This window comes from Amycolatopsis sp. NPDC104863 (assembly GCF_055582965.1).
In genome coordinates this window covers 553752-611422 of sequence record NZ_JBVJOW010000006.1, presented here as the reverse complement: position 1 = coordinate 611422, position 57671 = coordinate 553752, and the positions used below count along the sequence as shown (strand labels likewise).

General features: G+C 69.3%; 34 protein-coding genes and 1 tRNA gene (1 of these 35 only partly in view). 22 read left to right on the top strand and 13 right to left on the bottom strand.

Translation table 11 applies throughout. The features are described 5' to 3' along the window. The 3 genes from ACZ63J_RS33300 to ACZ63J_RS33290 form a co-directional block, all read left to right on the top strand. On the top strand, positions 1–535 hold the 3' portion of the coding sequence (locus ACZ63J_RS33300) for a CE1758 family FMN-dependent luciferase-like monooxygenase (protein ID WP_465401349.1). It extends 515 nt beyond the left edge of the window; 535 of the gene's 1050 nt are visible here — the last part of the coding sequence; its start codon lies beyond the left edge, outside the window; the stop codon is at positions 533–535. Positions 536–563: 28 nt separating this feature from the next. Continuing rightward, positions 564–2207, top strand: a complete 1644-nt coding sequence (locus tag ACZ63J_RS33295) for an AfsR/SARP family transcriptional regulator (protein ID WP_465401348.1) — start codon at positions 564–566, stop codon at positions 2205–2207. An 81-nt stretch (positions 2208–2288) separates the two neighbouring features. Next, positions 2289–2372, top strand: a tRNA-Leu gene (locus tag ACZ63J_RS33290). A 12-nt stretch (positions 2373–2384) separates the two neighbouring features. Here the strand turns inward: ACZ63J_RS33290 and ACZ63J_RS33285 are convergent. Further along, entirely contained in the window at positions 2385–2630 is a 246-nt protein-coding gene (locus ACZ63J_RS33285; RefSeq protein WP_465401347.1) for a hypothetical protein, read from the bottom strand. A gap of 34 nt (positions 2631–2664) precedes the next feature. Beyond that, positions 2665–4005 carry a recombinase family protein gene (locus ACZ63J_RS33280; protein ID WP_465401346.1) on the bottom strand — a complete coding sequence of 447 codons (1341 nt, stop codon included), beginning with the start codon at positions 4003–4005 and terminating at the stop codon, positions 2665–2667. Positions 4006–5227: 1222 nt separating this feature from the next. Between ACZ63J_RS33280 and ACZ63J_RS33275 the strand changes: the two genes are divergently transcribed. Beyond that, positions 5228–8137, top strand: a complete 2910-nt coding sequence (locus tag ACZ63J_RS33275) for an NACHT domain-containing protein (RefSeq protein WP_465401345.1) — start codon at positions 5228–5230, stop codon at positions 8135–8137. Between the two features lie 48 nt (positions 8138–8185). On the opposite strand, the gene ACZ63J_RS33270 is transcribed toward ACZ63J_RS33275, so the two are convergent. After that, a complete protein-coding gene (locus tag ACZ63J_RS33270) occupies positions 8186–9748 on the bottom strand; it encodes a hypothetical protein (RefSeq protein WP_465401344.1) in 1563 nt (520 codons plus the stop codon). 140 nt (positions 9749–9888) lie between these two features. On the opposite strand from ACZ63J_RS33270, the gene ACZ63J_RS33265 reads away from it, so the two are divergent. The 8 genes from ACZ63J_RS33265 (at position 9889) to ACZ63J_RS33230 (ending at position 16855) form a co-directional block, all read left to right on the top strand. Beyond that, on the top strand, positions 9889–10023 hold the full coding sequence (locus tag ACZ63J_RS33265) for a hypothetical protein (protein ID WP_465401343.1): 135 nt from the start codon (positions 9889–9891) through the stop codon (positions 10021–10023). 33 nt (positions 10024–10056) lie between these two features. Next, positions 10057–10491: an NUDIX domain-containing protein gene (locus tag ACZ63J_RS33260; RefSeq protein WP_465401342.1), complete on the top strand. Its 435-nt coding sequence runs from the start codon at positions 10057–10059 to the stop codon at positions 10489–10491. Positions 10492–11668: 1177 nt separating this feature from the next. Next, positions 11669–12571 carry a hypothetical protein gene (locus tag ACZ63J_RS33255; RefSeq protein ID WP_465401341.1) on the top strand — a complete coding sequence of 301 codons (903 nt, stop codon included), beginning with the start codon at positions 11669–11671 and terminating at the stop codon, positions 12569–12571. 84 nt (positions 12572–12655) lie between these two features. Next, positions 12656–13612 carry a hypothetical protein gene (locus ACZ63J_RS33250; protein WP_465401340.1) on the top strand — a complete coding sequence of 319 codons (957 nt, stop codon included), beginning with the start codon at positions 12656–12658 and terminating at the stop codon, positions 13610–13612. Positions 13613–13656: 44 nt separating this feature from the next. Continuing rightward, entirely contained in the window at positions 13657–14664 is a 1008-nt protein-coding gene (locus ACZ63J_RS33245) for an ImmA/IrrE family metallo-endopeptidase (RefSeq protein ID WP_465401339.1), read from the top strand. Positions 14665–14808: 144 nt separating this feature from the next. Beyond that, the gene (locus tag ACZ63J_RS33240) at positions 14809–15834 is read left to right on the top strand and encodes a hypothetical protein (protein WP_465401338.1); all 1026 of its coding nucleotides are present in this window, start codon (positions 14809–14811) and stop codon (positions 15832–15834) included. Between the two features lie 44 nt (positions 15835–15878). Then, positions 15879–16301 carry a type II CBASS E2 protein gene (locus tag ACZ63J_RS33235; protein ID WP_465401337.1) on the top strand — a complete coding sequence of 141 codons (423 nt, stop codon included), beginning with the start codon at positions 15879–15881 and terminating at the stop codon, positions 16299–16301. Positions 16302–16315: 14 nt separating this feature from the next. Then, positions 16316–16855 (top strand): hypothetical protein, encoded by a 540-nt coding sequence (locus ACZ63J_RS33230; protein WP_465401336.1) that lies wholly within the window; start codon positions 16316–16318, stop codon positions 16853–16855. A 403-nt stretch (positions 16856–17258) separates the two neighbouring features. Here ACZ63J_RS33230 and ACZ63J_RS33225 read toward each other — a convergent pair whose 3' ends face one another. Next, the gene (locus tag ACZ63J_RS33225; RefSeq protein ID WP_465401335.1) at positions 17259–19808 is read right to left on the bottom strand and encodes a tetratricopeptide repeat protein; all 2550 of its coding nucleotides are present in this window, start codon (positions 19806–19808) and stop codon (positions 17259–17261) included. A 707-nt stretch (positions 19809–20515) separates the two neighbouring features. On the opposite strand from ACZ63J_RS33225, the gene ACZ63J_RS33220 reads away from it, so the two are divergent. Together ACZ63J_RS33220 and ACZ63J_RS33215 are read left to right on the top strand one after the other, a co-directional pair. Continuing rightward, positions 20516–20680 (top strand): hypothetical protein, encoded by a 165-nt coding sequence (locus ACZ63J_RS33220; protein WP_465401334.1) that lies wholly within the window; start codon positions 20516–20518, stop codon positions 20678–20680. Positions 20681–21076: 396 nt separating this feature from the next. Continuing rightward, on the top strand, positions 21077–22609 hold the full coding sequence (locus ACZ63J_RS33215; protein WP_465401333.1) for a hypothetical protein: 1533 nt from the start codon (positions 21077–21079) through the stop codon (positions 22607–22609). Between the two features lie 453 nt (positions 22610–23062). Here the strand turns inward: ACZ63J_RS33215 and ACZ63J_RS33210 are convergent, their stop codons facing one another. Beyond that, positions 23063–23773, bottom strand: a complete 711-nt coding sequence (locus tag ACZ63J_RS33210; protein ID WP_465401332.1) for a hypothetical protein — start codon at positions 23771–23773, stop codon at positions 23063–23065. Between the two features lie 172 nt (positions 23774–23945). Between ACZ63J_RS33210 and ACZ63J_RS33205 the strand changes: the two genes are divergently transcribed. After that, a complete protein-coding gene (locus tag ACZ63J_RS33205; protein WP_465401331.1) occupies positions 23946–24173 on the top strand; it encodes a hypothetical protein in 228 nt (75 codons plus the stop codon). An 828-nt stretch (positions 24174–25001) separates the two neighbouring features. Here ACZ63J_RS33205 and ACZ63J_RS33200 read toward each other — a convergent pair. From ACZ63J_RS33200 to ACZ63J_RS33185, 4 genes are all read right to left on the bottom strand, one after another. After that, positions 25002–26243 carry a cytochrome P450 family protein gene (locus tag ACZ63J_RS33200; protein WP_465401330.1) on the bottom strand — a complete coding sequence of 414 codons (1242 nt, stop codon included), beginning with the start codon at positions 26241–26243 and terminating at the stop codon, positions 25002–25004. A gap of 355 nt (positions 26244–26598) precedes the next feature. Next, complete coding sequence (locus tag ACZ63J_RS33195; RefSeq protein ID WP_465401329.1) at positions 26599–26790, bottom strand: hypothetical protein; 192 nt, start codon at positions 26788–26790, stop codon at positions 26599–26601. Positions 26791–26840: 50 nt separating this feature from the next. Beyond that, positions 26841–27008, bottom strand: a complete 168-nt coding sequence (locus tag ACZ63J_RS33190) for an SDR family NAD(P)-dependent oxidoreductase (RefSeq protein WP_465401557.1) — start codon at positions 27006–27008, stop codon at positions 26841–26843. Positions 27009–27017: 9 nt separating this feature from the next. Then, positions 27018–27251 (bottom strand): hypothetical protein, encoded by a 234-nt coding sequence (locus tag ACZ63J_RS33185; RefSeq protein WP_465338772.1) that lies wholly within the window; start codon positions 27249–27251, stop codon positions 27018–27020. Positions 27252–27390: 139 nt separating this feature from the next. Here ACZ63J_RS33185 and ACZ63J_RS33180 point away from each other — a divergent pair, with 139 nt between their 5' ends. After that, positions 27391–28182 carry a DUF3592 domain-containing protein gene (locus ACZ63J_RS33180; protein WP_465401328.1) on the top strand — a complete coding sequence of 264 codons (792 nt, stop codon included), beginning with the start codon at positions 27391–27393 and terminating at the stop codon, positions 28180–28182. Here the strand turns inward: ACZ63J_RS33180 and ACZ63J_RS33175 are convergent. Then, complete coding sequence (locus ACZ63J_RS33175) at positions 28175–28633, bottom strand: MarR family winged helix-turn-helix transcriptional regulator (RefSeq protein WP_465401327.1); 459 nt, start codon at positions 28631–28633, stop codon at positions 28175–28177. The genes ACZ63J_RS33180 and ACZ63J_RS33175 overlap by 8 nt on opposite strands. 57 nt (positions 28634–28690) lie before the next feature. Between ACZ63J_RS33175 and ACZ63J_RS33170 the strand changes: the two genes are divergently transcribed. Further along, the gene (locus ACZ63J_RS33170) at positions 28691–29626 is read left to right on the top strand and encodes an amidohydrolase family protein (RefSeq protein ID WP_465401326.1); all 936 of its coding nucleotides are present in this window, start codon (positions 28691–28693) and stop codon (positions 29624–29626) included. A 503-nt stretch (positions 29627–30129) separates the two neighbouring features. On the opposite strand, the gene ACZ63J_RS33165 is transcribed toward ACZ63J_RS33170, so the two are convergent. Continuing rightward, entirely contained in the window at positions 30130–31071 is a 942-nt protein-coding gene (locus ACZ63J_RS33165; RefSeq protein ID WP_465401325.1) for a LysR family transcriptional regulator, read from the bottom strand. An 89-nt stretch (positions 31072–31160) separates the two neighbouring features. Between ACZ63J_RS33165 and ACZ63J_RS33160 the strand changes: the two genes are divergently transcribed. Both ACZ63J_RS33160 and ACZ63J_RS33155 read left to right on the top strand, forming a co-directional pair. Continuing rightward, entirely contained in the window at positions 31161–32111 is a 951-nt protein-coding gene (locus ACZ63J_RS33160; protein ID WP_465401324.1) for a M64 family metallopeptidase, read from the top strand. Between the two features lie 109 nt (positions 32112–32220). Further along, entirely contained in the window at positions 32221–33063 is an 843-nt protein-coding gene (locus ACZ63J_RS33155; RefSeq protein WP_465401323.1) for a hypothetical protein, read from the top strand. A 256-nt stretch (positions 33064–33319) separates the two neighbouring features. Here the strand turns inward: ACZ63J_RS33155 and ACZ63J_RS33150 are convergent, their stop codons facing one another. Together ACZ63J_RS33150 and ACZ63J_RS33145 are read right to left on the bottom strand one after the other, a co-directional pair. Then, positions 33320–33490 (bottom strand): hypothetical protein, encoded by a 171-nt coding sequence (locus ACZ63J_RS33150; RefSeq protein WP_465401322.1) that lies wholly within the window; start codon positions 33488–33490, stop codon positions 33320–33322. 40 nt (positions 33491–33530) lie between these two features. Beyond that, on the bottom strand, positions 33531–34583 hold the full coding sequence (locus tag ACZ63J_RS33145) for a sulfite exporter TauE/SafE family protein (protein WP_465401321.1): 1053 nt from the start codon (positions 34581–34583) through the stop codon (positions 33531–33533). A 661-nt stretch (positions 34584–35244) separates the two neighbouring features. Here ACZ63J_RS33145 and ACZ63J_RS33140 point away from each other — a divergent pair. The 3 genes from ACZ63J_RS33140 to ACZ63J_RS33130 form a co-directional block, all read left to right on the top strand. Next, entirely contained in the window at positions 35245–36288 is a 1044-nt protein-coding gene (locus ACZ63J_RS33140; RefSeq protein ID WP_465401320.1) for a glycosyltransferase, read from the top strand. Between the two features lie 113 nt (positions 36289–36401). Then, positions 36402–50879: an SDR family NAD(P)-dependent oxidoreductase gene (locus ACZ63J_RS33135; protein WP_465401319.1), complete on the top strand. Its 14478-nt coding sequence runs from the start codon at positions 36402–36404 to the stop codon at positions 50877–50879. After that, on the top strand, positions 50876–57671 hold a 6796-nt coding region (locus ACZ63J_RS33130; protein WP_465439721.1), incomplete at its 3' end, for a type I polyketide synthase. The genes ACZ63J_RS33135 and ACZ63J_RS33130, both read left to right, overlap by 4 nt.

The window sequence follows — 57671 nt, the reverse complement described above, 5'->3', positions numbered from 1 at the left end:
GCCGCCGTTCGTCTGGCACGGCTCGATCCGCAGTCCGCAGATCGCCGAACAGGCGGCGTTCTACGGCGACGGGTTCTTCCACAACAACATCTTCTGGCCGGTCGACCACACCCGGCGGATGATCACGCTCTACCGCGAACGGTTCGAGCACCACGGCCACGGCCCGGCCGACCAGGCGATCGTCGGCCTCGGCGGCCAGGTGTTCATGCGGCGCCGCTCCCAGGACGCGATCGCCGAGTTCCGGCCGTACTTCGACCACTCGCCGATCTACGGCCACGGGCCGTCGCTCGAGGAGACGATGGCGCAGACGCCGCTGGCGGTCGGCAGCCCGCAGCAGGTCATCGACCGCACGATGCGCTTCCGCGAGGACTTCGGCGACTACCAGCGGCAGCTGTTCAACATCGACGGCATGGGCCTGCCCCACGCGGCGGCGCTGGACCAGATCGACCTGCTGGGCGCGGAGGTCGTCCCGGAGCTGCGGAAGGAGTTCACCCGCCTGCGCCCGGCGCACGTGCCGGACGACCCGCCGGAATAGCCGTCCGCCGCGGCGGGTTGCGCTGAGCGTGACGGGATCACTGCGGTTCGAAGTGCTGGGCCCGGTCCGCGCGTGGCGCGACGACGTCGAGGTGGAGCTGGGGCCGCCGCAGCAGCGAGCGGCCCTGGCGGTGTTGCTGCTGCAGGAGGGCACGCCCCTCTCGCCGTCCCAGCTGGTTTCGGCCCTGTGGAGCGGCGCCGAACCCCGGGCGGCGGTGGGTATGGTCCGCTCGTACGTGTCCCGCCTGCGCCAGGCGGGCATCCCGATCGAGTCCATCAGCGGCGGCTACGCCTTGCGCGACGCATCCCTGGACGTCACGGAGTTCTCCCGCCTGCTCCGCGCCGGAGACCCTCGCGCGGCGCTGCGCCTCTGGCACGGAACGCCGTTGGCCGGCCTGCCGGGCGACTTCGCAGAAGCCGCCCGCGTCCGCCTGGGTCAGCTGCACACAAAGGCCCGCGAGGACGCGGCGGCGGCCGACATCGAGGCCGGCCGCCACACCGAAGCGGTCGCGGACCTGACGGACCTGATTGCGTCGGAGCCCCTGCGCGAGCGCCCCCGCGAGCTGCAAATGCTGGCGCTGTACCGTTCCGGCCGCCAGACGGAGGCGCTGGAGGTGTTCACCGACATCCAGCGCCTGCTCGAGACGGAGCTGGGCCTGTACCCGGGGCCGGAGCTCCAGGAGATGCAACGCCGAATCCTGGCCGGCGAAGCTGCACCGTCCCGCCCCACACAGCTGCCCCCCGACCTGCCGGAGTTCGCCGGCCGAGCGCCGGCGCTGGCGGCGCTGTCGACGTCGTTGACCCGCCCGGGAGTCCCGGTGATCGGCATCGAAGGCCTGGCCGCGATCGGCAAGACAACCCTGGCGGTCCACCTCGGCCACCTCCTGAGCGCATCGTTCCCGGACGGCCAGCTGTTCCTGGACCTGTCGGCGTCCGCGGACCCGCTGGCGGAGCTCCTGCGCGGAATCGGCGTCCCGACGCCACCGGAGTCGTCAAGCGAGCGCGCGGCCCTGTGGCGAACCCGCACGACGGGCCGCCGCCTCCTGCTGGTCCTGGACAACGCGCGCGAGACGGACGAGATCCTCCCGCTGCTGCCGGCGGCGGGAGCGGTCATGATCACGGCCCGCCGCCGCCTCTACGGCGTGGCCCACTGGACCAAACTGGGCGGCCTCACACAGACGGCGTCGTTGGAGCTGCTGACCCACCTGATCGGCGCGGACCGCGTCGCCGCCGAGCCGCTGGAGACGAACCTGCTGGTCACGCGCATGGCGGGCCTGCCCCAGGTGATCCAGGCGGTAGGAGCGAGGCTGGCGTCCCGCCCAGGCTGGACGATGGCAGAGGCCCTGGACCGCTTGGGCCGCCCAGCCCCAGGCTCCCCGGTGACACCCCCAGAGTGCGGCGCGATCGAGAAGCCGTACGAGTCGGCGCTGGCGGAGCTGACGCCGGCCCAGGCCCGGGCGTTCCAGGTGCTGTCGGACTCCCCGGAGATCTCGATCCCAGCGGCGTCGACCCGCTTGGGTCTACCCCTGGGCGACACGGCACTGCTGCTGGAGTCCCTGGTGGACGCGCACTTGCTGGAGCCGTCGGGGACCGACCGGTACCGCTACCAGGAGCCCCTCAGGCTGTTCGCCCAAGGCCAGGTCATGGCGGCTGAACCGATGCAGAACGTTTGATCATCCCAGAGGTCGGGTCCCGACGACTGGACACCCCCTGCGGAGAGGTCCGAGGCGGCCGTAGTAGTCTTTCTTCAGCAGGTCCGAGTGGCGGAATGGCAGACGCGCTAGCTTGAGGTGCTAGTGCCCTTAACGGGCGTGGGGGTTCAAGTCCCCCCTCGGACACTTACCATAACCTCACATTTGTGGATCGAGATTAGCCTCGATCCGCACTTGTCGTTTACCGGGGTGGTAGGTGGCCTGCAGCTGGAACTGGCGGTAGACCTCCCGTTTGCGGATCGGGTCGGCCGCGCTCAGCACCTTCCTGATGTCACCCAGCCGCTCGACAAGTTCGCGGATCTGGTCCTTGGCCAGCCGCTCCTGCTTCGGCTTCACGCTGACGCGCGCCTTTGCTTCAGCTCGTCGGGCCTGGGTCTCGGCCATCCAGCCGGTGACCAGCTGGACGTCAGCTCCAGCCTCAAGGGCAGCGCGATGGCGGTCCAGCGCGATCGCATTCCGCGATGAGCTTCTCGGCAGCCGCAGCGGCGGGATCGGCGTCGAGGTCCGGTTGCGCGGCGTAGAGGGCGTCGATGGTGTCGTGCAGCCGGTGCGGGGCGAAGCTGGTCGCGAGCCAACTGTCAATGGGACCGAGAAGGTCCCGCTCGGCCAGGTAGACGTTGCGGGGGTGTTCGGTCTTGTTCGCCAGGCCATATTCGGTGGGGTAGCGGCAGCGGTAGAACGGCCGTTCGTGGTTGCGTTGCCCCTGCATCCGGCGGCTGCACACCCCGCAGTGCAGCAGGCCGCTGAGGACGTAGGGGTGGCGGGTCCGGGTCCGTTCCCGGGTCTTGCGGCCGGTGCCCTTGGCGGCAGCGATCTCCTGGGCCTGCTGGAAGGTCTCGACGTCGATGATCGGTTCGTGGACGATCTGCTCGGAGAAGATCCACTTGTCGCGGGTTTTCCAGCGCATCTTGGTCTCGTGGCCCAGCCCGACGTCCTCGACGTCGATGAGGACCTCGTCTTTGCGCTGCTTGTTCCAGACCTGCCGTCCGGTGTAGCGCGGGTTGGTCAGGATGACCCCGACCGCGCCCTTGGCCCAGGCGACGCCGGTGCGGTGCCGGTTGCGGGCCGGGTCGTTGCTCGAGGGGGAGAGGATGTCGTCCTGGGTGAGCGCTTCGGCGATGGCGAATTTCCCGCGGCCGCCGATGTACTCGGCGTAGATCCGCTGCACGACCGACGCGGTGGCGGGGTCGGGTTCGAGCCGATGCAACCGTTTGCCTTCAGCGGCCTTGGCCGGATTGGGGTGTGGCCCGGCGTCGGCGAGCTGATAGCCGTAGGGCGGCCGGCCACCGAGGAAGCGGCCTTCGACGGAGGCTTGGGCGGCCATGGCAGCGCGGACGCGGATCTTGATCCGGTTGCGTTCGCCCTTGCTCATCCCGCCGAATACGGACATGACGAGATCGTGGGCTTCGGGCTCCGGCTCGATAGCGCCGCCGACTTCCGGCACCCACAGGCCAACGCCATAGTGGACGAGCACGGGGAAGGTCAGCCCGTACTGGTTGCCGTAGAAGGCGCGTTGCGGTTCGCCGATGACGACGGCGTCGAACCCGCGGTCGGCATCGCGCATCGCCGCCAGCAGCCGGATCGCCTCGGGTCGGCGTTTCCAGGGGATCGAGCGGGACTGCCCGATGTCGAAGAACTCGGCGACGATCTCGCCGTGCTTGTCGACCAGTGCCTTGGCCCTAGCGAGCTGCCAGTTCCGGGATGCCTCCGGGTCCTGTTGGTCCTCGGTGGAGACCCGGCCGTAGAACGCGAACCGCATGATCAAGCCGCCTTTTCCGCGTCGAGCAGCAGTCGCAGCAGAGCACCGGCGGCGCCCTGCGTCAGCTGCGGCGGGGACGCTGGCAGTATCACCGCGGGTGCGGCGTCGTCGTGCCGACGCCCAGGTCGAGGGCGAATCCCGGCGGCGTACTGGCGCGCTGGCGGTCGTGAACGGCGTGGCGCTGCGTTTGACCGCGGAGAGGTGTTCGGAGAAGTCGTCATGTCCGCCCCAGGGCTTGGTCGGTGTGCACGGATCGTCCACGACACCGTCGTAGCGGCCAGAGCGGAAGTACCCGCTCAGGTCGACTTCGCCGGCGCGTCTCAACGACCAACTCCGCTCACGAAGCTGCAGGGAGACGCCACGAGACCAAGTTGTAAGGGTCATCTGGCTCGATGGCGCCGCCGTCTAAAGCTGGCTGGTGGCCCGGCCGGAAGCGTCGCCGTTTCGTCGCCATCCAGCCACCAAGCCCTCTGCTCCTCGACGACGTCATGAGCCTCTGACCTGCGTGTTCAGGCGCTCTGAGGGAGCCTTCGCTACCCGGTGACCTTTTCCGTATCAGAGAAGTGCGGCACGTGGCGTAACCAGGAGATACATGCATCACCGCAGGTCGTGGGCTTCTGTTTCTCCCCGGCGGGGCCGGTTCGACAGAGTTCTCTCGGGTTGCTGTCGTCGACGAATCGCCATACTTCAGGTACCGCCGGATCGCGACGATGGACCGCCTGACCGTATAACGGGGTAGTCGGCGGGTCGTCGATTCCGGTGGTGTCCACTGCGTGCCGTCGGATAGTCAGAGGGAGCCAAATCGGAAGCAAGGACCTCACATTTTCGCATAAAGGCCTGCGCTCCCGGGCGGAGGTATTTGATCTGAGTGGACCGCGACTGTGCTTCGACAGGCACGCCGCCTCGTTGAACGTGGGGCCGCGCTTTGGCATCCGTTCGTGATCTTCAATTTGGGCCTGATGCGCTGCACCGCGGCCAACCCGTCTCGATGCTGCTGCTGCTGCTGCGGTCGCGGCGAACCGGAGACTTACTTCGACCGGACTGTCGGCCGGCGTTCAAGTGCCGCGACTCGAGGCCTCGTTCGCTCCGTGGTCGATACCGGTCTGTCCTGGACGCGGCTGAGTTGAACCTCGCGGGTCCGGACGCGAACAGTTCTTCGTCACTTACCTGCGAACAATTGCCCGATTGGCGCGGACTGTCGCGGCGCGGGCGGGTGCTACAGATGCTGGTTCGCCAGGTGACGCGGTCGGAGCCCGGCGGCGCCGGCCATACGGCCGGCGGGCTGCGCGACGGCGCCCCGCCAGCGGCATCGCGCTGGCACCCGACCTTGCGCGGCAGTCGCATCGACGTGGGGATGACTACGGTCCCGCCGCGACCGGGTAGCCTTGCTGCATTCGGGTCACGTCTGCCTCGACGTACGGTCGAACCGTCCGGAATGAGTTTTGATAGGCCGATGCCCGTCGAAACAGCCTTGATCGCGCTCGGCACGGTCGCAGTCCGCACAGCCACAAAGCTGTGGCTCGGCGATCACAAGATTGCGGCCGAGGTCGGTGGAGCCGCCGTCGACCAACTGGCCTCTAAACTCACGAAGGAACGGGACCGGCGCAAGCTCGCGCGCCTGATGGATAACTTCGCAGAGGCCGTGGTCGACCGGCTGGAGCCCATTATCGAAACGGAGTTTCATGCCCTCGCGGACAATGAACAGCTATCCGCCATCGACGCCGTGTGTGACACTTTCGACCGAGCTGCGCTGGACGATAATGACTTGTTCGCCGCTGATCTGGACGCAGGCCACCTTGACCGTTCGATCCGGCGGCGGGTCCCGAGCCAGACTGCGCTGCTGTCTTCTGACGGAACGGCGCTCTACGATCTACTACTCCGGGAGTGCTGTGGCTACGTCATCGAGATCTCCCGCGGGCTGCCCGCCTTCTCTGTGAACGCGCTGACCGAGTTGCTGCGCAGGGATCGGGAGATGCTCGACGGAATCCGCGAGGTGCTCGCCCGCCTGCCACAGCGAGACCGCAGTGCCGGCTTCGGCTATGACTACCGGCAGCTGGTCGCCCGCAAGTTCGACCAGGTCGAGCTGTTTGGTGTGACCCTGGCCGACGCGAGCAGGCGATACCCGTTGTCGGTCGCGTACATTAGCCTAACCGCGTCGTCCGGTGGCGCCGGTGACGTCCGTCGGGTAGAGGATCTACTCAGGAACACCCGGCGGGTGTTCATCCGCGGGGAGGCTGGGCTCGGCAAGACGACGTTGTTGCATTGGATCGCTGTGCGCAGTGCGTTGGGTGACTTTCCAGAGACTCTCGCGGACTGGAACGACACAATCCCTTTTTTCGTCCCCCTGCGGCGGTATGCAGGCAGAGAACTGCCGGCGCCCGAGCAGTTCCTGGACGAAATCGGCAGGTTTATCTCGGACGAGTTGCCCCGCGGCTGGGTGCAGCAGAAACTCCGCGATGGCAGCGCGGTCGTGCTGATCGATGGAGTCGACGAGCTCGCGGCTGATCGCCGCGAGGGTGCCCGAACGTGGTTGCGGGACCTGGTCAGCACGTTCCCGCAAGCGAGAGTAGTTGTGACCTCTCGGCCAGGCGGTGCGCCTCCGCAGTGGCTGCAAGACGCCCAGTTCCTGGTCATGGACCTTCTGCCGATGAACCGTGCTGATGTCCAGCTGTTTGTGGAGAGGTGGCACGCCGCGATGCAGCAGATGTGCGTCGACGACGAGTCGAAACAGAAGCTCCGAGAATATGAGGCAGATCTGCTCGAACTACTTGTCAACCGCGCCCATCTGCGCAAGCTCTCCGGATACCCGCTGTTGTGCGCGCTGTTGTGCGCACTTCACCAAGACCGCAGGGCGACGCTACCGAGCAACCGGATGGAACTCTACGAGGTTGCGCTGCAGATGTTGCTGGAGCGCCGTGATGTCGAACGCAAGATCGACATGGTCGAGGGGCTTGGCAGGACGGAAAAGTTGCTTCTCCTTGGAGACCTCGCGTACTGGCTGATTCGCAATGGCTACACCGACGTAGAGGTGCCGAGGGCGCTCTACCGCATCGCGCAGCGGCTGCACCACATGCCGCAGGCGAAGGCGAGCAACCAGAACGTCTACCAGCATCTGTTGGAACGCTCCGGCCTGATCCGTGAGCCGGTCGAGGGCCGGGTCGACTTCATCCACCGGACCTTCCAGGAGTACCTGGCCGCCAGGGACGCGATGACCACCGACGACGTGGGCACGGTTGTGCAAAACGCTCACCTCGACCAGTGGCACGAGGTCGTTGTCATGGCGGTAGGGCACGCCTCTCGGAAACAGCGCGAGGAACTACTACGTGGTCTGCTGAACCGCGGTGACCTGCAGTTGCTCGTCCTCGCGTCGCTGGAGACGGCGCCGGAACTGGACGCAGATCTGCGACGGGAGATCCAGGTCAAGACCTCACGGCTGCTACCGCCGAGTTCGATGAATAAGGCGAAGACGATCGCGTCCGCTGGCGAGTACGTGATCGATCTGCTCGCCCAGTGCAATCCGCAAACGATCGACGAGATAAAATTTACGATCCGAGCGCTCGCCGAGACTCGTCTCGACGAGGCATTGCCGGTGTTGGCGGGACTCGCTTCTGATCCGCGCGACCGGGTTTTTGAGGAGGTACTTCGGTGCATGGAATTGTTCGATGTCAGGGACTACGGTGAGGCAGTTCTAGGAAATCTTTCGAGGAAGTCGCTGTACGTGAGAGACGAAGTCACGTTGATGGCGGCGCGGTACATGCGCTCGCTGAACAAGATCCACCTGGGCCACTTCCTTGACCGGGAGCCACCTCTCGCGCTCTACGGTACGTTGCCGCAGGTGTCCAGTCTTGAACTCGGCTGGTGGCCTGAGGAAGACCTCCACGTGATCAAAACCAAGTTCCGTCTCGTGGAACTCGCTCTAAACTCGATGAAACTGCGAAGTTTGCACGAGTTTGACTTCGTCGAGTCAGTTGCGGAGCTTAGATTCGAGAACGGCTGGTTCGACTCGCTCGACGGCATTGAGCGATGGAGTGAATCGCTAAAGAAGGTTTCAGTGGTGAGTGTTGGATCAATCAATCGTAAGGTCTTGAACACGATTAAGGATGCAATGCCGCACGTGATCGTGTCGCCCTGAGCATACGCGCTTTCTGCGCCCTACCTGAATTGTAGTGAGATCATAACTTCAGTCGTCGTGCAGACCGCCACTCGACGAGTGTCGTATGGAGTCCAAGAAAATCGACGCTTCCTGGGCGATGTTGGGGTCTGTATCCAGGACCATACGCTCGAGAATCCTACTGTTGCGCTGTCGGCGTCCCGACACGAGCAATGCCCGCTTTGTGCTATTCGATGTACGCGGGTCGTACAGATTGATCAATGCGACCTGGGCCGCGTCGCCGGTGATCGAACCGAGGGACCAGCCGAGCATACAGGCACAACCGTCATCCTTAGTGTGCTCTGAGGTGAGATCGAGGATATGCTTGACTCGCTCGTCGGCGCCTATTTTTGTTAGCGCCCGGATAGCTGCTCGTCTGACCCCGAAACTAATCTCTGGTAAGGACCTGGCCAGAAGGCCGCCCAGGGCTTCTGTTGCCGCGGATGCCCCGTTCCAGGATCGGAGCATGATTGATATGGACAAACGGGAGCGACGATCGCCACCGATCAGCGCGTCAGTCAGCAACGTCGACACTCCCGGCAACAATGGTAGGCCGGCGTCTGGACTCTCGAGATTCGCCAGAAGGTATCTTTCCATCTCCAGTTGCGCTTCCCGGCGTAAATCGGCGGCGGTGAAACCTATCGGACGAGGGACCAGTTGTCGCAGGTCAACATTTCCCGAACGGGCATGTTTAATGGAATTCGAACAGTCTTTGGCTTGCGCAGATTCAAGATATCCTAAACTTTCCTCCTGGGCGCAGTAGAATATCTTGTCTGAGGTTAGAGCATGCCGTGAATAGTCGTTCAGTACATCCGCTACGGCGCTCGCGAACGGCCGATTTTCTTGAAGTCGGTTGATTCGACCGGCGGCCTCAAGAATACTCTGAGCCAGAAACTCGTCGTCGATAAGTGCTCCAGTTATCGATTCGATAATATTCACCGAGTCGGCGTCGGGCTCGTGCCCCAAGCTCTCGACGAGGTTGAATAGACGCGACGGATCACTGGTCAATGCGTTACGCATATGCGGCGAAAGCAATGGGCGAAGATGAATGGCGGCTTCAAGAAGAAGCCGCTCTTCGCGTTCGTATCGATTGGCCAGATCGTCGAAGAATCGTTCGGCCATATAATCTTTGACGCGGTCGAGTAGCTCCGGTTTTCGGCGGTAAAGCATGGCAATCTGAAGCCATTCCACGCCGCCGATCGTCTCACCGCTACCGATCTTGTAGATAGTCTCGATCTCCTGTGGCGTGATATAACTGGTTGACAATTTCTTGATTTTCGGTACTTGATTGTATACTCGGTAGAGGTAGCAGTATGGATCAACCAGGTCGCCGCGGTTCAGGCTGAGAGCATCTTCGAACTGTATGCAGCGTTCCAAGGTGAATTCGAGCTGGCCTGTTTCGTACTTGTTGATAGTGTCCGCGGCCAAATTTACACCGGCACGCGATGAGAGCCGGGCACTGAACTCGCCGGTATTTTGCAATGATCGGTCTGGATGAGTGACCCGAACCGCCCGGACGAGCCACGCGAACTTGGCCCGAGGGCCGATGGGATGCTCCGTCGTGAGCAGCTTGCGCCCCTTTGATCTCACCACGGCGGCTCCGTTCGCGGACTGTACGGTTACTTGCCACGCACTTGCCGCACGGAGCCTACCGCGCGATGCGGGAAGTAGGTATGCCTCAAGCGAGTGGTAGACGCTGGTTCGCATCCAAGTGGTGCGCCGAGAGGATCGGGATGAGAAGCAGCTTCCTCGGCCTCGTTGCCGAGAAGATCTTGACCGCGTTCCAGCACCTTGATCAGGCCGATCAGATCGTTGTCCTGGCAATCGTGCTTTTCGTGACCGTGGTTGTCCGGCCCAAGAAGCACTGAGCTCAGTCGACACTTGTCGAACGGAGATGAAAGATGCCGTCAGAAACCAGGAACAACAGTAGCATATGTGTGGGTTTAGCCTATATGACCGGCGGTAAACTCCTGTGCGTTCGGCGAGCCAATCCACCGGAAAAAGGTAGTTGGTGTGTCCCAGTCGGTCATGTGGAGCCAGGCGAAGTCCCCGAAGACGCTCTTCGGCGGGAGGTCGTTGAAGAGACTGGTTTATCCTGCGGGCAGGTGGTCTACCTGACACAAATCATCTATGATAATGGTGTTGGCTTCAAGCGAAATGTTCTGCTGTTTGGCACGACCTATGTCGACGGGATTCCACGGGCGGGCGATGACGCCATTGAGGTGGCCTATTGGCGGCCGCAGGAGGTCCGAGCACGGCCCTATGTCCATCGTCTCGTCGACATCTCCATCACTTTGGCGACCAAGGTAGCCCAGGACCACCCGCCGCTTGGTTGAAGTTTTCCCCGTGATGATGGGTGCGTTGGTAGCGGCGCGGAACTGTGAGGAGCCAGCGCATCTGGTGGTTCGGCAGCGGCGTATTCGACTCGCGGACGTTCGACCGGATCAACGGGATGTGGCTGCGCAGCCACTGCTGAGCCCGACGCGCTGGGCCGAGGCCGCAAATTCGCCCGCGGGCCCGACCCGCCGCCGCACCGAACAATACCTGTGGAAAGCCGACGCGGCGACACGCCGCAACGGCAGCTCCAGATCTCGTCGAGCGCTCGTTCGTCACTGCGTGCTCGATGAGCGCCACCGTCTGGCCGACGTTGTTCTCGCTGCCGAGCCGAAGCTCGTGCCGAAGGGTGTTGTGCGGGTCGCCGACAAGATCCCCGCGATCGTGCACGCGAACGCCACCGCTCGGGCTCGGACGGTGACCCGGAGCAGAACCCGTTCCTCGCGGAGGTCCTGTCCGAGTTCGCGGCGATCACCTGCGTGCCCGTGCTGATCAACACCTCGCTCAACGTCAAAGGCTAACCGATCTGCGACACCCTGCAGATGGCGCCGGGCTGCCTGGTCGACAACGGCCCCGGGCGCCCTGACGCCGGGAGGCTGGCGGGTCACTAAATGAAGATCGGCTAGAGCATCGGGGCCTTCCTCGGCTCCGGAACCCAAGACATCCCGACGACGGCCGCAGCCACCGCCGCGTCCTCATCGACCGATTTCGCGAACGCCGTCATCAGCTGGTGTTCCTGCAGACCGACCGCGACTACCTGGAAACCTGGCTCGACATCACGGCCCACAGCATGTGAGCCGGCTGCGGTCCGGTCCCCAGGCGATCGAAGGGCCGAGGCAGGCGTCGATCTGTGGGGCATGGGTGCCTAGGCTCTCGGAATGGCTTGCGGTTTAAGGATTGGCGGCTGTGGTCGGTGAAAAATGGTTTGGATGTGGCCAGAAATCGTCTACTTTTGTCAGGGCTTCTTTGAGTCGCTGTCGTGCTGCGAAAGCCCGAGGCTGACTCGGGGCAGAGAGCCTGAAGGCCGGCCGGATCCAGCTGCGCGGCAGCAACCCGGTGGGTCGCCCGGAATACCTCGGGGGTCGCGCGTACAGTCGGGCGCCTGACTTGAGGAGGTGGGTCATCTCCGCGTTTGAAGAACTTCAGGCGTTCGGATACTTGGGTACCGAGTGCCTGGCATTGATCAGCAAGCTGGTCCGAGAAGAAGTTTCGCGTTTCCCGGCGCTCACGCCGGCCGCCGGCTGGCAGCCGGCGGACCGGGAAGACCTGGTCGGGGAATTCCTGGCCGAGCGACTGGAGAAAGTCACGGCCAACCTGCTGGCCTTGGCCACCGACGACACCTCCATGGGCCGGCTTTTGCGGAAGTCGATCCGTAACTGGCTGGTCGATCAGGCTCGCCGGACCGCTGTCGGCGCGATCCGGCGTTCGGTCGAGAAGGCGCTGGCGGGCGATAGCGCCTTCGAGAAGGTGCCACCGCGCGAGCCGGGCGCGGGGCGGTGGCGGTTGGCCAACTCGGGAGCGGTGCCCTGGTCGGGCTCGGCCGCCGACCTGCTGGCGGCCGCTCGAGCCGTGCCGAATGTCAGGATCCCGCCGTGGAGCAGTGCCACGCGCCGCCCGCCGATGGCCGACGAGCCGTCGATCGCGGCGGTGATCCGGGCGGTGCTGACCGAGGCCGCGGGTGCCCTCGAGGTCGCCCAGCTGGTCGAGGTCTTCGTCGCTCGCTTCCCGGCGGCGCTCGACCCCGCCACGCAGCCTCTGCCGGACGCAGTCGAGCACGACATCCCCGACCGGGACACGGCCACCCCAGAGGAGCAGGTAGTTGCGTTCGAGGAGGAGATCGACGCTGCCGCGGACGCCATTGGCATCGTCGCGATGCTCTCGCCCGAGGAGCGCGCCATCGTCCGGCGCATCGACGACGTCCCGGCGATCCAGGAGCTCCTCGGCTGCGGCCGTAGCCAGGCCTACCACCGGGTCAGACGGGTGAAGGAGAAACTGGCGCAGCTCGTCGGCGAAAGCGACGATGTGCGTGCGGTGGCGCTGGAGGTGATCCGGCTGTGTGGTGGTCCAGTAAGCGAGGAATGATCGGCTGCCTGCCCGGACGCCTTCCGGGTTGTGACGTCAGATCTGAATGGCGACACACTCGGTCGAGTGATACGGGAGGACACCATGAGTGACCCTGACGTGCCACAGAGATTTCTCGATCTTGCCAAGCAGGCTGGGCGACCTGCGCTGACCAGCGCGGGACTGCGAGCGCGATTCGGCGAGGCAGGTGAGGAGGAGATCCGCGTCGGCCAGGTGTGGCGGGCGCGATGGGACGAGGTCAGCATCCTTGTATTGGTCTTGGCCCTCGAGTCCCGGGAAGTCCTGGTTTCGCCGGTGACCATCGACCCACCGGCCGAAGACCGCGATTGTCTAGTGGTGGGCGGCTCGTCCACCGCGTTCGGAGTCGATGCGACGGTGTGGGCCACCTTGACCGCGTTGTTGCCCATCCGCGTGCTGGACCGAGCGTTGGACGTCTGGTCCAGCGAGGTGGTCAGCTGGAGCGCGGACATGGCGCAGGGGCGATCGACACCGGCGCCGCCCGGGACCCGGCTCGGCTGTGGGGGAGAGTCGGAACTCGATCCGGTCGCGTCCTTGCGGGCGGAACTCGCCGACGAGATAGATACGCTCCTGCGAGCTCCCGGGCTGCCCGAAGAGGCCGCGGGGACGCCGACGCCGAGCCTGACGTCGCTGCTGGGCGGGGGAGTCGACCTTCAAGCGCTCGGTTCTTCTCTGGGAATGCGGCAGCCGGAGGTGATGAGACTGCTCAGGGGCAAGATCCCGCTGAAACCCGACCAGATTGCCACGATCGCCCGGGTGACCGGAGTGGAATCGGCGGAGATCTCCCGGACGGTGCGGCCCCTGCCGGCGAAACTCGTCGCTGTCGCCGAGCACCCTCGATGGCGGCACGTCTGGCACAAGCAGGCCCAGCGTGCAGACATCAGCGAAACCGAGGCCCGGCTGTCCGGTGCTTATGGTGCCTTCGCCCTGGCCGCGAGGGAAACCGGCGGCAGTGCCCCGAACTGGGACGAGCGGCTTCGCCGCTACTTGTCCGACGAGCAGACCGGCCGCGGCGGCGCGTGATGCGGGGCCGGTTCGCGGAAGAGGCCGCCGCTTAGGCCGAGGCCATGATCGCCGTGGTCGAGCAGCGCCGGCCCGGCGCGCTGGCCGCACTGCGGGAGGGGCCGCTGGACGAGCTCCGGACGTGGCCGGACATCGTCGTCGAGCTGGTTCCCGAAGGACGCAGGGGTGGCCGGTGCTCGGTCGCCGGGAACTACCGGGACGAGACCGAGCCGCCAACCTTGGTGGTGGGCGAGTCGCGGTCCCGGCGGCGCCGAGGCTTCACCGGGCTCCACGAGCTGGGGCACCACCTTCAGCAGACGAACCCGGAGCTGGGGCGACGCCTGTTCGACTACGAAGACTCCGAGGCGTTCGAAGACGCCGCGTGCGACGCATTCGCCGCGCGTGTTCTCCTGCCAGGCGAACAGGTAAAGGACCTCATCGATCCACGAGGTCCGACGGCTCCGGCTGTCGTCGAGCTGTTCCACCATTCGCAGGCATCTCGTGAGGCGTGCTGCGTTCGTGCCGCCGAGCACCTGACCGGCGGCGGCGTTGTTGTCCTTCTCGACGCAGCCGGCTCCGTGATCTTCGCGGCCCCGCGAGGGATGTTGCCGCCCGCAAAGGGTTCCGACCAGGCGGCGACGCCGTTGATCGCCGCAGCCCTGCGCACCTCGGCCACCGTCGAACGGGACAGCACCTTCATCGTGTTCAAGAATGACAGCACCAGCGACACCCTCTATGGGCAGGCGGCGTGGTGCGACGAAGACTACCTGGTCGCGGTGCTGGTCCCGGACAACGCGGCGTGGCGGCCGTTTGCGCCGCCGCGGCCGAACACGTCTCGCTCCCGGTTCGGTTCGTGGTGGTGTGAGGTCGAGACCTGCGGCGAATTTTTCAAGATCACGGAGGTGCCCTGCTCGAGGTGCAATACACCTCTGTGTCCGCGCGGTCACTGTGGGTGCGCAGTCGTCCGTGAGCAGGAAGATCGTCAGTGCAACGTCTGCTTCCTCAAGTACCCGCCGACGCGATTCGCAGCCGATAGCCCGACCTGCAAGACCTGTGTCGAGGACGCCGGCTAGCAGGCAGGACCGGGTCGGTGTACCGGCATCCGGACGATTTCCGAGGTGTGACGTCAGTCATGGGTAAGCCGCCGAACGGCGGCCCGCCCAGCCCCCGACTGGGTGTCACGGCGCTCCGGCGCCCAACCCCGAGTGAGTACAGCAATGAGTTACACCGAAGAAGTCCTCGATGAAGTCCGTGGCAAGGCCGATGCGCACAAGGAGCCGTTGGCCGAAGCGCGGATCCGGCTGGACCTGGTCCGGTCCGTGGCCGAGAGGTTCCCCGGAGCGGTCCGGACCTACCGCAGCGGCTCGCTGCCGCAGCACACCTTCATCCACCCGGTTGGTGACGGCGACGGCGGAGTCGTACTCGACCGCCGCGTCTACCCGAAGCTCGGCCCCGACGGCGACGGCGACACGCCCTCCGAGATCGCCGGCGAGCTCTGCGCGCTGCTCGGCCCCGCCGTGCGCGAGGTCTACCCGAAGGCCCGCTGCGGCACCTCGAAGCGCGGCCCGAAGCTCTCGTTCGGCCAGCCGATCGACGGCCAGGACCCCACCGTGGACATGGTCGTCGCGTTGACCCGCAAGACGGGCGCGGGCCTGTGGATCCCGAACCTCAAGACCAACACCTGGGAGGCGTCCGACCCCGAACGCCACGTCGAACTGTTCACCGCCGGCAGCCCGTCGCTGCGTCGGACCCGCCGCCGCGTCGTCCGGCTGCTGAAGGCGTGGAACAAGCAGTACAACGAACCCGGCTTCTCCTCGCACAACCTCACGGTCTGGGCCTGGGAGTTCGTCGAGCCGGGGATGGGCATGGCGGCGGCGTTGAGCGCGGTGCTGACGAACGCCGCTGCCCGGGTCGAAGCCGGCCGCGCGACGCCCGATCCGGCGGGCGTCTCGCCCAACGTGAAGCTGTTGGTCTCGCGTGACATCGCGGCCAAGCGGCTCCGGACGGCCGCCGACGGGCTCACCGAAGCCCTCGAGCATGACGACGACCGCGAGGCGGTGCTCACCGCCTTGTCCGGAGTCTTCTTCAAGTACGTCGAGAACCCGTCGCCCAGCAGTCTGGCGGGTAAGGTCGCGGCTCTGCGCCGGAACGTCCCGGTGGCCACGGCCACGCTGGGCATCGGCGGCCCGTCGACCCTGATCCGGCCGACCCGGGCGTACGGCGCTGCGGAGCGCCGGGAGTGAGGAAGGCGCCAGCCTGGCGGGCACCGGCTTGGTATGCCAAGCCGGTGCCCCGGCTCCTGTTCCAGCGCCACCTCGCCGCGTGTGATCTCCCGGTGCAGGTGGTGCGGCCGCCGCGACGTCACCGTGGCGGCTTCGCCATCGCCGTCCGGCTCGACCTCCCTGACCTGCCCGTCCAGACGGTGACGGTGGTCTTCGGCCGCGCGGCCCCCGGCATCCCGCACGTCTACACCGACCTGCCGTCGGACTCCCCGCACCGGTACCCCGACGGGTCCCTCTGCATGTGGTACCCCGGCGACCCGGCCGAACAACGCTGGACCTGCAAGGACGGGCCCGTGGCGCTGATCGGGCACGTCGTGGCCGATCTGCTGCGCGAGCAGTGGTGGCAGCGCACCGGCGAGTGGCCCGGCGAAGAGGCCGCCCACCTTCCCACCGCCGGGGTCGGCGAGACCGGCACAGAGGCCGCATGACCGATAATGGCCTCGTGACGAACCCCGTCGACGTGACCACCACGACGGTGACCACCACGACGGTGACCGCACCGAGCGGAGGAACCTCCGCGGCCGGCAGCACCAGCGTGCTGGTGGCCACAGTCCTGTCTGGCGCTTTCCTCGCGGCTCTAATCACCGCGGCGATCACGATCTGGCTCGCGCGCAGGAAAACGCGGGAAGAAGAGCGCAACCGGCTTCGGGCGGCGTTCGCTGAAGCGTTCGCGGCGTACCAGGCCTATAAGGAGTTCCCGTACGCCATCCGGCGCCGCCGCGTTGACGCACCCGGCGAAGAACGGGTCAGGCTGTCCGAGGCGCTGCGCTCGGTGCAAGCGGACCTCGCGTATCACGCGGTCTGGATCGTCATCGAATCCGAACAGGTCGGCAAGGCCTTCGCGGAGCTGATCAGTCAGGTTCGCGCGACCGCCGGGACGGCCATGCACGAGGCGTGGAACGCGCCGGCGAACAACACGGATAGCGCGATGAACATCCCTTCGTCACTCGTCACTCGTCACTCGTCGACCTCGGGGAGTTGACGACGCATGAGACCGTCTACATCGACGCGGTCCGCGCCCACCTGCGCCGGCTGGCTCCGTGGTGGGCGAGGTGACGAACGGTCCCGATCCGGATGAGCGACGTCCGGACCCTAACCTTGGCGGAGCTTTCGGGAAGCCCAGATTGAATGCCCGCTTCGGAGGCAGTCAGAGTCGGTGGCCGTACACGGTATCGCCTTCGCCCACGTCGGCACTGAACGCTGCAGGTTTGGACTAAGATATGGCGGCAAAATTCGGCCACGACATTCGCGTTGGTCTGTGCAGGAGCAGAGCCGGTATGCGCCGGAAAGGAACTGTCTGCCAGCACCGGTCGGGCGACCACGGGGATCGCCGCCAAGGGATATTCGGCAGTTTGCAGCCGCGAATCGTCGAATTGTTCGTATAATCAGGATGCCGACCCTTTGCTTCTTGATTTTATGTACCTTTCTAAGGTAATGCGAGTCCAGCGTGTTCGGTAGAACCTTGCGCCAAATTTATGCGTTTGTTCGGACAGCAAGTTTCTCAGGAACTCTTCGGCCGATTGGGGACTTTCCGCAAGTCGTCCCCAATGATCGCAGTCAGCTTTCGTTGACTTTGTGTCGATATGCTCGGAACCCAGCACTCGAAGTTGATCTATCAGTACGGACTCAAGCGCTTGATGTGCCGCCTTGTGGTCACCCATAAAACCGTGCCAGCGTGCGATGTCGCGCCGTGTAGATAGTGTATGCGGGTGATCCTTCCCGAGTACGCGCAATTGATCCTTTAATACGTGTTTCAGCTCAGATAAGGATTTCTCTGTATCGCCCGTTACTCCCTGCCAGTAGGCCGCATTGTGGCGTGCGGTGAATGTGTCCGGGTGGTCGCCTCCAAGGATTTGTGCTCTTTCTGATGCAACTCTTGCTAGGGCTTCTGCTGCATATTCTGGGTCTCCCGAAACTCCTTGAAGATATGCTGCATTATGTCGGGTTGTTAAGGTGTGAGGGTGGTTCGGTCCAAGTACCCTTATTTGTTCAATGAGTAACTTTTGAAGGGCGGCGGCTGCATCAGCTGGGTTTCCGGCTAATCCTCGCCATCGTTGAAGGTTGCTCCTTGTGGTCATGGTGTCTGGGTGGCTTGGGCCAAGGATGCGTTTTTGATCGGCGAGCAGCCGTTCAAGTATCGAGGCGGCATCTAAGTAGTTGCCCGCTCGTCCCTGCATGTAGCCAATGCTGGCACGGGTACTCAATGTGTCAGGGTGGTTGCCTCCAAGAGCTCGTTCTTGATCGTCCAAAACACTGCGCAGAGATTCTTTCGATCCAATGGGGTCCCCGGCTATTCCGCGCCAGTAAGCTATGTTAAATCGGGCTGACAACGTGTCAACGTGATCGGGGCCAAGGCTGCGGACTGCTCGTTCTTGGATGCTTGTGAAGTATTCAATAGCGGCAGCTACTTGACCGCATTGTCCGAGATTTATTCCTGCTAAAAAGTATATGGATTGATTGTTTTTGGCCCAGATTAGATCGTCGGCTAATTTGTTGAGCGTGGATGTGTTGCTGCGAAGTATTGCCGCTAGTTCAGTATCGGCTCCCACTTGTGCCCAAGCTTCGATGAGGGCCTTTGCTGCGCAATTCACGACGATATCAAATTGCTCTTCGGTGAGTGATTCTCGGGCGACGCGCTGAACCAAAGCGTGAACTCGCACAAGCTGGTTTGGGGTCTCCGACGAGTACGCGATTAAGTTAAAGCGGTGCAGGCACGACAGTGCCATTGCGTAAGTATCTTCGCGCACTTTGCCGTCGTGTAGAAAGTCCTGTAAATACTGTTGAACCGCCGAAGTAGATAGGATTTGACGAGGTATGCCATTAGGGTCCATTAGTGCTGTAAAGTTCAGTAACGGGTGAGCTAGGCCAACTGGAGGTAGCTCGTTTGCGGAAGATATGGACAGTGACCATGTCGATGCAACTGTGTCGCGATGTTCATCCGGGAGTTCATCCTTATTTGGCAATAACTGTACCAGTGCACTTTTACGGTTTATCAACTTGTCACGATAGCTCACGCATGTTAACGCCTGGTGGTCAGCAATGTATGCTGCAGCTTGCGCCAGTGCTAGCGGCAAGAAATCGAGCGCTTCGGCTAATGACTCGGCTCCGACGGCCTGGTTTGGATGTTCGACAAGGTGGCTCTTCAGGAACGCTTCGGCATCCTTTCGTGCAAAAGTTCCGATCTCGACCAGTGTTCGACCGTCGCGACGAAAGGCGGAGTCGCGCCGACGAGTTGTTGCAATGGTTTGGCCGAATTTCGTGTGCGGGGGCCAAAGATTATTAGTATCGGAAGGAGATTGGATGTCGTCTAGTACGACTAGCCAATTTAATTCTGCTGTGGATAGCCAGTCGAGGAAGTCTTCGGAGGCTTTATTGGCGTCGAGCTCGGTTGTGGAAAGTATTCGCCTGGCCGCTCGCGAGTATCCGTCTATTATGGCCTGACGAGACATTGCTTCGATCCATATGAGGAGGTCTATCTCACCCTTATTCCAACGCCTCCGGGCGTGTTCTGCCGCAAGTTGCGTCTTACCGACGCCACCTAATCCAAGGAGAATGTGTGAGCCAGCTCCCATCAATACAGCAGCGGACGAACTTGTGGCCGCTTCGGCTATTTCAAGGAGCTCGCTTCGGCTTTGGAAACTGTATGCGCGCGGAGGTATTGTCCCAATGTTATTTCTGGAGATTACTGGTCTCGAAGCATTAAAGTCGCCGTGAATTTCTACGTGCTCAACTCGGTTTGCTTGGACAATCGAACTCAACTTACCTTGACGCATGCCATGTAAATGGTCCGACATGTCCGGTTTGTCGACGTCATTTCTGTTCTGCCTCACGTTAAGTGCTACTGCTGTGAAGGTGAGTGCGGCAATCAGTAGCCATAGATAGATGGCCCATTTACCTGATAGTTCGACAGTATTCGTTGCCAGATTGCCGATCAAGCCAAGGGAGATGCCCAGGGTCGTTATCAGCGCTACTCGCGCGCGAGGACGCATTCGAACTCCTGTCGGGCCGTGTCACGGTCTACAATCATGATGCCGCATGAGGGGGGTTCGTGTTTTGTACGCGCTAGGACTTGGCCAGTCGCGGGTTGGCGCTTGGGTCGTTGACGGCGACGGCAGGTCTAGCTGGTCGGACGCTGCGCCGATGTCACTCGCCGTCGCCGACTTGAAGGCCGGTGGGACCGTGCTTGACCTCGGCTCCGCTGGCGGGCTGGGCGTCCTGCTCTCCGTCCGCCGAGTCGGGCCGAGCGGGCGGCCCATCGGCCTACATAACCGGCGACCTGGTCACCGTTGCCCGCCGGCGCGGCGCGCAGGTTTGGGTCACCAAAGCTGAGTTCCTCAGGACCTCTCGATCATGCGCAGCCTTGGCGGCGCCGTAGATGCCGGTGCCGAGACCGGGGCTCGCTGCGGAGCTGCTGCTGATGCTGACGATGGCACCGCGGCCGCGCGCGGCCTGAGTACGGCATATGGGCACCTGCGCGGGCCGGTTGCGGAGATGCTCATGCGGTTGGCCTTGGTAAAGCCCAACCAGGGCAACATCGAAGCGACCCTGCGACGTCTCAAGCAGGCTGAGGAAGCCCGACCTGGTTACGCAGCGCCGCGCCTTTCCGACATAAGTTGTGTTGCCGCACGCGAGGAGTGATCTGATGGCCGGCAAACGCAGGGCATTGCTGATTGGCGCGAGCAGCTGCCTCGATGCGATGACCCCAGCCGTTGACGCGGACGACGCTGACGGCGTGGTGAGCCGTGGTGAGCTGGTCGGCGATGCCGTGGCAAACATGGCGGTGTTTCTCAACGGCTTCCAGAGCTGAAGCACGCCCGCTCGAGGGGGTGCGCGTCGTACGAACGTATGCTGGACCCGGCGACCGGAGCTGCGAATAGGGTTCTCCCATGGGATTCGACTGGGAGAGCATCTTCGACGCGAGCAGGACTGGACTTGACGATGGCTACGACGCCGCGGTGTCGGCCGTCATGTACCCAGACCGGCCACAGGCGGTGGTCTCTGGATCCTTCCCAGCTGCGGAAAGCGCCCGACGAGACGGACGGCGTGAGCTCGTGACGGGTGCCCGGACCGCGATCCTCTGTGGGGTCATGATACCGCTGTGGCTGGCCGCGACTGTCCGATACTGCGGCCTTCTCACCGTTCCCGTCCGTGTCGCCCGGCCTGCGACATCGAACCGGACGGCGAGTGCGTCGGCCGATGCCTCATGACCGCCATCGGGCGGCTGGTTCTCGCGCTGACGCGGCTGTTGGAGGACGACGAGCGTGAGAAGATCGGCCACTTTCTAGCCGAAAGTGTGCACGGCACCGACGCAGAGAACGCAGCGTCCGAGGAGGAGTCCGGTGACGCGCCGGATTGGAGCTACCTGTGGCATGCGCTGCTGGGAGCATCCGACCACGCGCGCCGGATTCTGGCCCTGCTCGAGTCCGAGCGGGTCTACTTCGATGTCTCGGCCATCACTGACTCGGCACGGGAACTGTGCTCGCAGATTAACGCAGCTTATGAGCTGACTGCTGAGGCCCGCCGGCTGGTCGGGCTTGTCTTGGAGGCGGGAACCACCATCGAGGAACTCCAGAAGCAATCCGCGCTGCACCGGGCGCGCCTGGTCGACGCGGATCTCGAGTCAATGCGCAGACCTCCTTCGTCTGAGGCGCCGGTGTGGAAGGTCGACATCGATGAGCATGGCGGCTTCGTCGCCACTTCCACGTCCCAGACCGCCGACGTTGCGCCGTGGAAGTTTTGGGGGAGCGCGGCGACCGCCGCATCGGCGGCGCACACTCTGGCCTGGTTCTTCCACGACCGGCCGCCGAAGATCGTCTTCGATCCACCGGCTTCCCCGATGCCTCTCGCGTCGAATGTCGCGGATGCCGACCGTTCCCCCGAGGGCCCGTCGGTGGCGAAGTTGCTGGCCCGCCGCGGCACGGCCTATGCCGAGCACGTGCGGGCGGTCCAGGAAGCCCGTGACGCGCTTCGCCGACGCGCCGAGGATGTCGAGGAGTTCCTCGCCGAGCGCGGTGCAGGGCTCAATATCGCCGATCCGCAGCGGCTGCGTCACCAGAAGGTGCTCACCGCCCTCCCGCCCGCCGACAATCGTGATCATCTCGGCTTCGCCAACACAGTGATGTGGGTGCCGCCCCGGCTGGTGGTCGCCACCCGCCACCCCGTGTGGGGCGACTTCGGCGGGCACCGGGACGAGAAGCCGCTGGAGATCGCGACCGGGCTACTGGACGCCGACGACCTGGAAGCGTTCACCTCCAGACTCTTCTCGCCCAAGATCGACTTGATGATGGCGCCAGGGTGGGCCGGACCGCTGTACCGCGTCGGGAGTGACGGTAACCATCGCTTGCACGTGGCGCGGATGCTCGATCTGCCCTGGCTGGCCGCCGCGGTCAGGGTTGAAGCCGTTTCGCCGTCGTGGGGAATCATTGACCTGCTGGCCATGGACCCCGACGACGGGACAAAGATTCGTTCCTTCGAGCGCCGCATGCGGGAGCGGACGGAGCTTGTCACCGGGCTGCTGCGCCGCGGGGTTATCGACGGCGATCTCGCGGGGGAGCGGGGAGAGACCCTGCAGTGTCGTCGGCTGCCGGCGGCGTGGCTGCTGCACCGCGCCGAGTACGCCACTGCCGTTAACGCCGTCTACGAAGACCGTTACCCCGGCGCGCTGGCCCAGCTCGGTATCCCCCTCAAGGTCGGGACGAATCCAGGTGCGTGGCATCGCTGGCTAGCCGATGCCTGACACGGTTCTCGCCGAGGGTGCCGGCTTGCAGATCGCGCGATCGACGTACGATTTGGCTGTGGTGGCCCGACCAGACCGTGCGTGACGAGACGGCCCCGGTCGACGGGCTCGAATTGTGGCAAGGCCGCGGCCGGGCCGGACGAAGTTGCGGCCCGCAACCGGAGACCGGCTTCTCTATGTGGCACGACCGGCACCGGTTCGCCGTCCGGATGGTTCTCGGACCGCTGGCGACCTCAGCCGCGCGAGGTCGGCGAGCCACTGCGTGCCCAAAGGGCGGCGGCGTGGCACGCTTGGAGAGGGTGCCGTCGAGCTCGAAAGCTTGCAGCTCTGCGGCGGCGTTAAGCAAAATGTTCAAGGCGTCGGTTCAGTCGGCGCTGACAGGCATCTCCGCGAACGCCGCCAGCCCCTCGCGCATCGAGCCCTGCAACCCGGTGACGCAGCGCAGAACCGCGCTCAAGGTCGGCCGGCGCGGACCGCGCGCACAGTCTCCCGGATGATCAAGGCCACGAACATCACCACGTCGTCGCACTGCGCCCGCACCGCTTCCATCCCGCGCTGACGGCGCGTTGGTGTGCCGGGCCCGACGGGTTCGACCAGGTCAAGCTCGTGGGCGATCTCGTTGCGAGCGGCGAAGAACGGTGCCAGCCCGCCGATCAGGACGTCGCTGATCTGGGCGTCGGTGAGGCCGAGCGCATCGCGGACGGTGCACAAGTCGCCGGTGGCCTGCAGGCTCGGGGTGGAGATCGCCTTCACGTACAGCTCGACCAGCCGCGCACGCGGATCAGCGTCCAGCACGGCGAGGCGGAGTTCACCGACCACCTTGTTGTCGAGTCGGTTGCCGACCCACTTTTTGAACTGCTTCTCGGCGGCGTCGTCAGTGGCAATCAAGGGCGGCAAGGTGTCGCGCAACAGCCGCGTCAGGCACGCGTCCAGGCCACCGGAGGTGAACACGAGCGCAGCGCGTAACAGGTCCTGCTGGTCGGCTGACAGCTTTCCCCGACTCTCCTCCTTGACCTGTTGCCCCTTTACCCGCAATACGTGGAGAGCGTCGAAAAGACCGCTGACGCTCTGGTGTGTGGCCGTGAGGTACCTCCATGCGGCGGTGACCTCGCCTCCGTACGGCGCACCAGGCAACGGCGTGAGCTTCAGTTCGGTCAGCGGCACCGCTTGCCTCCGGGTTGTCGCGTGTTGGGACGGGTGACCACTCTGTCAGCTCGGAGCTCCTCTTGGCGGGCCGACGGCGATCAACGATTGAACGGGCCCGGCTGATCGGAGGGCGCGGCCGCTCGGGTCGCAGGTCGATCGGCCCGCTTCGACCCGTCCGCAGCCGCCGGCGGTGCCCGGCGGCCTCGCCCGCTGGGTCAACATCGCCGACCGCGACGACCTGGTCACAGCCCGCCCCAACCTGACGACCCTCTTCCCCCGCGCGGACGGAGTGCTGGAGAGCGGCTACATGGTGGACAACGGTGCGAAACCGCACGAGGCCACCTTCTATTTGACCACGCGCGAAGTCGGTGCGGCAGTGGCGGGCCGTGCTCACGTGATCACGGTGGGCCCGGGCTGATCCTGCGGGTCGAGGTGGGCAGCATCGGCCCAGCGGCTCTTTAGACCGTCTGGCGCACATTGGCGACAATGCAGTTTCTCTGGTCCGGCGGTGCGTGCTCGCCGCCCGCGCATCGGGCCACTTTGAGCTTGAGTCGTTCGAGCGCGGCGAAGACCCAGCACAACCTCGTTCAGGACCAGGCCGGTCCGCTCGTCGGAGAAGACGGCACGCCAACGGTTTCAGCCGTACGCAATCGGACATCCCGGACTGGATCACTGTTCCAAGCAGGCCCGTCCAGAGACCTGTTTTCGCAGGTCAGAGTTGGTCCCGCCCCCGGAGGGATTCGAACTCTCACTACACGGGTTTGAATCCGTTTGCCTCTGCCAGTTCAGCTCGGACAGGTGTGCATCAAGCCGGGGCTGAGGCGGAAGCCAATAGCGGCAGGACGTGGGAGAGGGCGTGCGAGCGGTGTCACTTCGGGGGAGGCGTTCGGCCGGACGACTTACGCCCACTCAGTCCACCCTTCTGGGCGCTACTGAATACTCCGAAAGAACACGCCGCGGTCAGAGCTGTGCTGAATCGAAGATACCAGCGGACCGTAGCGATCTTGCTGGACTGCCTGGAGGAGGCTGACCCGATGGATATCGTGTATCCCGGCCAGACCCCGAGTATCCTGATGTCGTCCGTGAATCGCTTGTTTTGATGGCCGATGTCTACGCTGATCACGGCCGGGTGTCGTCTGCGCGGGAGACCGGCTCTCCCATGCGGTCGGCCTCATCGCCGGGCAGGTAGGCGTTAGTCGCGGATAAGTGCAGCTCGATGTTTTCCGTAACTGTCAGGCGTTCGGATTCACGGTTCCGTTGTCGGCGAGGTGCGGGGCCGGAGGTGGACGGGCAGGCTGGTGTGCCCGTTGGACAGGAACGTCGGCAGGGTGGTCAGTTCCTCCGGTGGCACGGCGAGGCTCAGCTCCGGGAAGCGGTCGAACAACGCCGGGAGCGCCACCTCGGCTTCGAGCCGGGCCAGCGGCGCGCCAGGGCAGTGGTGCACGCCGTAGCCGAAGGTGAGGTGGGGTGCGGCCGCACGGGTGATGTCGAACTCGTCGGCGGTGTCGCCGTGCTGGGCGGGGTCGCGTCCGGCGGCGCCGAAGCCGACCAGGATCGCGTCGCCGCGCCGGATCAAAGTGCCGTCGACCTCGATGTCCTCGATCGCGTAGCGCAGCGGCGTGTACGGGATCGGCGCCTGCCAGCGCAGCGTCTCTTCCACCACGGCGGTCCAGGACTGTTGCCCGGACCGGACCGTGGCGAGCTGATCGGGGTGGGTCAGCAGGGCGGTGACGGCGTGGTCGAGCAGGTTCACCGTGGTCTCGTGGCCGGCGGTCATCATCAGCATCAGCGTGTCGACGAGCTCGGTTTCGGTCAGTGCGCCGTCTTGGTCGTCTCGTGCGGCGATCAGGGCGCTGGTCAGGTCGTCGGCGGGGGCTGCGCGCTTCTGTGTGATCAGTTCGGTGAACAGGGCGTACGCCGCCGCCACGTTGGCCTGCGCCTGTTGCTCGGTGATCGCGCTGTCGAAGAAGGCGTCCACTACTTCGCGGATTCCGGCTTGTTTGTCGTCCGGGATGCCGAACAGCCGGCAGATGACCTCGATCGGCAGCGGGTAGGCGTATCGCGCTCGCAGGTCGACGGGCGCGTCGCCGGAATCCGCCTCGATGGCGTCGAGCAGGTCCCGGGTGATTTCTTCGACTTTCGGGCGGAGCGCCTCGGTGCGGCGGACCGTGAAGGCGGCGGCCATCAGGGAACGCAGCCGCCGGTGGTCGGCTCCGTAGGCGGTGAACATGTTCCGGATCGAAACCCAGATTCGCAACGGCCAGTCGTCGGCGATTTCCCCGTTGGTGAACGCGGGCCAGTGCTGCACCGCATCCTTGGACACCCGGGGGTCGGCCAGCAGCCGGCGGAGGACATCGTTCCCGGTAGCGGCCCAGGCCGGAACGCCGCCGGGCAGTTCGATCCGGGTGACCGGCCCCCGTTCCCGTAAGCGGGCGCCTTCGGCGTGCACGTCGGAGGCGTTTACGTCGAGCGTGATCGGCTGTTCCATTCTCGTTTTCCCCCTGCCGGTTTTCGCACGGACCCCGGCGAACTCGAAATACGGAATGCCGGCACGCGGCTTTCCGTTTTCGCGTCACGGTATCCCCCACGGACCGGCCGGTCGACAGCATCGACCATCGTGCCATTGCAAGGACGTGGCACGCGTGCCCTCAACGGGTGAAAGCTTGGAAGTTCGTCACTTTTGGGTGCTGGTTTTGATGGGCGCGGAAAGGCTGCGCGTCAACACTGTCGAGCCGCAGGTCGATCCGCTCGGGTCGCGGCAGGGCGGGCGACGAGCACGAGCCCTGCTCCGGTGCAGCGGGACGATAACCGTGAGTTGCTCGTGAACGGTGTGGGTCATGCGGTCAGTTCCCGGCCGGGTTGCCCTGGGCGAGGCGGGAGCGTTGGTCCCACTCCTGCAGCCTGGCGAGCCGGCCGGCGAACTCCGTGCGCAGCGCGTCGAGGCCGCCGGTGCCGAACAACACCCTCAGCGGTAGGTTCAGCGTCACGTGGATGCCGCGGGCCTCGACCTCGGGCTCATGGCCTCCAGGGCCCACTTGGCGGCCTGGTAGATGCCCATCGCGGCGTAGGCGACGAGCCCGCCGATCTAGGAGACCTGCAGGATCCGGCCGGAGCGGCGCTCGCGCATCCCTGGCACCACGGCGCGGGTGGTCCACAGCGTACCGAAGTAGTCGACGTCCATCTGCGCACGGGCTTGCTCGGCGGTGACTTCTTCGATCGCGCCGGTGGGCCTGTGCCCGGCGTTGTTGACCAGCGAGCCGTCTCAAGCGCAGTCCTGGCACCACCGCAGGGCTGCGTGCCAGGTCGCGATCAAGGCCTCGTCGTCGGCGAAGCTGGGGGAGGCGCCGAGTGGGAGCCAAGTTTGCTTCACCGGCTCGTTGCCTTCCAGGTGGACGACGCAAATTCCGCGGTAGCGCAGAACTTCGGCGCCGCGTTCGTCGGAGATGCTGACTTCGCGGCTGGCAGGCACCAGCCGCGCTCGCCGTTCGCTTGTCACGCGCCTCCCTTTCCCGCTCATCGTCTACAGGATGATCGTGTATCGACCGTCATGTGTAACAAGTTCCTGCCGGCCGGAGGTCGTTCTTACCCGGGCGGGGGATGCCTTGTCGGCTCGTGACATCGACTACTGTCGACGGATGGACGGCGACACGGCCTGGTTGCCTCGAGAGGAAGACGAGGCACCGCCGGACGCGGCCGCCCGTGGTGCCGAGCTTCGGAAGTTCGGTCTCCGTGCGCTGGCCATCGCGGTGCTGTGGCTGGTCGCGGCTGGAGGCGTGTTCGCCGGCCTGATCGTTTACGAGCACCCGGCCCGGCAGCTCCTCGATGACGGGGTCCGGGTGACCGGGACGGTGCTGCGGTTCGACGAGCACCCGAACGCACTCCGCGTGTCCTACGACGTGCGAGGCGACCTGCGCTACGCCACCATCCCGGTGAACTCGGGACGGCGTTACATCAAGGGCCGGACTCTCACGGTCATCTACGACCCGGCGAACCCGTCGCGGGTGCGTACGACGCTGGAAGACGGCATGGATTCCCGCTTGTCGGCGTTATTCTGGTTCCTCGGCCTGTGCCTGCTCGTCGCGGCCGGGTTCGCCGTCGTCGCTTCATTCCGGTGGCGACGACGGCACCGCGCCGTGCTGCGGACCGGCTGGCGAGCGGCCTCGGTCACCGTTCGGCCCGACTATCCGGTTCGCACGCTCAGGCATCTGCCGGACCTGCTCGTCCAGTACCGCGACGGCAGCCGGGCCGAGCTGCGGGCCTCGGTGTCGAGTCACGGCAGCACGCACCTGTGGCACCAGCCCGGACGACCGGCCTGGGTGGGCGGTGCGGGCTCGGACATGGTGGTCCTGTTCGTGCGAGGCGGTCGGCGCCCGTTCGCGGTTCCGGCGTTCGGCCGAACGCCTCGCGCCGGGCGTGAAGTCAGTTGAGGGTGATCACCGGCACGAGCTTGTGGAGCAAGGTGACGAGCTGCCGGCGTTCCGCGGGGGAGAACACGCCGAACGCCTCGGCTTGACGTTCGCGCCGGCGGTTCAGCAGGCGGGTCAGCCGTTCGCTGCCTTCCGGGGTCAACGTCACCAGGACCTTGCGCTCGTCTTCTGGTGAGCGGCGGCGCGCCACGATTCCGGCGGTTTCCAGCTGCTGGAGCATCCGGGTGGCGGTGGGGACGGTCACGTCGGCCGCGGCGGCGAGCCGGCCGACCGGCAGTTCCGGCTCGGCGGCCAGGGGCTCGAGGAGCGTGACCTGGGGAAGCGACAGCCCGCCGTCGCGGTCCGCGCCCGCCGAGCGGGCCTTGCGCATGGCGAAGAAGACCGCGTCGGCCGCCTGCACGAGCTCGTCGACCTCCGCGGTCGTGGGGGGCTGGTTGCCGGTCGTCGTCATGCGCGTTAGCCTAGCAAAAAAATAGTTAGCAACCTAGTTATTAGGAGGCTAGAAAACATGGGTGACCGGATCGACGTCCACCAGCACCTCCTTCCCGCCCGCTACCGGGAAGCCCTCGAAAGCAGCGGGCTGACCGCCGGTGGGTGGCCGACGCCCGCGTGGACCCCGAGCGCCGCGACGGCGATGATGGACGACGCTGGCATCGCCACCGGCATGCTGTCCATCAGCGCGCCAGGCGTGCACTTCGGCGACGACGCCGCGGCCCGCGACCTGGCTCGCGCGGTCAACGACTTCCAGGCCGAGCTCGTCAAGGACACCCCCGATCGGTTCGGGCACTTCGCGGTGCTCCCCTTGCCCGACTTCGACGGCGCGGTCGCCGAGGCGGTGCGTGCCTTGGACGATCTGCACGCCGACGGTGTCGTCCTGCTGTCCAACGCCCGCGGCCGGTACCTGGGCGACCCGGCTTACGGGCCACTGTGGACGGAGCTGGCCGCGCGCCGCGCCGTGGTGTTCGTGCATCCCGCCGAGCCGCCGATCGCCCGGCTCGAGGGCCTGCCGAGCCCCCTGCTGGACTTCCCGTTCGACACCACGCGCACCGCGCTCGACCTGGTGGCGCACGGGGTGTTCGACCGGCACCCGGAGTTGCGGATCATCCTTTCGCACGCCGGGGGCTTCCTGCCGTTCGCCGCGCACCGGTTCGCCGGCGCGGCGATGTTCAACCCCGGCACGACCCCGGACGGCATCCTGGCCGGCCTGCGGAAGTTCTACTTCGACACCGCGTTGTCCGCCGCCGCGACGTCGCTGCCGTCGCTGTTCGCCTTCGCCGAGCCCGGGCACGTCCTCTACGGCAGCGACTTCCCGTTCGCGCCCGAGGACTGGCGCGGGGAGTTCGACCGGTACCTCACCGCTTACGACGGCCCTGGCGCGGAGCGGTTCCCTGATGTCGACCGCGCCGCCGGAGAAGCGTTGTTCCCCCGGCTCGCCGCCGGCTGACGGCCGTCGGTGTGGGTGACTCCGTGGGTGCGCGGTGAAGCCGGGCGGGCCGGTGCGGCGATGCCTCCGGTCGCGTCCGTCAACGCTGTCCTCGAGCTGGGTGCCGTGCTCCACGAGCGCGAGGTGGCCGCCGAACACGGCCTGGTAGAACTCCAGCGCCGCGCGGGCGTCGCCGGTGAAGTTGAGGTGGGTGAGCGTGCTGGCAGCCATCGGAACTCCTGCGCTCGCTGCCGGCTGAGGGGAGGCGATTGCGGCTCAGGGTGACGTCTCCGTCTGGTGGGGTATCGGCGCCGCGACGGCTTTTAGGTGCGCAGAGCGGCCTTCGCTGCTGCGCAGGCCAGGGACGGGTCGTCCTGGGTTGGTTCACGCTGGATCGAAGTGAAGTGCGGTACCGGGCCGGGCACGGCGAACCACGCCAGGGGTCGGTAGCGCGCAACGTCGGTGGCCACGACACCGTGAAAAGCGGTCAGGGGCGCCGGATTGCCGGGTACCTCCCTCGATTCTCATCGGCCACGGCAGGCCGACCACCGCCGGTACACCGCACTGGCGCCGATCCCGGCCCGGTGCGCGGCGACGGCTTCGGCGAACAGCTCGTCCGGTCGCTCACCGAAGATCCCGTCGTCTCGCCAGCCGATCAGGTACCGGATCCAGAGCGGGTCCCGCTCGAGCCACCTGACCGTGATCTCGGCGGACTCCGGGAAGGTCGGCAGGCACGGAGACAACACGCGGTTGGTCACGATCAGGCGCCGAAGCGGCGCGACGTCCGCGCTGCGATGCGCCACGTTCGGCCGGAACCCGGCTCGCCGGCAGGCTTTTTCGAACGACTCCGGCCAGCCCGCACCGTCGGACGGGCCGAGGACCCACCGCTCGGCGGCCAGGTCCGGCAACGCCAGCCGCGCGCCGGTGGCCAGCGGGTGGTCGGCGGCCAGCGCGACGAACACCGGTTCCAGGGCGAGCTTGCGCAGGAACACCCCCGGCGGTGCGGCGAGGTGGTACCCCGGGTAGTCGGCCACCACCACCACATCGAGCTGCCCGGCCGCCAGCAGGTTCAGCAGCCGGAGGGGAGAGAACTCGGTCATCACCGAGACTTCCTCCTCGCCCCGGCCGAGACGTTCCGCCAAGTCGATCACCATCGACCCGGCGAAGCCGCCTACGGCCACCCGCTCCGCCGAACCACGCGCCACCCACTGCTCGACGTCGGTCATCATCGTGCCGGCGGACGCGGTGATCACCCGCGCGTGCTCCAGCACGCGGTCGCCGAGTGCGGTGGGTGTCACGCCGTTTCGGCCGCGCAGGAACAGGACACCGCCGAAGGCACGTTCGATCCGCTGCACCGTCGCGGTGAGCGCGGGCTGGCTGGTGCCGGTGACCGCCGCCGCGCGGGTGATGCTGCCGGCATCGGCCACCGCGCACAGCGCGCGCAGGTGCCGCAGCTCGATCTCCATCACCTGGACGTTATGGACAACTGGGAGGTCCCGGCAGCGACGAAAGTCGGCACCGTCGGACGTACTTCCCCCGTCCCCAGGGAGCACGCATGCGACACCGGGTTCCGCGGCCGGCGGCGGCCGCCGTCCTCCTCTCCCTCCTCCTGCCGGGCGTGGCCGGCGCGACCACTCCGGTGAACTTCACGACCTCGATGGAGGTGTTCGATCCCGCCGGTGGCATTCACCGCGTGCCGATCACGAGACCTTCGTCGGATCGCACGGCCGCCCCCCTCGGCGTCGACGGCAGCGCCGTGACGCCGGTCGAGACCCACGGCCCCAGCGCGAGCACGCTGGATCTCGTTTTTGTCGGTGACGGCTACACCGCGAGCCAGCTGACGACCTATGCACAGCACGTCCGGACCAGCGTTGCCGCGTTGTTCGCCATCGAGCCCTACAAGTCCTACCGCGGCCGGTTCAACATCTGGCGAGTGGACGTCGTCTCACCGGAGAGCGGGGTCACCAACGATCCGAAGGGTATGCGTCGCACGACCGCTTTGGGAGCGTACTTCTGGTGCGGGAACGTCGAACGGCTCCTGTGCGTCAACGAAACCAAGGCCGAGCAGTACGCCGCCGCTGCTCCCGACGTGGACCAGGTCATCGTGTTGGCCAACTCCACGAAGTACGGCGGTGCGGGAGGCGAAGTGGCAACGTCCTCCGGCGGTAACGCCCAGTCGAACCAGATCGTGGCCCACGAACTCGGTCACTCCATCGGCGGTCTGGCCGACGAATACGACTACGGCACCTGTGATCCCCGGGAACCGCGCGAACCGAACGCTTCCACGTACACGGCGGCGCAGATGAAGGCGCAGGCGGTGAAGTGGTACGCGTGGCTGGGGAAACCGTCGCCCGACGGCGGAGTGGTCGGGGCATACGCGGGAGCCAGGTACTGCGCGTCCGGAATGTACCGGCCCAGCGAAAACTCGATCATGCGCACCCTGGGTCAGCTCTTCAACCCGCCCGGCGCGGACGCGATGATCGCCGCGTTCTCCCGCGAGAAGTAGCGCCGTAAACCCTCGGCAAGACCGTCTCCGAAGCCCGGGCCCCCTGATCCGTGTGGTCCCGCGCGCCCTCTTTCGTGCCGTTCGATGCGTTTCGAGGCAAGGAGTTCCGATGCGAAAGACCCTTATCGTGCTCGCCACCGCAGTGATGCTCGGCGCGTCGGCCACGTCGGTGGCCGCGTCCGTCCCCCAGGCAGCGGAAGGCGCCTCCGTGATCGGTGCGGTCGACGGCACCACCCAGGTCGCCGCCGCCGACCGGTTCCGGGAGATCCGGACCGGCCAGGCGGCCCGCCGCGCGCCGGCCGTCAGCATCCACGACGACTGGGGTGTCTACACCGGGGGCAGCGCGGTCACCGGGCAGGACGCGATCCAGTCGGCCTACAACGACCTGACCGTCTCCGGCGACACTCTTTACGCTCCGACGATGAAAGCCCCGAAGTCGTGCGTGGAACTGGTGACCGCCTACAACAACGGGGCCAGGCAGGTCTGGGCCTGGGACTGGTGCGTCGGCGTGAACGTCGCCAAGTCGGTCGACATCGACACCACTTTCCGCACCAGCTACGTGACCTCGGTCAACGGGCACGACTCCTACCGCGGCAAGGTGGAGCAGACCGACGCGGGCACGAACACGTGGACCGCGTCGCTGTTCAACTACCGCGCCAACCGGTGGGACACCCTCTACTCCCAGAGGGGCACCGACCAGTCGCGCGACAACCGCAGCTGGAACATCTTCGAGGTCTACGCCAGCGGCAGCACCACCGCGGCCTACTGCACCGCACTCGGCAGCCGGACCATCGAAAGCAGCAGCTACAAGATCAAGCTGAACGGCTCCTGGCAGGCCGCGGGCGCCGGCAACACCTCGGTGATGTCCAACTCTTCGACGGCGAACTTCCTGTGCCCGAGCCTGTCACGCACCGTGGTGCACGCCAACGACCAGTGGCAGGTGCACCGCTGACCTCCCGCCACGGCGACGCCCCGTGCGTGGTTCCCACGCCGGGACGTCTCAGCCTCGGTCAACGCGATGAGCCGGGTGCCGGCCGCCCGGGGTGGGATGGTTGCGCCGCGAGTTTGCCGGAAATCGAGCTGCCGGCCGGTGCGGATCACCGAAGAAGGCCGGAGGTGCTCGCCGCCCCGCCGATGCGGGAGCTCAAGGCACCGGCCCGCCTCGGATCGGCGCCCTGCCCGTTCGACCCGGCCACCGGCGCGGCCGGTCAGCCGGAAAACTCTTCCAGTTCCTCGGCGGAGAAGAAGTCTTGCGCGGTCCCGCCGACGCGTACCAGGTACTTCTCGTGCTTGGTGTCGAAGTGGACGACCGTGTCGACGTTCCCGGTCATCGTCTTACCGGTGATCCGGACGGTGTCGCCGATGTCGAAGGCAGCCATGTCGATGATGCTAGCCGGACGCGCTGCCCCGGCCGATCGCTCAGCCCGGTGAACCCGGGGAACCGGCCGGCCGGCTCTGCCGTGGCGGCGAATAGCGTCGCACGTTCGTGAGCAGGCAGCAGGCGATCGTGACGAGCACCAGCACCGCCGCGGCCGTGAGCCTGGTCGCCGTGGTCATCGGGACCAGCACGAGTGTGCTGACGAACTCGACGGCGATGAGGGCGAGCAGGATCCGCCGGATGGTCGTGCGGGTCAGCCGGGCGCAGATCACCGCGCCGACCGGCGCCCCGATGACCACGATCGGCGTCGCGGCGAGCCAGTAGTCGACGACCGGGCCGGTGAAGTCACCGACGAGGAACACGTGGGAGCCGAACGCGGCCAGCGAGACCGCGGTCATCAGGATCACCGTCGTCGGGGTGGCGACCTTTTCCGACACCCGGAACAGCAGCACCAGCACGATGAACATGACGGTGTTCTCACCGACCCCGACGAGGCCGCTCACGATCCCGCCGGTGAACCCGGCCGCCACGACCACGCTCGTTTCGAGCCGGCCGGTGACGGGGATGAACGGGTTGCGGGCGTGGCCCCCGCGCCGTTGCATCACGAGCAGGGCCAGCGCGAGGCTGGTGAGCAGGACGGTGAAGTAGGTGCGGATCTGGGGCAGGGACAGCAGCGGTGCGAGCACGGTGCTCGCGAGCACGACGCCGGCGACGCCGGCGGGGACGCCGAGGCGCAGGACGCGGCGTTCGACGGGGACGCGCATCCACAGGATCACGAGGCTGGCGGCGGTCATGCCGACGCTCTGGACGGCGTAGGTGAAGATCCGGGCGTCGGTGGCGGGGATGTGCAGGATCTTGGTGAACACCGGGAACGCGACGGCGCCGCCGCCTTCGCTGGTGCCGCCGCCGACGAGCGAGCCGAACACCATCGTGACGGCGACGGCCCACTGCCGTCGCAGCGCGTCGAACGCCTGGGTCCCGCCGAGCGCGAGCCAGCCGGCCCAGACCGCCGCGGCGAGGGTGAGCTGGACGCGCAGCACCGAGCGTGCGGAGCGGAGCCGGGCGGCGGGTTCGTCGAGTTCGAGCAGCGTCATGGCGTCACCGTCTCTTTTCCGCGCAAGGGAAATCAACGGCGTCACCCGAAGATCGCAGTAAGGGAGAAGATCGGACGGTGCGCCGCGGATTTGCGGCGGTGTCGCCTGATTGTCCAATGTGGACGCATTGCCGACTGTAACCGGTGTCGCATCGTTGCGTCGGCGGGTACCCGGCTGCGGGTTGTCCGATTTCCTGGCGATTGACCAGGCCGCTGCACCCTCGGTGACGCTCGAGGTGAGACTTGCGGCGATCCGGGCGATAATGCGGAGCTGTTGGTCCAACCTCCGGCTCCTCGGGCAACTCTGTGCAACATCATCATTCCCGACTCGGTCTCGCCAAGCCGCTGATCGGGTGATCATGATTCGTCCCGGTGTTCGGCTGGTCGTGATTCGTTGTGTGGTAGAGCTTTCGCGCGCTGCGGTGCCGGGCAGGTGGCGACGGGATCCGAAGCCGGGGCGGATGCCTGTCTGGACTAGACCATTGCTTTCGCTCGGCGTCGCGGGTTAGTGTCCGGATGATCGGGAGCCGCCCGCCGCGGTGTGCGGGAGCCCGGTCGGCCGCCGTTTCGCAGCCGGCAGTGTCGCCGGCGTTTTCGGCGTGCCCTCGTCACGAGCTGGGCCGTTGCCGGATGCGCTCCGGGGCCCGGAAACGGAGCAGGAGTTGGCTGGTCGAGTCGTCTACGCCGGGTTCGAGGTCCAGTACCCCGTCGGCGGAAACCGCTTGCTGACCGAGCACGTGGCGCTGCTGGCGGCGGCCGGCGTGGACGCCTACCGCTGGTCGCCGACCCCCGGCTTCCGGTACAACTGGTTCGACGACACCGTGCCGACGCTGTCCGGCAAGGAGCTGGAGCTGGCGGCCGACGACCTGCTCGTGGTGCCGGAGCTGACCATCCTGCCCGGCCACGACCCGGCCCCCGGCGGCCGCACGGTCATCTTCGTCCAGGGCCACTTCATGATGTTCCTCACCTGCCCCGAGCTGAACCCGTACCCGGGCTGGAGCGTGCCGCCCACGCTGTGGACGATCTCCCGCGACGGCGTCGAGGTGATCAGCCGCGCGGTGCCCGACCTGCCGCCGCCCGTGCTGGTGCCCAACCCGATCGACGCGCAGCTGTTCCGGCCGGTGGAGAAGAAGCCCAGCATCGCGTGGATGTCGCGCAAGCGGCCGTCGGAAAGCGCCCTGCTCAAGCAGATCCTGCGCAACGACCCGCGCAGCGCCGGGGTCGAGCTGCGGGACATCCGGGGCCTTTCGCACGAGGAGGTCGCCCGGGTGCTCGCCGACACGTCGGTGTTCGTCGCTCTCGGCGCCCCCGAGGGCGAGGGGTTCGGCCTGCCGGTCGCCGAGGCGCTGGCCAGCGGCTGTCTCGTCACCGGGTACGGCCTGGGCGGCGGTGACGAGCTGTTCGAAGCGCCGTCCGCGTGGCCGGTGCCGAGCCTGCGCACCGTGGAGCTGGCCGACACCGCTCTCGAGCTGGTGCACCGGCCGGACACGGACCGGATCCGCGCCGAAGGCCGCCAATGGCTGGTGGACCGCTACAACGGCAAGGCGACCACCGAAGCCCTGCTCACCGGGATCGAGCGGGCCCGGCGGACGCCGGCCCGGGCCACCACGGCGATCCACCCGACTGCTTGGGAGGCGGAGCTGATGCGGGTGATCGCGCCGTACGCGGCCCCGCTGGAGGCCGCCGGGCTCGACGCCCAGGACTAGCCCAGGCCGGTCTGCCGCAGCTGGTCGTGAGTGTTCAGGAGGGTTAGAACCCTACTTACCACTCACGACGGCCGCGGCAGGCCTCGAACCGGTCCCGATCGTGAGGAGTTGCCGTGTTCCCCATCGCGGTGGTCGGCCTGTCCTGCCGGTTCCCCGGCGCCGCGGACCCGGCGGCGTTCTGGCGGGTGCTGGCCGGCGGGATCGACGTGCTCGGCGAGGCGCCTCCCGGGCGTCCGGCCACAGCGTCGCGCGCCGGCTACCTCGACGACGTCGCCGGCTTCGACGCAGCTCTGTTCGGCGTCTCCCCGCGGGAGGCCCGCGAACTCGACCCGCAGCAGCGCCTGCTGCTGGAGCTGGGCTGGGAGGTGTTCGAAGACGCCGGGATCGCGCCGGACGCGGTGCGGGGGAGCGGCACGGGCGTGTTCGTCGGCGCCACCGCCGACGACTACGCGCTGCTCGCCGCCCGGCTCGGCGCCGAGATCGGGCACCACCGGCTGACCGGCACGAGCCGCGCCCTGCTGGCCAACCGGCTGTCGCACTTCTTCGGGCTCGCCGGGCCGAGCCTGGCCGTGGACACCGGCCAGTCGTCCGCGCTGGTCGCCGTGCACCTGGCCGCCGAAAGCCTGCGCAGCGGCGAGTCCGCCCTGGCGGTCGCCGGTGGGGTGCACCTGAATCTGGCTGACGAGTCCACCGAGGCGCTTACCCGCCTCGGCGCGCTGTCGCCGGACGGCCGCTGCCACACCTTCGACGCCCGCGCCAACGGCTTCGCCCGCGGCGAGGGCGGCGGCCTCGTGCTGCTCAAGCCACTCGCCGAGGCCGAAGCCGACGGGGACCGGATCTACGGCGTCCTGCGCGGCACGGCGGTCAACAACGACGGCCCGGCGCCCGGCCTGACCGCGCCGAGCCCGGCCGCCCAGGAGCGCGTGCTGCGGGACGCCTACCGGCGGGCGGAGGTGACGCCCGCCGAGATCGAGTACGTCGAGCTGCACGGCACGGGCACCGCCGCGGGCGACCCGGTGGAGGCCGCCGCACTCGGGGCCGCGCACGCCCCGCACCGCGGCACGGCACTACTCGTCGGCTCGGTGAAGACGAACATCGGGCACCTGGAGGGCGCGGCCGGGATCGCGGGACTGCTCAAGACGCTGCTCGCCCTGCACCACCGCAGCCTGCCCGCGAGCCTGAACTTCGAGCGCCCGAACCCGGCGATCCGGTTCGGCGACTGGCGGCTCCGGGTGGTCACGGAGACCACGCCGTGGCTGTCGCCCGGGTACGCCGGCGTCTCCTCGTTCGGGATCGGGGGCACCAACGCGCACGTCGTCGTCGCACCCGCGCCGGACGCTCCCGCTCGGGAGCCCGAACCGGACGGACCGGCGGCGTGGGTGCTGTCCGCCCACACCGAACGCGCGCTGCTCGACCAGGCCATCCGCCTGGCCGGGCACCTGCGAGAGCACTCCGGGACCGGCCGTCACGAAATCGCGGGCTCCTTGGTGTCCCGGGCCGCGCTGCCGCGGCGGGCCGTTGTCGTCGGCGAAGATCGGGACGAGCTGGTCACCGCGCTCGAAGAGTTGGCCGCGGGACTTTCCGCGCCGACGATCTTCCGCGGCACCGCGCGCGAGCGCACGGGCGGGATCGTCTTCGTCTTCCCCGGTCAGGGCCCCCAGTGGCCGGGCATGGCGACGGAGCTGCTCGACACCTCGCCCGTGTTCGCCGACGAGCTGCGCCGCTGCGACGACGCTCTGCGCCCGTTGGTCGGGTGGTCGCTGCTTGACGTGCTTCGCGACGTCGAAGGCGCGCCGTCGATGGAGCTGACCGAGGTCAACCAGCCCGTGATGTGGGCGGTGATGGTGGCGCTGGCCGCGCTCTGGCGCTCGCGGGGGATCGAGCCCGCCGCGGTGGTCGGGCAGTCCCAGGGTGAGGTCGCGGCGGCCTGCGTCGCCGGGGCGCTGACGCTCGAAGACGGCGCGCGGCTGATCGAGGCGCGTTCCCGGATCACCGCGCGGGCGCTGACCGGCCGCGGCGGCATGGCCTGGCTCGGGCTCCCGGTCGACGACGTCCGCGCGCGCCTCGAGCGCTGGGGCGGGCGGCTGTCGGTCGCGGTGATCTCCGGCCCGGCGTCGGTGGTGGTCGCCGGTGACCTCGACGCGCTGGACGAGCTGGTCGCGGTCAGCGAACCGGAAGCGCGGGCCCGCCGCATCATGGCGGACTACGCCTCGCACTCCGCCGCGGTCGAGCCGATCGAGCACGAGCTGAAGACCGCGCTGGCCGAACTGCGCCCGATGTCCCCGGCGGTCCCGTTCTACTCGACGGTGACCGGTGACGAGCCGATCGGCCTGCTCGACGCCGAATACTGGTACCAGAACCTGCGGCAGCCGGTGGACCTGCGCGCCGCGGTCGGGACGCTGCTCGGTGCCGACCGCGACGTGTTCGTCGAAGTCAGCCCGCACCCGATGCTGCTGGCCGGGATCCGGGACTGCGCGCTGGAACAGGGCGGCACCGCCGTGACCGTGCCGACGTTGCGTCGCGGCGAAGGCGGTCCGGACCGGCTGCTGCTCTCGCTGGGCGAGCTGTACGCGAACGGCGTTCCGGTGCCGTGGCCGGTCCACAGTGGACGGCGGTTGTCCCTGCCGCACTACGCTTTCCAACGGGAACGGCACTGGCTCGACGACAAAACCGTCGCGGAAACCCCGGCGACCACCGATCCGGCGGAGACGGCCCGCCGCGAGATCGCCGCGGTGCTGGGGGTGCGCGATCCCGCGCGGCTCGAGCTCGACGCGCCGTTCCGGGACCTCGGGTTCGACTCCTCGATGCTGGTGGAGCTGGCCGCGCGGCTCGACACCACCCTGGACCGGCGGCTGACCAGCACCACCCTGTACAACCACCCCACGCCCGCGCGGCTGATCGAGTTCCTCGGCGCGGACGCACCGGCGGAAATCACGGCCGGACCGGCTCCCGCCGGCGACGACCCGGTGGTCGTCGTCGGCCTGGGGTGCCGGTTCCCCGGCGGGATCGACTCGCCGGAGTCGTTCTGGGCCGCGCTGGCCGACGGCGCCGACCTCGTGACCGGCGCGCCAGTGGACCGGGGCTGGCCGGACACCGGGTTCCGCGGCGGGTTCCTGGCCGACGCGGGGGCGTTCGACGCGGGGTTCTTCGGCATCAGCCCGCGCGAGGCGCTGGCCATGGACCCGCAGCAGCGGCTGCTGCTGGAGACGTCGTGGGAGGCGCTCGAACGGGCCGGCGTCGATCCGGCCTCCCTGCGCGGCACCGAAACGGGTGTCTTCTTCGGCCTGATGCCGCCGGAGTACGGCAGCCGCATGCACGAAAGCGGCGAGGAGACCGGGGGCCACGTGCTGACCGGGGTCGCGCCGAGCGTGGCCTCCGGGCGGGTCGCCTACGTGCTGGGCACCGAGGGACCCGCGGTCACGGTCGACACCGCGTGCTCCTCGTCGCTGGTCGCGCTGCACCTGGCCGCGCAGTCGCTGCGGTCGAGGGAGTGCACGCTGGCGCTCGCCGGGGGCGCGACGGTGATGGCCGGGCCCGGCGTGTTCGTCGAGTTCGCGCGCCAAGGCGGTCTCTCCGGAGACGGCCGCTGCCGCTCCTTTGCCGCGGACGCCGACGGCACCGGCTGGGCCGAAGGGGGAGCGGTGCTGGTTTTGCAACGGCTTTCGGCCGCGCGGGAAGCCGGCCGTCCGGTGCTGGCGGTGCTGCGCGGCAGCGCGGTCAACCAGGACGGGGCGTCCAACGGGCTGTCCGCGCCGAACGGCCTCGCGCAGGAACGGGTCATTCGCCGCGCGTTGCGCGACGCCGGCCTGGAACCGTCCGAAGTGGACGCGGTGGAGGCGCACGGCACGGGAACCGTGCTGGGTGACCCGATCGAGGCCGAGGCCCTGCTGGCCACCTACGGGCAGCAGCGCGAGACGCCGCTGCGGCTCGGCTCCGTCAAGTCGAACCTCGGGCACGCGCAGGCGGCGGCGGGTGTCGCCGGGCTGATCAAGATGATCCTGGCCATGCGCCACCGGACCCTGCCGGCCACCCTGCACGCGGAAACCGCCTCGGACCGCGTCGACTGGACGGCCGGGCGGGTCCGGCTGCTCACCGCCGCCGAGCCCTGGGAGCCGGACGACCGGCCGCTGCGGGCCGGGATCTCGTCGTTCGGCATCTCGGGCACCAACGCCCACGTGATCATCGAGTCGGCCGCGCCGGAGCCCCCGCCCGCACCGGTCGAGCACGGTGTGCTGCCGCTGGTCGTGTCCGGGCGCACCCGCACCGCCGTCCGGGCGCAGGCGCTACGGCTCGCGCCGGAACTGGACGGTGACCTCGCGCCGGTGGCCTGGTCGTTGCTGACCACCCGGACGCTGCACCGGCACCGCACCGTGGTGCTCGCCGCGGACACCGCCGAGGCGGCCACGGCGTTGCGCGATCCGGCCGCGCTCAGCGGAGAAGCGCTGACCGGGGCGAAGACCGTGTTCGTCTTCCCCGGCCAGGGCGCCCAGTGGGCGGGCATGGGCCGAGAGCTGTGGGACGCGGAGCCGGTGTTCGCGGCCCGGATGGCGGAGTGCGAGCGGGCGCTGTCGTCCGTGGTGGACTGGTCTCTGCGGGACGTCGTCTTCGGGGGTGATCTGGACCGGGTCGACGTGGTGCAGCCGTTGTCGTGGGCGGTGATGGTGTCGCTGGCGGCGTTGTGGGACGCCCACGGCGTGCGGCCGGACGCCGTGGTCGGGCATTCGCAAGGGGAGATCGCCGCGGCCTGCGTGGCCGGTGCGCTGTCGCTGGCGGACGCGGCCCGGGTGGTGGCCCGGCGCAGCCAGGTGATCGCCGCCGGGTTGGCCGGTCGGGGCGGGCTGCTGTCGGTCGCGGTCGCGCCGGACGCCGTGCCCGAGGGCGCGGAGATCGCCGCGGTCAACGGACCGCGCGCACTCGTGCTCGCCGGAACGCCCGCGCAGCTGGACGACTGGGAGCGGGACTACCGCGAACGCGGCGTGCGGGTCCGGCGCGTCTCCGTGGACTACGCCTCGCACAGTTCCGAAGTGGACAGTGTCCGGGCGGACGTGCTCGCCGCCACCGGAGTGACGGCCAGGACGCCCGCTGTGCCGTGGATGTCCACTGTGGACGCGGCGTGGGTCGAAGAGCCGGTGGCGGCGGACTACTGGTTCCGCAATCTGCGGAGCCGGGTGCGGTTCGCCGACGCCGTCACCGCGCTGGCCGACCAAGGGTTCGGCCTGTTCGTGGAAATCAGTTCGCACCCGGTGCTCACCGACGCCGTGGCCGACAACGTTGTCACGGCGGCGGTGTGCGGCACCCTGCGCCGCGACGACGGCGGGAGCCGCCGCTTCCTTACCTCGCTCGCCGAGCACTTCGTCCGCGGCGGCCGGGTGGACTGGACGACCGTCGTCCCGGCCGCGCCGCCGGTGCCGCTGCCCACCTCGGTGTTCGAGCGCCGCCGCTACTGGCTCGGCCCGGACGGCGTGCCGCTCGGCTCGGCGCCGCTGGCCCGGCTCGCCGAGTTCGCCGGGTTCGACGACCGGGACCAGCTGCTGGAGCTGGTCCGCGCGCACGCCGCCGCGGTGCTGGGCGAGCCGGACGGCATCGGCGCCGACCGGGCGTTCCGCGACCTCGGGTTCGACTCGCTCACCTCGGTCGACCTGCGCGCCCGGCTGGGTGCCGCGACCGGCCTGGCCCTGCCGCCGGCCGTCGCCTTCGACTTCCCGACCCCCCGGCGGCTGGCCGAGCACCTGGGCGAGCGGCTGTCCGGCGGAGAGCGGGCCACCGCGACCGTGCGGGCCGAGCGCGACGACGACCCGATCGCCGTGGTCGGCATGGGCGTCCGCCTGCCCGGCGGGATCACCTCGCCGGAGGACTTCTGGCGGCTGCTGGCCGACGGCGGCGACGCGGTGTCGGACTTCCCGGCCGACCGCGGCTGGGACCTGGCCGCGCTCTACGACGCGGATCCCGACACGACCGGCACCACCTACACCCGGCGCGGCGGGTTCCTGAGCGACGCCGGGGCGTTCGACGCGGGGTTCTTCGGCATCAGCCCGCGCGAGGCGCTCGCGATGGACCCGCAGCAGCGGCTGGTGCTGGAAACGGCGTGGGAAGCGCTGGAGGACGCGGGGTTCGACCCGGCTTCGCTGCGCGACAGCGACACCGGGGTGTTCGTCGGCGCGACACCGCAGCCCTACGGGCCCAGCGCGATGACGCCGGGCGACGCCGAAGGCTACCTGCTCACCGGCGGGCTGCCCGCGGTGATCTCGGGCCGCCTCGCCTACGTGCTGGGCACGCAGGGCCCCGCGCTGACTGTTGACACGGCGTGCTCGTCGTCGCTGGTGGCTTTGCACCTGGCGGCTCAGTCATTGCGTTCCGGGGAGACGTCTCTGGCCGTCGTCGGTGGGGTAACGGTCATGGCCGGGCCCGAGGTCTTCGTCGAGTTCTCCCGGCAACGCGGCCTCGCGCCCGACGGCCGGTGCAAGTCGTTCAGCGCGGACGCCGATGGCACGGGCTGGTCCGAAGGCGCCGGAGTGCTGGTGCTGCAACGGCTTTCCGACGCGCAGCGCGATGGCCGGGAGGTCCTGGCGGTGGTGCGGGGGAGCGCGGTGAACCAGGACGGCGCGTCGAACGGGCTGACCGCGCCGAACGGTCCGGCCCAGGAGAAGGTGATCCGCCGAGCGCTCGCCGACGCGGGGCTGGAACCGTCCGAAGTGGACGTCGTCGAGGCGCACGGCACCGGAACCGTGCTCGGGGACCCGATCGAGGCCCAGGCGCTGCTGGCGACCTACGGCCGCGAGCGGGACCGGCCGCTGTTCCTCGGCTCGGCCAAGTCGAACGTCGGGCACACCCAGGCCGCGGCCGGGGTCGTCGGCGTGATCAAGATGGTCCTGGCGATGCGGCACGGCGTGTTGCCGCGCACGCTGCACGCCGAGCGGCCGAGCGAGGTGGTCGACTGGACGGGCGGTTCGGTCGAGCTGCTGACCTCGGCGGTGCCCTGGGCGGCGGAGACCCGCCGGGCGGGCGTGTCGTCGTTCGGCGTCTCCGGGACGAACGCCCACGTCCTGCTCGAACAGCCGCCGCGGTGGACCGCCCCCACCGTGCCGGAGCTGGACCTGGTGCCGGTCGTCGTCACCGGCCGGTCCGAGCGCGCGGTGCGGGCGCAGGCCGCGGCGGTCGCCGGCCACCTGGCCGATCGGGGTGACCTGACCGCGACCGCGGGCGCGCTCGTCACCACGCGGAGCCGCTGGGAGCACCGCGCGGTGGTGCTCGCCGCCGACGTGCCCGAGGCGATCGCGGGCCTGCGCGACTTCGCGCGCGCGAACGTGATCACCGGCCGGGCCGGTGACGGCGGCGTCGGGTTCGTCTTCCCCGGCCAGGGCACCCAGCGGGCCGGGATGGGCCGGGAGCTGTACGACCGGTTCCCGGTGTACGCCGAGGCGTTCGACGAGGTCTGCGCCGAGCTGGACCGGCACGTGGACTTTTCCGTGCGCGAAGCCGTCTTCGACGGCGACCGGCTCGACGGGACGCTGGGGGCGCAGGCCGGGCTCTTCGCCGTCGAGGTGGCGATGGCCGCGCTGGTGGCCTCCTGGAGCATCCGGCCGCGCGCGCTGGCCGGGCACTCGCTGGGGGAGCTCACCGCGGCGTTCGTGGCCGGGGTGTGGTCGCTGCCCGACGCGGCCCGGCTGGTCGCCGCGCGCGGCGCGCTGATGGAGGCGTTGCCCGCCGGGGGCGCGATGGTGTCCGTGCCGGTGCCCGAAAGCGCCGTTTCCGACCTGGCCGGGGTGTCCGTCGCCGCGGTCAACGACGCCGCGTCCGCGGTGCTGTCCGGTCTCGAGGAGGCCGTGACCCGGGCCGTCGAACAGCTCGGCGTCGAAGGCCGGCGGCTGCGTGTCAGCCACGCCTTCCACTCCGAGCTGATGGAACCGATGCTCGCCGAATTCCGCGAGGTCGCCGCGTCGCTCACCTACCGCGCTCCCGGCGTCGCCGTGGTGTCCACGGTGACCGGTGAGCGGCTGACCGACGAGCAGGCGTGCACCCCGGACTACTGGGTCGAGCAGGTGCGGCACACCGTGCGGTTCGCCGACGCGATGACGACCATGACCGGTGACCCCGCGAGCCCGGTCACGACCGTGCTGGAACTCGGGCCCGGCGGCGCCCTGTCCGGCGTGCTGGCCGACGTCGTCGCCGTGCCGCTGACCCGCCGCGGGCGGCCCGAGGTGGCGAGTGCGCTGACCGCCGCCGCGACCGCGTTCGCGCGCGGGCACCACGTCGACTGGACCGCGGTCCTGCCGCGCATGCTCGTCCCGGTGCCGAAGACGGTGTTCGACCGGCAGCATTACTGGCTGACCGACGGCCGTGCCCGGCCGGAACCGCCGCTGCACGCCGTGCGGTGGGAACCCGGCCGCCCGGGGGCCGCCGTCGACGGCCGACCCGCTGTTTCGGAATGGGAGATCTGGCGCGCGCCGGCCGGTGACCTTCGCGCGGTGCTGACGGAGGTGCTGGGCACCGTTCGCCGGTTCCTCGCCGACGCGCACGCCGGGCGGCTGGTCGTCGTGACCGAGCACGCCGACGTCGACCCGGTCGCCGCGGCGGTGGGAGGCCTGGTCCGCAGCGCGCAGACCGAGCACCCGGGCCGGTTCGTGCTCGCCGATCTGGACCCCGGCACCGAGACCGACGCCCTCCGGCGGGCGCTGGGCGGGGGCGCCGAGCAGCTCCGGATCCACGGCGGCGAGGTGCTGGTGCCCCACCTGCGGGAGGTCGCCACGACCGGCGGCACGCCGTGGCGGCGCGACAGCACCGTGCTGGTCACCGGGGGCACCGGCACCCTCGGCTCGCTGGTCGCCCGGCACCTGGTCACCACCCACGGCGTCGGGCACGTCGTCCTGGCGTCCCGGCGTGGTGAGGACGCCGCGCTGCGCACCGAGCTGGAGGCGGCCGGGGCTACGGTGACGATGGCGTCCTGCGACGTCGCCGACCGCGAGCAGGTGCGGGCGCTGCTCGCGAAGGTGCCCGTCACCGCCGTCGTGCACGCCGCCGGCGTCACCGACGACGGCACGATCACCGCCCTGGACGACGACGCCTTCGACACCGTGCTCCGGCCCAAGGCCGACGCGGCCGCGCACCTCGACGAGCTGGCCGGCGACCTCGACGCGTTCGTGCTGTTCTCCTCCGCGGCCGGGGTGCTCGGTTCGGCCGGGCAGGCCAACTACGCCGCCGCGAACGCCTACCTCGACGCGCTCGCCGCGCGCCGCCGGGCGACGGGCCGCCACGCCGTGTCGCTGGCCTGGGGACAGTGGGCGCCCGAGAGCGCCATGACCGGACGCCTCGACGCCGCCGACACCGGGCGGCTGGAACGCGCGGGCGTGGGCAAGCTGTCGGCCGCGGAAGGGCTGCGGCTGCTCGATCTCGCGGTGACGTCGGAGCACGCCGCCCTGGTCGCCGTGAAGCCGTCGGGGACCGGCCTGCCCGCGCTGGGCGCACCGGAGGAGGAGCGCCTCGACATCCCGCGTGACCTGCCTTCCCTGCGGCGCGCGGTGTGCGAAGCGGCGGCCGCGGTCCTCGCGACCCCGGCCGTCGACGAGACCCGGGCGTTCCGCGACACCGGGTTCGACTCGCTGACCGCGATCGAACTGCGCAACCGCCTCGCCGCCCGGACCGGGCTGACGCTGCCCGCGACCCTGGTGTTCGACTACCCGAACCCGGTGCTGCTGGCCGAATTCCTGCACACGCGGCTCACCGGCGCGGCCGAGGTCGCCGCGGTGCGGACGTCCACAGTGGACGACGATCCGGTGGTGATCGTCGGCCTGGCGGTCCGGCTGCCGGGCGGGGTCGCGACGCCGGAGGACTACTGGACGTTACTGGCCGACGGCGTCGACGCGGTGTCGGAGTTCCCGGCCGATCGCGGCTGGGACCTGGACCGGCTGTTCGGCGCGGACGGCTGCACCCCGCGCCACGGCGGGTTCCTGCACGACGCGGCGTGGTTCGACGCCGAGCTGTTCGGCATCTCGCCGCGCGAGGCGGTGTCGATGGACCCGCAGCAGCGGCTGGTGCTGGAAACCTCGTGGGAGGCGCTGGAACGGTCCGGAGTGGACCCGACGAGCCTGCGCGCCAAGGACGTCGGCGTGTTCCTCGGCGCCGCCACGCAGGCCTACGGGACCACGGCGGAGTCCGACGGCTACCAGCTGCTCGGGACCGCGTCGAGTGTCCTTTCCGGACGATTGTCGTACGTCCTGGGCACCCAGGGTCCGGCGGTCACCGTCGACACGGCATGCTCGTCGTCGCTGGTGGCGTTGCACCTGGCCGCGCAGTCGCTGCGGTCGGGCGAATGCTCGATGGCCGTGGCCGGTGGCGTCACGGTGATGGCGGCGCCGGACGTCTTCGTGGAGTTCTCCCGCCAGCGCGGGCTGTCCCCGGACGGCCGGTGCAAGGCGTTCGCCGACTCGGCCGACGGCACCGCGTGGGCCGAGGGTGCGGGAGTGCTGGTCCTGCAACGGCTGTCCGACGCCCGACGCGAAGGCCGGGAGATCCTGGCGGTGGTGCGGGGCAGCGCGGTGAACCAGGACGGCGCGTCGAACGGGCTGACCGCGCCGAACGGCCCGGCCCAGGAGAAGGTGATCCGGCAGGCGCTGGCCAACGCCGGGCTGGAACCGTCCGAAGTGGACGTCGTCGAGGCGCACGGCACCGGCACCGCGCTGGGCGACCCGATCGAGGCCCAGGCACTGCTGAACACCTACGGCCGCGAGCGGGACCGGCCGCTGTGGCTGGGTTCGGTGAAGTCGAACGTCGGGCACACCCAGGCGGCCGCCGGTGTGGCCGGGGTGATCAAGATGATCCTGTCCCTGCGGCACGGTCTGCTGCCGCGCACCCTGCACGTCGACCGGCCCAGCGGGAAGGTCGACTGGGCGGACGGCTCGGTGGAACTGCTCACCTCGGCGGTGCCCTGGACCGGCGAACACCGGCGGGCCGGGGTGTCGTCGTTCGGCGTGTCCGGTACCAACGCGCACGTCATCATCGAGGACCCGCCGGCGCGCGAGCGGCCGAAGGCCGCCGAAGCCCCGGCGCTGGTCGTTTCGGCGCGCAGTGCGGTCGCACTGCGCGACCAGGCGGCGGGGATCGCCCGGCTGGACGACCCCGCGGCGGCCGCGTTCAGCTTGGCGGCCGGGCGGCCGTCGTGGCCGTACCGGGCCGTCGCGCTGTCCGAAGAAGCACTGCACGACTTCGTGGCGGGGCACCCGACCGCCGACGTGTTCACCGGCGTCGCGGCCGGGCGGCGGCGTCCGGTGCTGGTCTTCCCGGGCCAGGGCGCGCAGTGGGCAGGCATGGGCCGGGAGCTGTGGGAGTCCGAGCCGGTGTTCGCCGCGCGGATGGCCGAGTGTGAGCAGGCCCTTTCGTCCGTTGTGGACTGGTCGCTGCGGGACGCCGTGTTCGGTGGTGATCTGGACCGCGTCGACGTGGTGCAGCCGGTGTCGTGGGCGGTGATGGTGTCGCTGGCCGCGTTGTGGCGTTCGTGCGGGATCACGCCGGACGCGGTCGTCGGGCATTCGCAGGGGGAGATCGCGGCGGCGTGCGTGGCCGGTGCGTTGTCGCTGGCGGACGCGGCACGAGTGGTGGCCGTGCGCAGCCAGGTGATCGCCGCCGGCCTGGCCGGGCGCGGGGGCATGCTGTCGGTGGCGGTCGCGCCGGACGAAGTGCCCGAAGGTGTGGAGATCGCGGCCGTGAACGGGCCGCGGTCGGTGGTGCTGGCGGGCGCCTCCGCGGTGCTCGACGAGATCGAGCGGCGGTATCGCGAAGACGGTGTCCGGGTGCGGCGGATCGACGTCGACTACGCCTCGCACACCGCGCAGGTGGACACGGTGGCGGACGAGATCCTGGCCCGGCTCGGCGAGGTGAAGGCCGCGGTCCCCGAGATCCCGTGGATGTCCACTGTGGACGTCCAGTGGGCCGGAGAGGTCGATACCGCCTACTGGGTGCGGAACCTGCGGGAACCGGTCCGGTTCTCGGCGGCCGTCGCCGAACTGGGCGCCCAGGGGTTCGACCTGTTCGTCGAAGCGAGTTCGCACCCGGTGCTGACCGCCGCCGTGCTGGAGACCGTGCCGGACGCGGTCGCCGTCGGATCGCTGCGCCGGGAGGACGGCGGCCCCGGCCGGTTCGTCCGGTCCCTGGCCGAGGTCTTCGTGCACGGCGGGCCCGTCGACTGGCGCCGCGTGGTGCCCGAAGCGCCGCTGGTCGACGTCCCGACCACGGCGTTCGAGCGGGAACGCTACTGGCGCACCGCGGCCAAGGCCGCGACAGATGTGACGGGCGCCGGGCTCGAACCGGTGCCGCATCCCGTGCTGGGCGCGTTCGCCGAGCACCCCGAAACCGGCGGCGGAGTGCTCACCGGGCGGCTGTCCCTCGAAGCGCAGCCGTGGCTGGCCGACCACGCGGTGGCCGGGGCGGTCGTGGTGCCCGGCGCGGCGTGGGCGGAGCTGGCTCTGCAGGGCGGCCGGGTCACCGGGTGCCCGGTGCTCGGGGAACTGGTGGTCGAGTCGCCGCTCGTGCTGGACGCGGCCGCGGTGCCGGTGCAGGTCGTGGTCGGTGCCGAGGAGGACGGCCGACGTCCGGTGAGCGTGCACGCCAAGCACGTGGACGGCCGCTGGACCCGGCACGCCGCCGGCACGCTCGCCGCGTCCGGCGTCACCGGCGAGACGTTCGCGTGGCCACCGCCGGAGGCCGAACCGGTGCACGACCTCTACGCGACGCTCGCCGGCTTCGGCTACGAGTACGGACCGGGGTTCCAGGGGGTGCGTTCGCTCTGGCGTCGCGGGGACGAGCTGTTCGCCGAGGTCGCGTTGCCCATCGACATCGACGCGACCGGCTTCGCGATCCACCCCGCGCTGCTCGACGCCACCCTGCACCCGGCCGCGCTGGGCGCCGACCGGGAGGACGGCCGGATCGAGCTGCCCTTCGCCTGGCAGGGGCTCAGCCTGCACGGCGCCGGTCGGGAGCTGCGCGTGCGGCTCCGCCGGGGCGAGGTCACGGCCGTCGACCTCGACGGACGTCCGGTGTTCACCCTGGCCGAGCTGACCAGCCGCCCGGTCGACGCCGGGAATCTGCGGCCGGTGGAGCTGTTCCGGCTCGACTGGGTGCCCGTTGCGCTGTCGCCGGGCGAAGCCGGCGACTGGCGGGTCTTCCGCGTCGATCCCGGACCGGGTGCCGACGCCGTCCGGGCGCGGCGCGCGGTAACCGGCGCACTCCAAGCCGTGCAGGAGCTTCTCGCCGACGGCGAAGACACGCGGCTGGTGGTCGTCACCCGTCAGGCGCTGACCGACCCGGCCGAAGCGGCGGTGTGGGGGCTCGTCCGTGCCGCCCAGGTCGAGCACCCCGGACGGCTGGTCCTGCTGGACGGACGGGGGGCGGACCCCGCCGCCGTAGCCACGGCTGCGCACCCCCAGGGGGAGAACCAGATCAGCGTCCGGGATGGACAGTTCTTCGTGCCCCGGCTGATCCCGGCCGGGGCAGGTGAGAGCAGCCCGCTCGGCGCGGGCACGAAGGTGCTGATCACCGGCGGCACCGGGACCCTCGGCACGCTCGTCGCCGAGCACCTCGCCGCCGAACACGGCGTGCGCGACATCGTGCTGGCCTCCCGCAGCGGCACGAGCAACCGCTTCGAAACCCGCACTTACGACGTCTCCGACCGTGACCAGGTCCGCGCGCTGCTGGCCGAAACCACGCCGGACGTCGTCGTCCACGCCGCCGGGGTGCTCGCCGACGGGCTCGTCGCCGCGCTGGACCCGGCCGCGGTGGATCGGGTGTTCGAGCCGAAGGTCGACGCCTTCGCGCACCTCGACGAGCTGACCCGGGACGCGGGTACGGCGTTGATCGTCTTCTCTTCGGCCGCCGGGGTGCTCGGCAACGCCGGGCAGGCGAACTACGCCGCCGCGAACGCGTTCCTCGACGCGGCGATCACCCGGCGGCGGGCCGCGGGCGAGGCCGGGATGTCCCTGGCCTGGGGCCTGTGGGAGCAGGCCAGCGCGATGACCGGGCACCTCACCGGCACCCAGCGGGAACGCATGGTGCGGGGCGGGGTCGCGCCGATCGGGAACGCACTCGGCATGCGGATGTTCGACGCCGCACTGCGACTGGACGTCCCGGTCGTGGTCCCGGTGCTCCCGGACCGCGTGGCGTTGCGATCCGGTCCGCTCTCTCCGCTGTGGCGTGGTCTCGTGCCCGGCCGGCACGAAACCGTTTCGCCGGAAACGGATCTGCTCGACCGGCTGTCCGAACTGGACGAACCGCGGCAGCGGGCGGCGGTGACCGACCTGGTCCGGCGCGAAGCCGCGGTGGTGCTCGGCCGGGCGCGTCCGATCGAGGCGGGCACCGCGTTCCGGGAGCTGGGGTTCGACTCGCTGACCTCGGTCGAGCTGCGCAACCGGCTCGGCGCCGCGACCGGGGCCAGGCTGCCGGTGACCGCGGTGTTCGACCACCCGAACGCGGCCGCGCTCGGCGACCGGCTGCACGCCGAGCTGTTCGGCGCGCCGGTGACCGAAGAACCGATCGTGGACGAAGCGGCGGCACTCGCCGACATGGACGCGGAAGCCCTGATCCGCCGTGCGTTGGGAGACCTGTGATGGATGCCTCGGCGCAGAACGAACGGCTCGTGGCGGCCCTGCGCGCCTCGTTGCAGGAGAACGAACGCCTGAAGAACGCGGCCGACGAGCCGATCGCGGTCGTCGGCATGGGCCTGCGCCTGCCCGGCGGGGTGTCGACACCGGAGGCGTTCTGGGACCTGCTGGCCGAAGGACGGGAGACGGTGTCGGACTTCCCGGTCGACCGCGGCTGGGACCTGGACCGCCTGTTCGGCGACGGGACCGGCACCTCCCTGACCCGGCGCGGCAGCTTCCTCCACGACGCGGGCGACTTCGACGCGGGCTTCTTCGGGATCAGCCCGCGTGAGGCGCTGGCGATGGATCCGCAGCAGCGGTTGTTGCTGGAGACGTCGTGGGAGGCCCTGGAACGGGCGGGTGTGGACCCGACATCGTTGCGAGGGCAGGAAGTCGGGGTCTTCACCGGGCTGATGTACCACGACTACGCCGGGGGTCCGCAGCCCGCCGAGCTCGAAGGCTTCCTCGGCACGGGCAGCGCGGGCAGCGTCGCCAGCGGCCGCGTGTCCTACCTGCTGGGCCTGCACGGCCCGGCGGTCACCCTCGACACGGCCTGTTCCTCGTCGCTGGTGGCGCTCCACCTCGGCGCGCAGGCCCTGCGGTCGGGGGAGTGCTCGCTCGTGCTGGCGGGCGGTGCGACCGTGCTCGCCACTCCGGACGTGTTCGTGGAGTTCTCCCGCCAGCAAGGGCTTTCCGCGGACGGCCGGTGCAAGTCGTTCGCGCAGGCCGCCGACGGCACCGGCTGGTCGGAGGGCGTGGGAGTGCTGGTTTTGCAGCGGCTCTCCGACGCCCGGCGCGAGGGCCGGGAGGTCCTCGCCGTGCTGCGCGGGAGCGCGGTGAACCAGGACGGCGCGTCGAACGGGCTGACCGCGCCGAACGGGCCCGCTCAGGAGCGCGTCATCCGCCGCGCCCTGCGCAACGCCGGGCTCGAACCGTCCGAAGTGGACGCGGTCGAGGCCCACGGCACCGGCACCGTCCTGGGCGACCCGATCGAGGCCACGGCGCTGCTCGCCGCCTACGGCCAAGAGCGCGAACGGCCGTTGCGGCTCGGTTCGGTGAAGTCCAACCTCGGCCACACCCAGGCCGCGGCCGGGGTCGTGGGCGTGATCAAGATGGTCCTGGCCATGCGGCACGGCGTGCTGCCGCGCACCCTGCACGTCGACCGGCCCAGCGACCGGGTCGACTGGACGAGCGGCGCGATCGAGCTGCTGACCTCGGCGACGCCGTGGGAGACGCCGGTCCGGCGGGCCGGGGTGTCCTCGTTCGGGGTGTCCGGCACCAACGCGCACGTGATCCTCGAACAGGCCCCGGCCGCGGAGCGTCCGGAGCCGGTCGCCCCGGTCGAGCCCGTGCCGCTCGTGGTGTCGGCGCGCACCGCCGGAGGCCTGGCCGCGCAGGCCGCGCGCCTGGCCGACTTCCTCGACGACGAACAGCCCGGCCTGACCGGCGTGGCGCGCTCGCTGCTGTCCACGCGAACGCTGTGGGAGCACCGGGCCGTCGTCTTCGCGCAGTCCACTTCGGACGCTGTCGCCGAGCTGCGGACGGTCGAAGGGGCCCGTGCCGGGGACGGGAAGACCGTGCTGGTCTTCCCCGGCCAGGGTGCCCAGTGGGTGGGCATGGGCCGCGAGCTGTGGGAGTCCGAGCCGGTGTTCGCGGCGCGGATGGACGAGTGTGCGCAAGCGCTTGCGCCCCTGGTGGACTGGTCGTTGCGGGACGTTGTGTTCGGTGGTGATCTGGACCGGGTCGACGTGGTGCAGCCGGTGTCGTGGGCGGTGATGGTGTCGCTGGCGGCGCTGTGGGAGTCGTACGGGCTCCACGCCGACGCGGTGACCGGCCATTCGCAGGGCGAGATCGCCGCGGCCTGCGTCGCGGGTGTGCTGTCACTGGAAGACGCGGCGAAGGTGGTCGCGCTGCGCAGCAAGGTGATCGCCACCCGGCTGGCCGGGCGCGGCGGGATGCTGTCGGTCTCGGCGGCCCCCGGCGAGCTGCCCGAGGGCGTGGAGATCGCGGCGGTCAACGGACCGCGGTCGGTCGTCCTCGCCGGGGCCCCGGCCGCGCTCGACGACTTGGAAGCGCGGTACGCGGCCGCGGGCGTCCGGACCCGCCGGGTGGCGGTGGACTACGCCTCGCACACCAGCCAGGTCGACGCCGTGGCCGGCGAGATCTCCGCCGCGCTGGCCGAAGTCACCGCCCGCCGCCCGAAGATCCCGTGGCTCTCCACAGTGGACAACCAGTGGGTGCGTGACCTCGAGCCCGGCTACTGGGCGCGGAACCTGCGTTCGCGCGTCCGCTTCGCCGACGCGGTCCGGACGCTAGCCGACGACGGGTTCGACCTGTTCCTCGAATGCGGCACGCACCCCGTGCTGGCCTCGGCGATCAGCGAAACCCTCGACGACGCCGGGCACCCCGACGCGGCCGTGCTCGGCTCGCTCCGCCGGGACGATGGGGGCCAGCGGCGGTTCCGGCGGTCGCTCACGGAGGTCTTCGAGCACGGTGGCCGGGTCGACTGGACCGTCCTGATCCCGGAGGCGGCCAGCTTGCCGGTGCCGACCACGGCGTTCGAGCACCGGCGGTACTGGTTGCCGCCCGGCCGCGCCGCGGGGCGGGAGACGAGCCCCTGGCGGTACGAGATCACCTGGGAGGGCCTGGTTCCCGGCCCGCGGGCGGGTGGCCGCTGGCTCGTCGTGGGCGAGCCCGGGACCGCCGACGCCCTGGCCGCCGCCGGGCTCGACGCCGTCACCGAGGGGCCGGCCGACGGCGTGCTGGTCGTCTCGAACGACCCCTTCTTCGTGCTGACCGCGGTGCAGGACGCGCTGCGCTCGGGCACCGGCCCGATCTGGGTGGTGACCCGGGGTGCCGTGGCCACCGGCCCGTCCGACGCGGTCACCGAGCCCGGCGCGGCCGCCGTCTGGGGGCTCGGCCGCGTGGTCGCGCTGGAGCACCCGGACCGCTGGGGTGGCCTGGTCGACCTGCCGTCCGAAACGCCGGTGGACGCGGTGCTCGGTGTGCTCGGCGGCGACGAGGACCAGGTGGCGGTCCGTGCCACCGGGGCGTTCGGCCGGCGGCTGGTTCCGTCGACCGCCGTCGACGACGGCCCGGGCTGGACTCCGCGCGGCACGGTGCTCGTCACCGGCGGCACCGGCGCGCTCGGCCTGCGGGTGGCGCGCTGGGCGCTGGACCGCGGTGCCGACCGCGCGGTGCTGCTGAGCCGCAGTGGTGGGACCAGCGACGATCCGCGGCTGCTCCCGGTGGCCTGCGACGTCGCCGACCGGGCCGCGGTCGCCGCGGTGGTCGAGCAGTACCCGCCGGACGCCGTGGTGCACGCCGCGGGTGTGGCCGGGGACCTGGTCCCGTTCCTCGACCACGACCGGGAGTCGTTCGCCGAGGTGCTGGCGGGCAAGGCCGTCGGCGCGGCCGTGCTGGACGAGGTGCTGGGCGACCGGCCACTGGACGCGTTCGTGCTCTTCTCCTCCATCGCCGGGACCTGGGGATCGGCCCGGCAGGCCGCCTACTCGGCCGCCAACGCCCAGCTCGACGCGCTCGCCGAGGACCGGCGCTCACGCGGGCTCACCGCTACGTCGATCGCCTGGGGCGCCTGGGCCGACGGCGGTATGGCGAGCACGGGTGACGCCGCCGGGCAGCTGCAGCGGCGGGCGATCCTGCCGATGGCACCGGAGAGGGCGCTCGCCGAACTGGACGCCGTGCTGCGCAGCGGACGCGCCACCGCCGTCGTGACGAACATGGACTGGCCGCGCTTCACGGAGATGTTCGCCGCCGCCCGGCCGAGCCCGCTGCTGAACCGGCTGGCCGCCGCGTCGGTGGACGCGGCTCCCGCCACCGGGCTCGAGCGCACGCTGTCCGGGCTGGACCCCGTGCTGCAGCGCGAACTGCTGGTCGAGCTGGTGCGCCGGGAAGCCGCGGCCGTGCTCGGCTTGGACTCGCTCGAAGACATCGCCCCGCGCCGCGCGTTCCGCGACGCCGGGTTCGACTCGCTGACCTCGGTCGAACTGCGCAACCGGATCGCCGCCACGACCGGCGTCACGCTGCCGGTCACCATCGCCTTCGACCACCCCGACGCCGCCGCGCTCGCCGAAGCGCTGCGCACCCGGCTGACCTCGGCGGAAACCCCGCCGGAGGAGACGCGGGCGGCGGCGTCCGACGACGACCCGATCGTCGTCGTCGGGCTCGGCGTGCGCCTGCCGGGCGGCATCGACAGCGCCGAGCGGTACTGGGAGCTGCTGGCCGATGGCCGTGAAGCGATCACGGAGTTCCCGGACGACCGCGGCTGGGACCTGGAATCCCTGTTCGCCCCCGGTGCGGCGGGCACCTCCGCCACCCGGCACGGTGGGTTCCTGGCCGACGCTGGGGCGTTCGACGCGGAGTTCTTCGGCATCAGCCCACGCGAGGCGCTGACCATGGACCCCCAACAGCGGCTTCTGCTGGAAACCTCGTGGGAAGCCCTGGAAGACGCCGGGATCGACCCGGTGTCGACGCGCGACAGCGACTTGGGCGTGTTCGTCGGCGCTTCGGCTCAGCGGTACGGGGCAGGTGCGGCCGAGGCCGAGGGTTACCTGCTGACAGGCACCGCCTCCAGCGTGCTGTCCGGGCGGCTGTCCTATGTGCTCGGTGCCCAGGGCCCGGCCGTCACCGTTGACACGGCCTGCTCGTCCTCGCTGGTGGCGCTGCACCTGGCGGTGCAGGCCTTGCGGGCGGGGGAGTGTGCGACGGCGCTGGTCGCGGGGGCGGCCGTGCTGACCACCCCGGACGTGTTCGTGGAGTTTTCCCGGCAGCGCGGGCTTTCCCCGGACGGCCGGTGCCGGTCGTTCGCCGACGAGGCCGACGGGACCGGCTGGGCCGAGGGTGTCGGCGTGCTCGTCGTGCAGCGCCGGTCCGAGGCCGTGCGCGCGGGCCGCGACGTGCTGGCGATCGTGCGCGGCTCGGCGGTCAACCAGGACGGTGCCTCCAACGGCCTCACCGCGCCCAACGGCGTGGCGCAGCAGCGCGTGATCCGGCAGGCACTGACGAACGCCGGACTACAACCGTCCGAAGTGGACGCCGTGGAAGCGCACGGCACCGGGACCGTGCTCGGCGACCCGATCGAGGCGACGGCACTGCTGGCGGCCTACGGCCAGGACCGCGCGCGGCCGCTGCTGCTGGGCTCGGTGAAGTCCAACCTCGGGCACACCCAGGCCGCGGCCGGGGTCGCCGGGGTGATCAAGGTGATCCTCGCGATGCGGCACGGCGTGCTGCCCCGCACCCTGCACGCCGAACACCCGAGCGGCAAGGTGGACTGGGCCGCCGGTGCGGTCGAGCTGCTGACCGAACCGGTGCCGTGGACGGGCCCCGCGCGGCGGGCGGGGGTGTCCTCGTTCGGCGTCTCCGGCACCAACGCACACGTGATCCTCGAAGCCGCCGCCACCGCCGAACCGCGGCCCGAGCCCGATGCGCTGGTCCCGCTCGTGCTCTCCGCGCGCAGCGAGGAAGCGTTGGCGGACCAGGTTTCCCGCCTTTCCGGGCACCTCGCCGGGGCGCCCCTGGTCGCCACCGCGCGGTCCCTGGCTGCCACGCGGTCGGTGTGGGAACACCGCTTGGCCGTCGTCGCTGAAAGTCCCGGCGAAGCCGTGGCCGCGCTGGCCGGTGCCCGTGCCCGGAAAGCCGCCGACGGGTCCGTCGCGTTCGCCTTCGCCGGGCAGGGCTCGCAGCGGCCGGGGATGGGCCGCGAACTCCACGAGACGTTCCCGGTGTTCCGGGACGCGTTCGACGCGGCGTGCGCCGAACTGGACCGCCACCTGGTCTTTTCGGTGCGCGAGATCGTGCTCGGCGGCGAGGACCTCGACACGACGGTCCGCGCGCAACCCGCCTTGTTCGCCGTCGAGTTCGCGATGTTCGAACTGGTCACGTCCTGGGGCCTGCGGCCGCGGGCGGTGGTCGGGCACTCGATCGGCGAGGTCGCCGCCGCGTGCGCCGCGGGCGTCCTCACGCTGCCCGACGCGGCGGTGCTGGTCGCCGCGCGGGCCCGGCTGATGCAGGCTTTGCCCGCCGGTGAGGGCGTCATGGCTTCCGTTCCGGTGGCGGAGGAAGCGGTCCGCGGGTTCGCCGACGTGTCGGTGGCCGCGGTGAACGGCCCGGAGTCCCTTGTGCTCTCCGGACCACGGGACGCCGTGGCGGACGCCGTGCGCCTGCTCGGCGTGGAAGCCAAGTACCTCGACGTCAGCCACGCGTTCCACTCCGCGCTGATGGAGCCGATGCTGGCCGAGTTCGCCGCGGTCACCGCCGGGCTGACCTACCACCCCGCCCGGTTCCCGGTGGTTTCCGGGATGACCGGGGAGCCGCTGCCGGAGACCGCGCGGTACTGGGTGGACCAGGTGCGCCGGCCGGTCCGGTTCGCCGACGCCGTCGCCGCGCTGGACGTCGGCACGGTCCTCGAACTCGGCCCCGGCGGGGTGCTGACCGGGCTGCTGGGCCCCCTCGGCGTCCCCGGCGTGGCGTTGACGCGGCGGAACCGGCCGGAAGTGCGCACCGCGCTGACCGCGCTGGGCGAGCTGCTCACCCGCGGCGCCGACGTCGACTGGAGCGCCGTCATCCCGCCCGGGCCGCTGGTGCCGGTGCCGAAGACCGCGTTCCGGCACCGGCACTACTGGGCCGGCGCCGAGCCCCCGTCCCCCCCTGACCCCCCGCCTGCCCCACGCCCCCCGCCCCCCCCTCCCCCCCCCTCCCCCCCCCCCCCCCCGCGCCTGCTCTTTCCCAGCCGAGACGACC

Coding starts and splice junctions, on each gene's coding strand:
- ACZ63J_RS33285 (WP_465401347.1), bottom strand. CDS start 2,630: ATGGCCGAGACCCAGGCCCGACGAGCTGAAGCAAAGGCGCGCGTCAGC.
- ACZ63J_RS33280 (WP_465401346.1), bottom strand. CDS start 4,005: ATGCGGTTCGCGTTCTACGGCCGGGTCTCCACCGAGGACCAACAGGAC.
- ACZ63J_RS33275 (WP_465401345.1), top strand. CDS start 5,228: ATGCTGGTTCGCCAGGTGACGCGGTCGGAGCCCGGCGGCGCCGGCCAT.
- ACZ63J_RS33265 (WP_465401343.1), top strand. CDS start 9,889: ATGAGAAGCAGCTTCCTCGGCCTCGTTGCCGAGAAGATCTTGACCGCG.
- ACZ63J_RS33260 (WP_465401342.1), top strand. CDS start 10,057: ATGCCGTCAGAAACCAGGAACAACAGTAGCATATGTGTGGGTTTAGCC.
- ACZ63J_RS33250 (WP_465401340.1), top strand. CDS start 12,656: ATGAGTGACCCTGACGTGCCACAGAGATTTCTCGATCTTGCCAAGCAG.
- ACZ63J_RS33245 (WP_465401339.1), top strand. CDS start 13,657: ATGATCGCCGTGGTCGAGCAGCGCCGGCCCGGCGCGCTGGCCGCACTG.
- ACZ63J_RS33240 (WP_465401338.1), top strand. CDS start 14,809: ATGAGTTACACCGAAGAAGTCCTCGATGAAGTCCGTGGCAAGGCCGAT.
- ACZ63J_RS33220 (WP_465401334.1), top strand. CDS start 20,516: ATGGCCGGCAAACGCAGGGCATTGCTGATTGGCGCGAGCAGCTGCCTC.
- ACZ63J_RS33215 (WP_465401333.1), top strand. CDS start 21,077: ATGACCGCCATCGGGCGGCTGGTTCTCGCGCTGACGCGGCTGTTGGAG.
- ACZ63J_RS33200 (WP_465401330.1), bottom strand. CDS start 26,243: ATGGAACAGCCGATCACGCTCGACGTAAACGCCTCCGACGTGCACGCC.
- ACZ63J_RS33180 (WP_465401328.1), top strand. CDS start 27,391: ATGGACGGCGACACGGCCTGGTTGCCTCGAGAGGAAGACGAGGCACCG.
- ACZ63J_RS33175 (WP_465401327.1), bottom strand. CDS start 28,633: ATGACGACGACCGGCAACCAGCCCCCCACGACCGCGGAGGTCGACGAG.
- ACZ63J_RS33170 (WP_465401326.1), top strand. CDS start 28,691: ATGGGTGACCGGATCGACGTCCACCAGCACCTCCTTCCCGCCCGCTAC.
- ACZ63J_RS33165 (WP_465401325.1), bottom strand. CDS start 31,071: ATGGAGATCGAGCTGCGGCACCTGCGCGCGCTGTGCGCGGTGGCCGAT.
- ACZ63J_RS33160 (WP_465401324.1), top strand. CDS start 31,161: ATGCGACACCGGGTTCCGCGGCCGGCGGCGGCCGCCGTCCTCCTCTCC.
- ACZ63J_RS33155 (WP_465401323.1), top strand. CDS start 32,221: ATGCGAAAGACCCTTATCGTGCTCGCCACCGCAGTGATGCTCGGCGCG.
- ACZ63J_RS33150 (WP_465401322.1), bottom strand. CDS start 33,490: ATGGCTGCCTTCGACATCGGCGACACCGTCCGGATCACCGGTAAGACG.
- ACZ63J_RS33145 (WP_465401321.1), bottom strand. CDS start 34,583: ATGACGCTGCTCGAACTCGACGAACCCGCCGCCCGGCTCCGCTCCGCA.